This is a genomic window from Enterococcus thailandicus (assembly GCF_001886265.1).
GTDB classification, from domain to species: Bacteria; Bacillota; Bacilli; order Lactobacillales; family Enterococcaceae; genus Enterococcus_B; species Enterococcus_B thailandicus.
The window spans coordinates 1-45,096 of record NZ_JXLE01000019.1 but is presented as its reverse complement, the minus strand read 5'-3'; the positions used below and the strand labels follow the sequence as shown (position 1 = coordinate 45,096).

Here is a 45,096-nt window from a genome sequence, read left to right as displayed (position 1 = left end):
ACCGTAAATAAGGTTGTGGCGCAAAACTTCCAGCTCCCAAAAATAATGAATAACTGACAAAAATAGTTTTTATATTTTTGAACAGTTATGAGTAATTTCGAGGGGTTACTTCGAAATCAAATAATAACAAGCAGGTATTTTTTTAAAAATAGCAAAGAACTAGATGATTAATGGATTGACTAACTAGAAAGCAAAGGATGATTTTTATTGTCCTTTGCTTTTTTCATTGGGATGAAAGCTTGTTCCAACGATTCAAACATGATACACTAAATATGTGAAAATATGAACAAGGAGCTTTGAACATGCGAGAGTTGAAAAAATCTGAAACGTTACCAAAAGCAACAGCAAAACGTTTACCGTTATACTTACGTTACTTAAAGATGTTGGATGATTCAGGAATTGTTCGCATCAAATCAAAAGAATTTAGTGAGATTACGCAAGTACCGCCTGCAACGATTCGAAGAGATTTTTCACATCTTGGCGAGTTGGGAAGAAGTGGTTATGGGTATGATGTTCCTTTCCTAATCGAAGTTTTTAATAGTATTTTAAATACCCGTGAAGAAAAAAGAATCGCGTTAGTTGGTTATGGAAATTTAGGAAAAGCTTTACGACATAATAACTTTCGTCGGAATGATAACTTAAATATCGTTTGTGTGTTTGACAATGATCCTGAACTAATTGGCCGAGAAATAGATGGCTTAACGATTTATCCAATCGAACGTTTTGCCGAAGTCTCAAAAGAAATGCAAGTCAGCGTAGCGATTACCACTGTGCCAAGCAAATACTCACAGTCAGCTATTGATGAAATTGTCAAAAGTGAAGTTACAGCTATCTTAAATTTTGCACCTGACCGGGTCGTTGTGCCGGAGCATATCAATATTCAGTACATTGACTTAACAACAGAACTGCAAACCCTGATTTATTTTGACGAAAATTATTCAACTGTTTTCTCTTAAATGTTAGCTAATAATAAAGTCTAGTTGACACATAAAAAAAAGGAATGTAGAATGAATCATGACGTTGAACAAGAGGAGTAACTAGTGATTTATTTTTAGAGAGAGAGCGAATAGCTGAAACGTTCTTAATAATAGCTGGTGAAGGTAGCTTGGAAGTCTTTGTCTTGAATCTCATTATGCTATTCAATGAGGGAGTAGAGATAAACGAGTCGTGATCGTTAACTCACTTGAGAGGTAGTAGCAAAACTTGCTAGTACAAATTAGGTGGTACCGCGTAAATTATACGTCCTAAAATACGAAAGTATTTTAGGACTTTTTTTATTTTAAAGGAGGAAACAGGATGACGGAAGAAAAAAACTTATCAACAAAATACAATCCGCAAGAAGTTGAAGCTGGTCGCTATCAAAACTGGTTAGATCAAGATTTATTCAAACCAAGTGGCGACAAGAAAGCGAAGCCTTATTCGATTGTTATTCCACCACCAAATGTAACAGGTAAATTACATTTGGGTCATGCTTGGGATACAACATTACAAGATATGTTGATTCGCCAAAAGAGAATGCAAGGTTTCGATACATTATGGTTACCAGGAATGGACCATGCAGGAATTGCAACGCAAGCAAAAGTAGAAGAAAAGCTTCGTGAGCAAGGAATCTCTCGTTATGATTTAGGGCGTGAAAAATTTATCGATCAAGTTTGGGATTGGAAGGAAGAATATGCTAGCCATATCCGGGAACAATGGGCAACAATGGGATTGTCTTTAGACTATAGTCGTGAACGTTTCACTTTGGATGATGGTTTGTCAGAAGCTGTCCGTAAAGTTTTCGTGACTTTATATGAAAAAGAGTTGATCTATCGTGGTGAGTACATTATCAACTGGGATCCACAAGCTAGAACGGCGTTATCTGATATTGAAGTAATCCACAAAGACATCGAAGGCGCATTTTACCATATGAGCTATGAACTAGCTGATGGCTCTGGTGTCGTTGAGATTGCAACAACGCGTCCGGAAACAATGCTTGGGGATACAGCAGTAGCCGTTCATCCCGATGACGAACGTTACCAAGAGTTGATTGGCAAAACAGTTATCTTACCATTAGTTAACAAAGAAATTCCGGTTGTTGCGGATACGTACGTTGATATGGAATTTGGAACAGGTGTTGTTAAAATTACACCAGCACATGATCCGAATGACTTTGAGGTTGGTAATCGTCATGATTTACCTCGTGTCAATGTAATGAATGAAGATGGCACAATGAACGAGTTAGCTGGAAAATATGCTGGTATGGATCGTTTTGAAGCAAGAAAATCGGTTGTCAATGACTTAAAAGAAATTGGGCGTTTAATCAAAATCGAGACGATGACGCATAGTGTCGGTCACTCTGAACGTACAGGAGTTGTTGTTGAACCTCGCTTATCAACACAATGGTTTGTTAAAATGCAACCACTTGCTCAAAAAGCAATTGAAAACCAAGAAACAGATAATGCCGTAGAGTTTTTCCCACCACGTTTTGACCAGACGTTCTTACGTTGGATGGACAATGTGCATGACTGGGTTATCTCTCGTCAGTTATGGTGGGGACATCAAATTCCTGCTTGGTATCACAAAGAAACTGGCGAAATGTATGTTGGAATGGAAGCACCTGCAGATAGCGAAAACTGGGTACAAGATCCTGATGTTTTAGATACATGGTTCAGCTCTGCTTTATGGCCGTTTTCAACAATGGGCTGGCCCGATACAGAGAGTGAAGACTATCAACGTTATTTCCCAACAAGCACATTGGTGACTGGCTACGATATTATTTTCTTCTGGGTTAGCCGAATGATTTTCCAAAGTTTAGAGTTTACTGGGGAACGACCATTTAATAACGTCTTAATCCATGGATTGATTCGTGCAGAAGATGGTCGCAAGATGAGTAAATCACTGGGCAACGGAATTGATCCAATGGAAGTCATTGAAAAATATGGTGCTGATGCACTTCGTTGGTTCTTATCAAATGGTTCTGCGCCAGGACAAGATATGCGTTTCAGTTATGAAAAAATGGATGCTGCTTGGAACTTTATCAATAAAATTTGGAATGCTTCACGTTTTGTTATCATGAATGTGGAAGGCATGACAATTAACGACATTGATCTAACTGGTGAAAAATCAGTTGCTGATCGTTGGATTTTGACACGTCTAAATGAAACAGTTGCTAAAGTAACAGATTTATTTGACCACTTTGAATTTGGTGAAGCAGGTCGTCAATTGTACAACTTTATCTGGGATGACTTTTGTGATTGGTATATCGAAATGAGTAAAGAAGTTCTTTACGGAGATGATACTGATTCAAAACAAACAACACGTAGCATCTTAGTCCACACGTTAGATCAAATCTTGCGTCTGTTGCATCCAATCATGCCATTTGTAACGGAAGAAATTTGGCAACATATCCCACATGAAGGTACTTCATTGGTTGTTGCTAACTATCCTGTTGTTCGTCCTGAATTTGATGACGAAACAGCTTCAAAAGGAATGGAAGTTCTAAAAGAGTTGATTCGTGCAGTACGTAATATTCGTTCAGAAGTGAATACACCGTTATCAAAACCAATCACTCTATTGATTAAGACGACGGATCCCAAAATTGATCAATTCTTGGTTGAGAATACCAATTATATTGAACGTTTCTGTAATCCGGAAGAATTAGTTATTTCAAGTGAGATTACTGCACCAGATTTAGCAATGTCTGCTGTCCTAACAGGGGCTGAAATTTTCTTACCATTGGCTGGATTGATCAATATTGAAGAAGAAATCAAACGTCTTGAAAAAGAATTAGCTAAATGGACAGGTGAAGTGAAACGAGTTCAAGGAAAACTTGGTAATGAACGTTTTGTATCCAATGCGCCTGATGATGTTGTTGAGGCAGAACGTGCAAAAGAAAAAGATTATTTAGAAAAACAAGCCGCTGTTAAAGATCGTATTGAAAGTTTGCGTACGATTGGCTAAACAGTGAAAAAAGAACTACTTTCAACAAAATAATGCTTACAACTAAAGAAATTTAAGCATAAAGGGGAGGCCAGAATTTTTTGGTCTTCTCTTTTTTTGAAATGAAGACTAAGAAATTTTTTGTCTTTTTCTCAGAAGAAGACAAAATAAAAAAGTAGAAAGCTGATTTTGAATGATTTTTCGGTTTTCTTTAAGCGGAACACTTCTTTCAGCCGTTCTTTTTGCTATAATGAAAGAGAAATGGGGGCATTGTTGATGACAATTGAAGAAGCAATTGCTTGGATCCATAGCCGATTACCTTTTGGCTCACGTCCAGGTTTAGATCGCGTGAATGCATTACTGGAAGTCGTTGATCACCCAGAAAAAAAAGTCAAAACGATTCATATTGCTGGGACCAATGGCAAGGGTTCAACTGTGACATATCTACGTTGTTTGTTAGAAGAAGCAGGGTTAACAGTAGGAACCTTTACCTCTCCTTACATTGAAACATTTAATGAACGAATTTCAATCAATGGGAAAGGAATTCCTGATGAAGAATTGATTCAATTAGTGGAAAAGTATCAGCCGCTGGTTGAACATCTTGATAAATTTGAAGTGGTTGCTGGAATTACGGAGTTTGAAACTTTAACTGCAATGGCATTTGATTATTTTTTAGAAAAACAGGTCGATATCGCAATTATTGAAGTTGGCTTAGGTGGCTTGTTGGACTCAACTAATGTTGCCCAGCCAATGCTGACAGCCATCACAACGATTGGGCTGGATCATACGGAGGTTCTTGGAAAAACACTAGAAGAAATTGCAGCACAAAAAGCGGGAATCATTAAGCAAGGTATACCCGTTGTGACAGGGAAAATTGAACCAAATGCATTAGCCGTGATTAATGAGACAGCTAAAAATAAAAATGCGAAACATTATTTATTTGGTGAAGAGTATCGAGTCATCTATCAACATCCAGCAAAAAATTGGGGTGAAGTTTTTGACTTTTATAATGAATCCGGAAAAATGGTCGGTCTAAGTACAAGTATGTTGGGCCAACATCAGGTAGAAAATGCAGGCGTTGCTATTGAATTGTATGCACTTTATTGCCAAATGGAAAAATTGCCGTTTCGCGAAAAAGAAGTCAAAAATGGCTTGAAACAAGCACACTGGCCTGGCAGAATGGAACGTTTAAGTGAAGAACCATTAGTTATTTTAGATGGTGCACATAACCCCCATGCGATGAAGCGATTGGTTCAAAATATGAAAAAAGAATTTTCTGGTTATCGAATCAATATTTTGTTTTCGGCATTGACTACCAAAAATGTAAATAGTATGTTGCAACAATTACAAGATATTCCTAACGCCCATATTTATCTCACTACATTTGAGTATCCAAAAGCAATTGAACTGGATCAAGTAGCAGATTTAGCCAATCAAAAAGTGTCAATCGTTTCACTTTGGCAATTTGGATTAGCGGAAATTTTAGAAAAAATGACAGACGAAGATGTATTACTGGTAACAGGTTCTCTTTACTTTATTTCAGAAGTTCGTAAACTATTAGTTGAATTAGGAGGAAATGATGAAGGTTAACGCAGTGATTTTTGACATGGATGGCTTATTGTTTGATACAGAAATGGTTTATTATGAAGCAACTCAGATGGTAGCCGATCAAATGGGTTTTCCGTACGATAAAGAATTTTATTTGCGCTTTCTCGGTGTTTCTGATGAAGAAGTCTGGGCAAATTATCATGAGATTTTTGCTGAGTATGGCCGAGAAACCGTTCAGCGATTTATTGACGAGTCTTTCCAGGAAACGCTTACTCGTTTTGCTTCCGGAAATGTTCAACTAAAGCCTGGTGTGATGGAACTACTAGATTTCTTGGAGGAACAAGATATTCCTAAAGTGGTGGCTTCTAGCAATCAACGAAAAGTGATCGAACTCTTATTAGAAAAAAATAATTTATTGACTCGTTTTGATATGATCGTTTCTGCTGAAAATGTAAAACGTGCCAAACCAGATCCAGAAATCTTTTTATTAGCGCAACAAAAGTTAGGAACAACTAAAGAAAATACCTTAATTTTAGAAGATTCACAAAATGGGATTTTAGCAGCAGAAGCAGCAGAAATACCTGTTATTATGGTACCAGATTTATTGGAGCCATCTGCTGAACTTGCAGATAAAACAGTTGCTGTGGTCTCTTCATTACATGAAATTCCAACATTTATTTGATAAAAAACACCTCTTTTTTCGTAAGTTATAGTGAACGGAATAGGAGGTTTTTTTATGGGGAAACGATTGATGAAAGAAGTACCGACGACATCACTTCCAAGAGAGCGAATGGAATCTTATGGTGTAGAGGCTTTGTAGAGGCTTTGTCTGATCAAGAATTGCTAGCGATTTTACTACGTACAGGACAACACCCATATAATGTAATGGATATTGCAGGTGAGGTCTTGAAAAAATTTGCTAATTTAACTGCATTACGACAAGCTTCATTAACTGAGTTGCGGGAAATTCGTGGAATCGGTCGAGTCAAAGCATTAGAAATTTGTGCGTTGATTGAGTTAGGTCAACGCATTCAAGTGGAAGCCCGACCAGCAAGTGCACTGATACGCTCAAGCTATGACCTTGCGCAACAGCTGATTATGGAGATGCGTGATTTTCAACAAGAACATTTAGTATGTATTTATTTGGATACCCAGAATCAACTCATTTTGAAGAAAACGTTGTTTATTGGTTCTTTAAATCAGTCGATTGCTCATCCACGAGAAATTTTTCATTTTGCTGTGAGAGTTTCTGCAGCAAAAATCATCTTGGCGCATAATCATCCATCTGGTAATGTTCTCCCATCCAAACAAGATCTACATTTTACTAAACGGGTGAGAGAGTGTGGCGAGTTGATGGGAATCGAAGTATTAGATCATTTGATTATTGGTACGAAGCAATATTTGAGCTTAAGAGAAGAGGGATTACTGGAAGAGGAGTAAGTGACATTCTTGCAAAAAAAACTGAGCAAGTGTACAATTATAGTGTAATTTTGTTTGGGAATAGAAGTTAGACATTTGTTCACCTCTATCGTACACGAGCAATGTTACAAACAAATAAGTGCTCTTATGCACGAGGAGGCTATTATATAATGGAACATGGAACAGTTAAATGGTTTAATGCTGAAAAAGGATTTGGCTTCATTTCACGTGAAGACGGAAGCGACGTATTCGTTCACTTCTCAGCAATTCAAGGCGACGGATTCAAAACATTAGAAGAAGGCCAAGCTGTAACTTTTGATGTAGAAGATTCAGATCGTGGACCACAAGCTACAAACGTTGAGAAAGCTTAATTCACTCAATATTCAAAAGGCGGTAACTACAATTCATGTGGTTACTGTCTTTTTTTAGGTGAATATGTGGTAATAAGAGGAAAAACAAGTTACTTTTTTAGACAAAGAAAAACACCGCTACTTTCTTCATTATTAAAATGAAGGGAATAGAAGTGTTTTTTCGTTTATTCTCACTTATTTTGTGGGAGTAAGTTGCTAGTTATTCGCCCATATCGGGAGTCATAATCATTGGTAAAATCATTGGATGTCTTTCTGTTCGATCAAATAAGAAAGGTTGTAATGCACTAGTCATTGCTTCTTTTAATTTATGTTCTGAGCAATCAGGTGCGTTCAAACATTCTCGTAAGGCGTGGAATAAAATTCGCTGTGCCTCGTTGATCATTTCACCAGATTCACGCATATAAACAAAGCCGCGTGATAAGATATCTGGTCCAGCCAAGATTTCTTTTTTCTTGATGTCAACTGTAGCGACAGCTAACACAAGTCCTTCTTGAGATAAGGTGTGGCGATCACGCAAGACAACATTACCGATGTCACCAATTCCGCTACCATCAATATAGACATCGCCAGAAATAAAGTGACCGGCTGGTCGAGCAGAGTCCGCAGTTAATGCTAAGACATCCCCGTTTTCCATAATAAAGCAGTTTTCAGCAGGAACACCTACATCTTGTGCTAAGGAAGCATGGATTTTTAACATTCGAAATTCACCGTGAACGGGAATGAAATATTTTGGTTTCATTAAACGCAACATCAATTTTTGTTCTTCTTGGCCACCATGACCAGAAGTATGGATGTTGTTGATTTTTCCGTGAATAACTTCAGCACCAGCTTCAGATAACAAATTAATCAAGTGATTAACACTTGTTGTATTTCCTGGAATTGGTGAGCTTGAAAAAATCACAGTATCATCTGGTTGGATTTGAATTTGACGGTGAGTTCCATTAGCGATACGACTAAGAGCTGCCATTGGTTCACCTTGAGAACCAGTACATAAAATCATTGTTTCATTTGCAGGCAAACGATTAATCTCATGAGCATCGACAAATGTACCATCAGGAACATTGATGTAGCCTAGACGTTGTCCATTAACGATTGCATTTTCCATGCTTCGACCAAAGACTGCAATTTTTCGACCCGTTGCGACTGCTGCATCTGCGGCTTGCTGTAAACGGAAGATGTTTGAAGCAAAGCTGGCAAAAATAATGCGTCCTTCGATTTTTTCAAAGATTTTTAAAATGGATAAGCCAATGGTTTTTTCTGACTTTGTAAAGGTTGGAATTTCAGCGTTCGTACTATCGGATAGTAAACATAGAACACCTTCTTCTCCGATACGTGCCATTTTGTGTAAGTTAGCTGGTTCGCCAACGGGTGTGAAATCAAATTTGAAGTCACCTGTTGCAACGATGTTTCCAGATGGCGTTTTAACTACAACACCTAAAGCATCTGGAATACTATGAGTTGTACGGAAAAAGCTAACTGATGTTTTTCTAAAACGAATAATCGTATCTTCATTGATTTCGTGAAGCTCAGCATCACGAAGCAAGCCATGTTCATCCAATTTATTTGTAATCAAGGCTAATGCAAGAGGTCCAGCATAAATAGGAATGTTTGCTTGTTTCAAAAGATAAGGAATACCGCCGATATGATCTTCATGGCCATGAGTAATCACAAGAGCTTTCACCTTGTGCAAGTTTTGAACGATGTAGCTGTAGTCAGGAATCACATAGTCAATTCCAAGTAAATCATCTTCTGGGAATTTAATTCCAGCATCAATGATGATAATTTCATCTTGAAATTGTACCCCATACGTGTTTTTCCCAATTTCACCTAATCCACCAATTGCAAAGACACCTGTCTCATTATTTTTGATGGAAAGTTTCATCTTAAAACTCCACTAAAGTAAATTGAACGTTCTCTTTTTCGTATTCTAGGTGATTTCCTTCTAGAAGTTGAACGAACTCGATATTGTATGGGGTATTTTCTTCAACGCGTTGACGTGCTTCGACATCATCTTTCGCGTCAATGTAAAGCACTTGTGTTTCTTCCCGTTTAGGGTTACGGATTTTTGATTCTTGATAGTAAACTTTGTAAATCATTTATTTTGTCTCCTTTATCTGCATACGCAGGAATTTAGCTAGTTGATTTTTTAGACAACACAAAACGAGTGGGCAAGCCACCTGAATTTTGATATGCTTTGACTCAAATTAATTATTTGAATCAAAGAGACAAGCCTCGCTTTGCTTGTTCTGTTCGGAATTTTCTTCAACCGTACCTTTGTATAAAAAATTATACAATAATTACTTGTTATTCTAGCACAAATTGGGGAATAAGTATAGAAATCAACAGCAGAGTCCTAAAAAATCTTGAGGATTTATTTCCAGTAATTTTTTGAACGTGAAGTGTTCTAATAAGGTTTTTAGTGTGCTATCATGGGATTTAATGGCAAAAAAATGAAATTTTTAAAAGGGAGATGAGAAAGTGAAGTTAATGTGGCACTACACAATGAGGTACAAGAAATTCTTACTTTTGAATTTTATTTGTGTATTTGGTTTTATCCTCATTGAATTAGGTTTACCAACGATTTTGGCACGAATGATTGACTTTGGGATATTACAAGATGATTTTGATTACGTCAAACAACAAGGGATTGTCATGATTGTAATCACCGTTATCGGAATTATTTTAAATATTCTTTTAGGCTATTTTGGTTCAAGAATCACGACGAATATTGTTGCAGATATTCGTGATGATTTATTTGAAAAAATTCAAAGTTATTCGCATCAAGAGTATGAAAATTTAGGTGTTTCTTCTCTGATTACGCGTACGACGAATGATGCGTATCAGATTATGTTGTTTTTACAAAACATTTTGCGAATTGGTTTTATGACACCGATGATGTTTGCAGTCAGTCTATATATGGTTGTTCGGACAAGTGCGATATTAGGGTTGTATGTAGTCGGCGCACTCCCTTTCTTATTACTCGCAGTGATAGCGATTGCGAAAGTTTCTGAACCATTATCCAAAAAGCAACAAAAGAATTTAGATAAAATCAACAGTATACTAAGAGAAAATTTATCTGGTCTGCGTGTTATCCGCGCTTTTGTGAATGAAAAATTCGAAGAAAAACGTTTTGGCGAAGTCAATGAAAATTATGCATCAAGCTCAAAAAGTTTATTTCGTTTGATGGCAGTAGCACAACCAGGTTTTTACTTCCTGTTTAATATTGTAATGGTCTTGATTATTTGGAGCGGGACACTACAAATTGATGCTGGGTCACTAAAAGTAGGGGACTTGATTGCATTTATCGAATATATTTTCCACGCGCTCTTCTCGTTCATGCTTTTTGCAAGTGTCTTTATGATGTATCCACGGGCAGCTGTTTCTGCTTCGCGTATCCAAGAAGCTTTAGATGCTCAACCTGAGATTTCAGAAAATCCTGAAGGTGTTTCGGAAACGAAAACGAAAGGATTTGTTGAATTTAAGAATGTAACATTTGCTTACCCTGGTCATGCACAAGAACCAGTCATTCGTAATGTAAGTTTTACCGCTTCACCAGGTGAGACGGTTGCATTTATCGGAAGTACGGGGAGTGGCAAGTCAACCTTGATCCAGCTGATCCCGCGATTTTATGACGTGAGTGAAGGCGAAGTTCTGATTGACGGGGTAGATGTGCGAGACTATCGTTTAAGCACTTTACGTGACAAGATTGGTTTTATTCCGCAAAAAGCCTTGTTGTTTACTGGAACAATCGCAGAAAATCTCCGTTACGGAAAAGAAGATGCGACAGATGAAGAAATGAAAGAAGCAGCAGATATTGCACAAGCCACTGACTTTATTTCTCGTAAACCAGATGGATTCAATGAACATCTTTCAGAGGGAGGCGCAAACTTTTCTGGTGGACAAAAGCAACGGTTAGCCATTGCCCGCGCAATTATCCGCCGACCAGAAATTTACATTTTTGACGATAGTTTCTCTGCTTTGGATTACCAAACAGACGCGAAACTTCGTGCTCGCTTGAAGAAAGAAACAACGGAATCCACTGTTTTGATTGTGGCGCAACGTGTCGGAACGATTATGCACGCAGATAAAATTGTTGTGTTGAACGAAGGGGAAGTTGTTGGAATGGGTACGCACCGTGAATTACTGGAAAATTGCCCAATCTATTACGATATTGCTGCCTCTCAACTATCGAAGGAGGAATTAGCATGAAACAAACATTTTCTTCTTTAAAAAGACTGGCACATTATATTAATCCTTATAAAGCAACATTTATGCTAGTTCTTTTATTTACGGTCTTAACGGTTGCGTTCAATGCGGCTCTTCCTTATGTAACGGGGCTACCAACAACGGAAATCAGCCGAAATTTAGCAAACAATGAACCAATCAACTTTTCTTATATTATTCAATGTCTGATTTGGATCACGATTGTCGGGATCGGTTACTGTGTTTCGCAATTGTTATCAGGTGTGCTGATGACGAATGTGGTGCAAAGTGCGATGCAAGATTTACGTCGTGATATTGAAGAAAAGATCAATCGTTTGCCCGTATCTTATTTTGATAAAAACCAGCAAGGTAATATTTTATCTCGGGTAACCAATGATGTGGATGCTGTGAGTGGTGCATTACAGCAAGCTTTTATCGGAATTGTCAATGCTGTACTTGCGATTGCAATGGCTGCAGTGATGATGTTTTATATCCAACCAATCATGGCACTTATCTCAATGATCATGATTCCAGCTTCCATTTGGATTTCTAAAAAAATCGTGAATGTTTCGCAAAAAGATTTCCAAAACATGCAAAATTCACTTGGTGATTTGAACGGATATGTCCAAGAAAATATGACAGGATTTACTGTTTTAAAAGTTTATGGACGTGAAAAACAAACATTAGATGGTTTTAAAGCTGTCAATCATCAACTAAAATACTTTGGGTTTAAAGCGGCCTTTATTTCTGGTTTAATGATGCCATTAGTTCAATTGACTGCTTATGCAACGTATATTGGTATGGCTGTTATGGGAAGTTTTTATGTTATTACTGGTGTAATCGTTGTGGGGCAACTTCAAGCGTTTATTCAATACATTTGGCAAATCAGTCAACCAATGGGGAATATCACTCAACTTTCTTCTGTATTGCAAAGTGCTTCTGCAGCAACAAAACGCGTATTCGAAATTCTTGATGAGCCAGAAGAACCATTAAATGAAGTTGATGCGATTTTACCTGAGGTTGTTGAAGGTGCAGTCAAGTTTGAACATGTTGACTTTGCATACGATCCAAGTAAGCCGTTGATTCAAGACTTGAATTTTGAAGTCAAAGCAGGACAGATGGTTGCTGTAGTTGGACCAACTGGTGCAGGGAAAACGACCTTGATTAATTTATTGATGCGCTTTTATGATGTGAATAGCGGTGCGATCAAAATTGACGGTATTGACACAAAATCCTTGAGTCGAAGTGATGTCCGTTCATTATTTGGAATGGTGTTGCAAGATGCTTGGTTATATGAAGGAACCATTGCGGATAATATTCGCTTTGGGAAATTAGATGCTACTGATTATGAAGTCGTTGATGCAGCGAAAACAGCGAATGTCGATCACTTTATTCGTACAATGCCAGACGGTTATGAAATGGAAATCAATGCTGAAGGTGACAATGTTTCTCTTGGACAGAAGCAGTTATTAACAATTGCCCGTGCTGTGATTTCTGATCCTAAGATTTTGATTTTGGATGAGGCAACAAGTTCAGTTGACACACGTCTTGAAGCTTTGATTCAAAAGGCAATGGATCGTGTCATGAAAGGGCGCACGAGCTTTGTGATTGCGCACCGATTGTCGACGATTCGTGATGCGGATTTGATTTTAGTAATGGATCAAGGATCAATTATCGAAAAAGGAACACATGAAAGTTTGCTTGCGCAAGGTGGTTTTTATGAGAAACTTTATAACAGCCAATTTGCAGAAGAAGTCGAGTAGTAGTGTTAACTTGTTAAATGAGACATTATTTTTCGATGCGAAATTTTTGTTTTTCCAAAAACTTGGTGATACAGTTAAAGTATCAAGAAGAAACGGAGATGGAAATAATGGAACAATTCCTAAACAAACAAATTGCTGAAGCAAAAAAAGAAATCGACCGTTTGACAACACGCCGAGAAGAAGAACTAGGCAATTCAATCAATTTTATCGAAAACGAAGTACAAATTGAACGTTTATTAGCACAAGTTGAAGCTTATGAAGCTGTTTTAGAACAACTATAAGATTCAAACGAAGTTTAAGGTTGTAACATGAAGTCGGTGGACTTTTGTTGCAACCTTTTTTCGTCTAGTTTTTCTAGTATTCACTGAAAAGTATTGCTATACTTTGAACAAATAACGAGTGAAGGAGGGGGACAAATGGAGAAACTCTTTATTGCACCAAATGCAACAGTAGTCGGTGATGTTACTTTAGCAAAGGATGTAACGATTTGGTATCAAGCCGTTTTGCGAGGAGATAGTAACTGGATTAAGGTAGGACAAGGAACCAATATTCAAGATGGAACAATCATCCATGTGGATCATGATGCGCCGACAGAAATTGCAGAAAATGTTACTGTTGGTCATCAATGTATGCTCCATGGGTGTAAAATAGAAAAAGGTGCGTTGATTGGAATGGGTTCAACAATTCTAAACCATGCTCAAATCGGAGAGAATAGTTTGATTGGGGCAGGATCTTTGGTAACCGAGGGCAAAGTGATTCCACCAAATGTTTTGGCATTTGGACGACCAGCTAGAGTGATCCGTCCGTTAACGGAGGAAGAAATTCAAAAAAATCAAGCAAATATCCAACACTATATTGAGTTAGGGCAAGAATATTTAGCAGGCAAATATTAAATGAAAAGGTTGTGGTTCCAAGCGGTCAGCTTCGAAAAAATAAAGAGCAACTGACAAAAATAGCTGTTCATGTTTTTAGACAGTTATGAATTATATTGAGGAGTTGCTTGGGGAACACCGTGGATAAAGTTGTGGTGCAAAATGCTGAGCTCTGACAATCTAGCGAGCAGGGATTAAAAATAGCATTTTATATTTTGAAGTAAATGCAAGCTATCAAGTTATATTGAGGAGTTGTTTTCGGAACACTGTTTATTCGTAAAAAAAGTTTGAGGCAAAATATCCTAAATAGAAAAACCGCCTAAAGTTCGTTTCCAAAAACGAACTTTAGGCGGTTTTAAAATTGAAAAAGGTGTTACGGAAGACTTGGTTTTCTAGTTTTGTCCCAGTCTTTTTATGCTTATTTTAAAGCAGAATTGTTTTCCATTACTTCGTCGATCAAGCCATAATCTTTTGCTTGTTGAGCAGTCATATAGTTGTCACGATCAGTATCTTTTTCGATGACTTCAAGTGGTTGACCTGTGCGTTCAGCCAAGATTTTATTTAAGCGTTCACGGGTTTGTAAAATATGGCGAGCAGCGATTTCAATCTCAGTTGCTTGGCCTTGCGCGCCACCAAGTGGTTGGTGAATCATGATTTCTGCGTTTGGTAAAGCAAAACGTTTCCCTTTTGTACCAGCAGTTAGTAAGAAGCTACCCATTGAAGCAGCCATCCCCATAACGATTGTTTGAACATCTGCTTTGACAAAGTTCATTGTGTCATAAATAGCCATACCTGCTGTCACAGATCCACCTGGAGAGTTGATGTAAAGATAAATATCTTTTTCAGAGTCTTGTGCATCAAGGAAAAGCAATTGTGCAATGATTGAATTTGCAAGATCATCTGTTACTTGTCCACTCAACATGATGATGCGGTCTTTTAATAGGCGAGAATAAATATCGTAGGCTCTTTCACCACGAGATGATTGTTCGATAACTGTAGGAATTAAATTCATTCTAAATTTCCTCCTTAAAATTCTTTCAAAGTTAGTGTAACATAAAGTATTCTTAATACCTAAGAAGAAGTATACCTTTTTGGTCAACAAAGGTCAAATGAAAAAACTTCGATAAATTAATCGAAGAAAGTCATCTTTATGTTATGATAAAAAGAGAATAGAAACAAGGGGGAGCAGTAGATTTGGAAGTGGGAATCATAGGATTTATTGGCGTTCTTTTGGGTGCGTTGGTTGTCTATCTTGGCATGGCAATCCAGATGCGTCATTTAGAAAATAAAGAAACACGTCGACGTGAACTAGAACTAAAGGTCAAAGAAATTGAAACGTTGAATCAATTGAATAAGAAGGTTAATGAGATTTTGCAAAAACGTTCGACTTTAATGGAAGAGTACGTCAGCTTTGATGCATTTGATGACTGTTACATCACGATTGATGACTTTGCTTATTTGCAATCATATGCGACACAAAACAATTTTTATTTACCTAATTACATTTTAGATGAATTATTCAAAACAATCGCTCATCGAAAAGTAATTCTTTCACCTGATGAAACGATGAAAGTAGGCGGGTACGCGTACAAAGGTGGTCGTGTCATTTTAGAAAACTTTAGCGATAATTTGACTGAGATGATTAACGAGAAAAAATTGCAATTAAAAAATCTGACGAAACAACCAATTGGCTTCTTTTCAAAAGACGACGTGTGGAGCTAACTAGCAAATCAACTAGCAATAGAACCGTGACGAGAGTCAGGGTTCTTTTTTGTTTTTGCGCAATGAATGTTTTTTAGTAACAAATTTACTCGTGAGCTTTTAAAGTAAGAAATCCAAAAAATGCGTAGCTATCTAAAAACAGGGAAAGTTCTTTGAACTGCTTATGTACTTGTTCAACTAGCTCAGTGCTTGAGCTGAAACTTCTTCCATATGTTACAATAGTACTCGATTGGAGTGAATGAATATGGTACAGATTTACGCACATCGTGGAAGTAGCGGAACACATCCTGAAAATACTTTGCCAGCATTTGCTGAAGCAGTTCGTGTTGGTTCAGATGGAATCGAGTTAGACGTTCATCTTAGTGCAGATGGCCAAATAGTTGTGATGCATGATGAGGAAGTCGATCGGACAACGAATGGTAAAGGATTGCTTCGCGAAAAAACGTTGGAAGAAATCAAAAAGTTGAACGCCGGTAGTTGGTTTAGCAAAGATTTTTCTGCGGCAAAAGTGCCAACGTTAAAAGAGGTACTGAACCTTTTGCTCCAAAAAAATTATCGCGGTGTATTAATGATTGAATTAAAGACAGACAAGTATGAGTATCCTCAAATCGAGGAAAAAGTGTCTGCTTTGTTGCAACAGTCTTGGCCGTTTGAACATGGGTATTGCAGTTTTAACCTGGCTTCTTTGGAGCGCATGGCGAAACTAGAACCCGATGTTCAATTAGATGTTTTGACAGGGACTTCAAAAAATAAAATCATGTATGCAAAGGAAAACAAATTTATCGAAGGCGTTCATCCTAAGAAAACTTGGTTGCAAGAACAGCCCGAACAATTAGGAATCTTTGACAAGCCTATTCGACCGTGGACAATCAATACAGAAGAAGAAATCAATTGGTGCTATGGACTTGGAGTGACAGGAATCATTACCGATTATCCAGAGAGAGCCATTCGCCTGAAACAATTTATGAAAAAGTAGGATGTTTATGGAAAAAGTATTAGTAATTGTTGGCCCAACGGCTGTTGGTAAAACAGCTTTGAGCATTGAATTAGCAAAAAAATTTAATGGAGAAATTATTAGCGGTGATTCTTTGCAAGTGTACCGAAAACTAGACATTGGAACAGCCAAGGTCACCTCAGAAGAAATGGCGGGCGTGCCACATCATTTAATTGATGTGATTGAGCCGACACAACGCTACTCAGCTGCTGATTTTCAGCGGTCTGCTAGACAATTGATTGCTGAAATCACGGCTCGAGGTCATTTGCCAATTATTGCAGGTGGTACGGGGTTATATATTCAGTCTTTACTTTATGATTATCAATTAGGCGCTGCAGACAAACAGCAAGAGGAAACAAAAATAGTTCGCCAAAAATACGAAGCATTTGCTGACGAGTATGGAAACGAAGCTTTATGGACGATGCTTAAGGAAAAAGATCCAGAAGCAGCAGAAAAAATCCATTGGAACAATCAACGAAAAGTTGTCCGGGCACTGGAAGTTTTAGAAATGACAGGCTTCAGTATTACTGCTCCCAAAGAACAGCCAAAACAATTCTATGATTATTACATGATTGGTTTGGATACGAACCGAGAAAAGCTTTACGAGCGAATCAATTTACGCGTGGATTTGATGCTAAAAGCTGGTTTGGAAGAGGAGGCACGTTTTGTTTATCAATTAGGTGACACACAAGCGAGTCAAGGAATTGGTTATAAAGAATTTTTCCCTTATTTTAATGGACAGAATTCTTTAGAAGAAGTCGCAGAACAAATCAAACAGAATTCCAGACGTTATGCAAAACGACAACTCACTTGGTTTAGAAATCGACTAACTGCCCAGTGGTTTGATTTGGTGGAGCAACCCGAAAAACAGCAAGTAATTGAAACGAAAATTCAAAAATGGCTGGAGGAATCACAATGATTGAAGAGAAAGAAAAAGTGGTGATCGTCGGGGTCGAAACGGAAAAAAATCAATCTTATTTTGCAGAATCAATGAAAGAATTGATTCAATTAACGAAAACCGCGGCGGGAGAAGTGGTTTTTTCGCTTACACAAAAAAGACCACAAGTTGATCGCCAAACATTGATTGGTAAAGGTAAATTAGAAGAATTAATCCAGCAAGCAACTGCTTATGAAGCTGATTTGATTATTTTTAACCACGAGCTAACGCCACGACAAAGCCAAATCATTTCGGATGCCGTAGGATTGCCGGTGATCGACCGAGTACAATTGATTTTAGATATTTTTGCGATGCGTGCGCGTTCAAGAGAAGGTAAATTGCAAGTTGAGTTGGCACAACTTGAATATTTGTTGCCGCGATTGGTGGGACAAGGGAAGACTTTATCTCGTTTAGGCGGGGGAATTGGGACAAGAGGACCTGGGGAAACAAAACTGGAAACGGATCGTCGGCATATTCGCAACAAAATCTATGCAGTCAAACGTGAACTGAAAGAAGTTGAGGCACATCGTGAGCGCAATCGACAACAACGAAAAAACAATGAGATTTTTCAAATTGGTCTAATTGGTTACACGAATGCTGGTAAATCAACGATTTTAAATCTGTTGACCCAAGCAGATACGTATTCAAAAGATCAGTTATTTGCAACACTTGATCCATTGACAAAAAAATGGCATTTTCCTGAAGGGTTTGAAGTAACGATGACGGATACTGTTGGTTTTATTCAAGATTTGCCAACACAACTGATTGATGCGTTCCATTCAACGTTAGAAGAAAGCCAAAACATGGATTTACTTCTACATGTCGTAGATGCTAGCGCACCTGAACGAATTTTACAGGAACAAACGGTTTTGAAATTAATGGATGAACTTGAAATGAAAGATGTACCAATCTTGACTGTTTATAATAAAGCAGACCAAGTCAATCGTGGAGCTTTCACACCAACTTTATTTCCTAATCGTTTAATTTCAGCCAAAAGTGAATCGGGAAAACAAGAATTAACACGAGCAATCAAGCGAGAAATCATGGAACTACTAACCCCCTATACGCTTTTCTTACCAAGTGAGGCAGGGCAACAGTTAAGTGAAATCAAGCGGCAAACCTTGGTGTTAAGTGAGGAATTTATCGAAGAAAAGAATAGCTATGAAGTCAGAGGCTTTGCTAAAAGTACTTCGAAATGGATAAGGAGAATGACAGATGAGTTGGACAGCTGAGTTAGCGCCTGAACTAGTTGAAAAAATGGATGAAGTGGATCAAAAGATTGCTAAGCGATTAGCGGAGGTTCGAGAAGTAGCATTGACGAATCAAGCAAAAGTATTAACAGCATTTCGAGAGCAACAAGTATCAGAAACTCACTTTTTACCATCAACTGGTTATGGAAATGACGATTTAGGTCGCGACGTTCTGGAAGCTGTGTATGCTCAAGTTTTCGGGGCGGAAGCTGCACTTGTTCGTCCACAAATTGTTTCGGGGACACATGCAATTGCGACAGCCCTTTTTGGTGTATTGCGCCCTGGGGATGATTTGCTTTATATTACAGGAACTCCATATGATACTTTATTAGAAGTCATCGGTGTTGCCGGAAACGGGATTGGTTCGTTTAAAGAGTACGGGATTGGCTACGATCATGTTGACTTGCAAACAAATGGAAAAGTAGACTTTGAACAAGTTAAAAAGAAGATGACAAGCAAAACAAAAGTGGTTGCGATTCAACGTTCACGAGGTTATGCTACGCGTCCATCCTTTACGATTGAAAAAATAAAAGAAATGTGTACATTTGTGCATGAAATTGATCCAAATGTGGTCATTTTCGTTGATAATTGTTATGGAGAATTTGCTGAACTAATGGAACCCACTCAAATTGGTGCGGATCTCATTGCTGGGTCATTAATCAAGAATCCTGGTGGTGGAATTGCGAAAACGGGTGGTTACATTGCTGGAAAAAAAGAGTTTGTTGAGCGTGCGGCTTATCGTTTGACTACACCAGGCGTTGGTGCAGAAGGGGGCGCAATGTTAGGGAATGTTTATGATATGCTGCAAGGATTTTTCCTAGCGCCACATGTAGTTAGTCAAGCGATTCAAGGTGCAGTATTTACGGCAGCTTTATTAGAGAGTTATCAACTACGTTCGACACCACGTTGGGATGAGCCACGAACGGATTTGATTCAATTAGTTGAAATGGAAAATGCGGAAGCGATGGTCACGTTTTGCCAAGCAATCCAAAAGTTTTCACCAATTGATTCATTTGTTGCGCCGATTCCTTCTTATATGGCTGGATATGAAGACGATATTATTATGGCAGCAGGTACTTTTGTCCAAGGTGCGAGTATTGAACTAAGTGCAGACGGTCCTTTGAGAGAGCCCTATGCTCTGTATATTCAAGGTGGCTTGACCTTTGAACATGTAAAAATTGCGGTTTCTCACGCAGTGAATGCTGTTTACCATCAATAAATAATCAATCTATCTATGAGCTTTTTCTAGCAAAGAAAGAGCTCATTTTTTTGTACGGAAAAATTTTTTATCTTTCATGTTAGAAAACCTAACATGAATCGTTGACAAGTAAAAAATAAATTGGTACACTTTTCTCAACTTAGAAAACGAAAGGGGACATCTGATGGGAGAAAAGGAATTACGACGCTCAATGTCAGTTTTTCCAATTGGTACAGTTATGAAGTTGACTGATCTAACTGCGAGACAGATTCGTTATTATGAGGAGCAAGAGCTTGTTCATCCTGAACGTAGCGAAGGAAATCGTCGTATGTATTCGTTGAATGATATTGATACATTGTTGGAAATCAAAGATTATCTTTCGGATGGTCTGAATATGGCAGGAATCAAACGTGTATATGAAATGGCGCAGGCGAAGAAAAAAGAAGCCAAGAAAAAACGACCATTGACCGATCATGATGTCCGTCAAATCTTTCGTGATGAAATGTTATCACAAGGTGGGCTAAGTAAAACTGGGCACTATCAGTCGCAAGGAATGCAACATCAATTCTATGACTGAATAAAATAAAAAAATAAAAATGAAAGAGAAAGAGGGATACCATGGTAAAGAAACAAATAACTGGCGAAGAAATCAAACGAATTATTGAGGAAGAAAACGTACGTTTTTTACGTTTAATGTTCACAGATATTTTAGGAACAATCAAAAATGTTGAAGTTCCAGTAAGTCAAATTGACAAGGTTTTAGAAAATAAAATGATGTTTGATGGTTCTTCAATCGAAGGATTTGTTCGAATTGAAGAAAGCGATATGTATTTGTATCCAGATCTTTCAACTTGGATGATTTTCCCATGGGAGAGTGCGCATGGAAAAGTTGCACGTTTAATTTGTGATATTTACAACCCAAATGGAACACCGTTTGCTGGCGACCCTCGTGGAAACTTAAAACGTGCGTTGTCAGACATGAGAGAACTTGGTTTTACCTCTTTCAACTTAGGCCCAGAACCTGAATTCTTCTTATTTAAACTTGATGAGGATGGCGGAATTACTACGACATTAAATGACAAGGGCGGTTACTTTGATTTTGCCCCAACAGATTTAGGGGAAAATTGTCGTCGTGATATCGTTTTAGAATTGGAGAGTTTAGGATTTGAAGTCGAAGCTTCTCACCATGAAGTTGCGCCAGGACAACATGAAATTGATTTTAAATATGCAGATGTAGTAGATGCTTGTGATAACATTCAAACGTTCAAGTTGGTTGTCAAAACAATTGCTAGAAAACATGGCCTACATGCAACCTTTATGCCAAAACCATTATATGGAATCAATGGATCAGGAATGCATTGTAATATGTCCTTGTTTAATGAAGACGGCAACGCTTTTTATGATAAAGATGGCGAATTAGAATTAAGTCAAACCGCTTATCATTTCTTAGGTGGGTTGTTGCATCATGCGCGTGCTTACACAGCTGTTTGCAATCCAACAGTGAACTCATACAAACGTTTAGTTCCTGGATATGAAGCACCTGTTTACGTTGCATGGAGTGGGCATAATCGTTCACCATTAGTTCGAGTTCCTGAATCACGTGGCGTATCCACTCGTTTAGAATTACGTTCAGTTGATCCATCTGCAAATCCTTACTTGGCAATGGCCGTATTATTGCAAGCCGGTTTAGATGGTATCCGTCGTGAATTAACACCGCCAGATGCGGTTGACCGTAATATTTATGTGATGAATGAAGAAGAACGTGAAGCAGCGCAAATTCAAGATTTACCTTCAACGATTCACAACGCAATTAAAGAATTGCGTAAAGATGAAGTGATGATCGATGCACTAGGTCAACACATCTTCTCAAACTTTGTTGAAGCGAAACGTTTGGAATGGGCAGCTTTCCGTCAAACAGTTTCTGAGTGGGAAAGAGAACAATATTTAGAACTTTATTAAGTCAAAAAAGTAGTAAACACAGAGGCAATCTTTTGTCTCTGTGTTTTTTCATCCATTATGTTTTGTTTCCCACAGGTTTATTTTCCCATGATATAATAAGAAAAAACAATTGTTGAAGTACTTTAACTGAAGTTTTGCTATGGACGAGTAGTGCGATTACGAAACCTTGAATTTTTTTGCGAGGGTTTTAGAGCTATGTTGTTTAGAATGCTTCCAAAACTTGCGTTAACTCTTCATGTTCATCAAAAACGTTTTAGAGCTATGTTGTTTAGAATGCTTCCAAAACTCTTATTTTCTGTTTCTGTGACTGTATTTAGTTTTAGAGCTATGTTGTTTAGAATGCTTCCAAAACAGTTAACTATTATAGAAACCAGTTTATTTATGTTTTAGAGCTATGTTGTTTAGAATGCTTCCAAAACGGATGGGACTTTAGGAAAACCAATTGACCAGTTTTAGAGCTATGTTGTTTAGAATGCTTCCAAAACTTATACGGACTTGCACGAAACCGATTCTTAAGTTTTAGAGCTATGTTGTTTAGAATGCTTCCAAAACGGATGGGACTTTAGGAAAACCAATTGACCAGTTTTAGAGCTATGTTGTTTAGAATGCTTCCAAAACTTATACGGACTTGCACGAAACCGATTCTTAAGTTTTAGAGCTATGTTGTTTAGAATGCTTCCAAAACAGATGTTGTATTAGATAATTGTATGGGTAGGTTTTAGAGCTACGTTGTTTAGAATACTTCCAACACCAACAAATTTTTTTGAAATCGCAATCATCAAATTGATGTCTTGACTTTCAATTCTGGAGCTTGTATTATACTCCTTGGGCACCCTTTTAAAGGGTCAGAAGTTTACAGAAATTTCAGCTCCCTATTCTTGTTAGAAGAATAGGGAGCTTTCTTTATTTTTTCTGGGACTTTTCCTGCAGATAAAACAAGAAGGAGTTTTTGAATTTATGACAAAATACATTTTTGTAACTGGCGGCGTTGTATCTTCGATTGGTAAAGGGATCGTAGCAGCTTCATTGGGTCGCTTGTTGAAAAATCGTGGCCTAAAGGTAACTATCCAAAAATTTGATCCGTATATCAATGTTGACCCAGGAACAATGAGTCCTTATCAACATGGAGAAGTATTTGTAACAGATGATGGTGCGGAAACAGACTTAGACTTAGGACACTATGAACGTTTTATCGACATCAATTTGAACAAATACTCCAATGTTACCACAGGAAAAATCTATTCTGAAGTATTGCGTAAAGAACGTAAAGGGGAATACTTAGGAGCAACTGTCCAAGTGATTCCACATATCACAAATGAAATCAAAGAAAAGATCATGCGTGCCGCAAAATTAACAGACTCTGATGTCATCATCACCGAAGTTGGCGGAACAGTGGGTGATATCGAATCATTACCATTCTTGGAGGCTTTGCGTCAAATGAAAGCTGATGTTGGTGCAGATAACGTAATGTACGTGCATACAACATTGATTCCTTATTTAAAAGCTGCTGGTGAAATGAAAACAAAACCAACACAACACAGTGTAAAAGAATTACGTGGCTTGGGAATCCAACCAAATATTTTAGTCGTTCGTACGGAACAACCTGTTTCACAAAACGTAAAAAATAAATTAGCACAATTTTGTGACGTTGAACCAGAAGCCGTGATTGAATCACCGGATGTGGATACATTATATTCCATTCCATTATTGCTACAAAAACAAGGGATGGACCGAATTGTTTGCGAACACTTGAAACTTGAAACACCAGAAGCAGACATGACGGAATGGAAAGAATTAGAAGAACGTGTCTTGAACTTGAAGAAAAAAGTCCGTATTGCTTTAGTTGGTAAATATGTTGAGTTACCTGATGCTTATATCTCAGTAGTAGAAGCTTTGAAGCATTCAGGCTTTGCTTATGATGCAGATATTGAATTGGATTGGGTCAAAGCACAAGAATTAACGGAAGAAAATGTCGCAGAACGTTTGAAAGATGCTGACGGAATTTTAGTTCCTGGTGGATTTGGTGATCGAGGCGTTGAAGGTAAAATTGAAGCAATTCGTTTTGCCAGAGAAAATGATATTCCATTTTTAGGTATTTGTTTAGGTATGCAAATGGCTTGTGTTGAGTTTGCACGCAATGTAGTGGGTCTTCCTGACGCAGCTTCAGCTGAAACAAATCCTGATGCTCAAAATAATATTATTGATTTGATGGCCGACCAAGAAAACGTTGAAAACCTTGGTGGCACACTTCGTTTGGGCTTATATCCATGTAAAATCAAAAAAGGAACGAAAACAGCAACAGCATATGAAGAGGCAGATGTCGTTCAAGAACGTCACCGTCATCGTTATGAATTCAACAACCAATACCGTGAAATGTTTGAAGAACAAGGATTGGTTTTCTCTGGTGTTTCACCAGACAATCGCTTGGTTGAAATCGTTGAAATTCCTGAGAAGAAATTCTTTGTTGGTTGCCAATTCCATCCAGAGTTGATTTCACGACCAAATCGTCCACAAAAATTAATCAAAGCATTTGTTGGTGCTTCGCTAGCAGATCGCGAAGCAAAATAAGAAATAGGTCAAACAGAGTAGTTTTCATAAACTGCTCTGTTTTTTTGCGGGAAGAGTCAAAAGCAGGAATTAAGTGAAATAAATGCGGGTTTATGAAAAAAGAATGATTTTTTCTATTTGTTTTTTTGTTATTAAATGAGAAGAAGAAACATAATAAAACAGTATTTTTATCTAATTGTGGTTCGTTATTGTGTTTCTTTTTTACAAAAAACTTGTTGAAAATTTTCATTTTCAATGATTTTAGTAGAAAAGTACCACAATGTTTGGTAAAATAAGGTCGTTGGTTAAGAATTGTCTTAACAAATTTAGTTTTTACAAAACTTAGGAGGAATTTTATTATGCCAGTAGTATCAGGAGCTGAATTTTTAAAAGCTGCTCGTAAAGGCGGTTACGCTGTCGGCGGATTCAACACAAACAACTTAGAATGGACTCAAGCTATTCTTGAAGCAGCTGAAGCTAAAAAAGCACCAGTACTTATCCAAACTTCAATGGGTGCAGCTAAATACATGGGTGGTTACAAAGTATGTAAAGATTTAATCACTGATTTAGTTGAAGCAATGAACATCACTGTTCCAGTTGCTATCCACTTAGACCATGGTGACTACGATGCAGCTTTAGAATGTATCGAAATCGGCTATACTTCAGTTATGTTCGATGGTTCTCATTTACCATTCGAAGAAAACTTGAAATTAGCTAAAGACGTTGTTGAAAGAGCTCACGCTAAAGGAATCTCTGTAGAATGTGAAGTTGGTTCAATCGGCGGAGAAGAAGACGGAATCATCGGTAACGGCGAATTAGCTGACATTGAAGAATGTAAACAAATGGTTGCTACAGGTATCGACTACTTAGCATGTGGTATCGGTAACATCCACGGTCAATACCCAGAAAACTGGAACGGATTAGCATTTGATCACTTACAAGCAATTGCTGATGCTGTAGGTCCAGACATGCCTTTAGTATTACACGGCGGATCAGGTATTCCTCAAGACCAAATCGAAAAAGCTATCTCAATGGGTATTTCAAAAGTTAATGTTAATACTGAATTCCAATTATCATTTGCTGCTGCTACTCGTGAATACATCGAAGCTGGTAAAGACCGCGAAGGTAAAGGATTTGACCCTCGTAAATTATTAGCACCAGGTAAAGCTGCAATCGTTAAAGATGCAGAATCTCATATTGACTGGTTCGGTTCAGCAAACAAAGCTTAATTTGCTTCCTTTGTTGACTGATGAAAAGGGTGGGACAAAACGGATTCGTTTTGTCTCACTCTTTTTTGTTTACTAAAGATTTTCGTTTCTCTAAATTAAAAAAAGAAGAGGTTGCTGACATGCACAAAATGGAAGATGACGAGTTAATCTTAATTGAAGCCTCATTGATTTAATGGCGAAATAAAACGAGGCTTACATAAACATTTTTGTTCCTTTGTTCCTGAATTGTTTAACAAAAAATCTGAAAAATCTTATCGTGAACTATTTAAAAAATTATTCCTTACTTGATTTGCTAGCTATTATGAGTTATTTTGTTCTAGAATAAGCTTTGTAACCGTTTTTTCGCTACTTGAAAAAATAGAAATAAGTGGGAAAATTTGAATTTAGTTGCAACTAGGGGGAGAACAAATGAGTTTTTTTGGTAATATTGATTTTAATGCTTTGTCTGATACCGACCAAGCAATTTATCATTATATGAGTAGCAATGTGGATAAAGTTCCGTATATGCGCGTGCGAGACATTGCACAAGAATCGCATACCTCGGCATCTTCCGTGATGCGTTTGATTCGTAAGCTAGGTTATGAAAGTTATACTGAATTTCGCAGTCAGTTTAGTACGAGTGTGGTAGAAGGAGAAGATTTTAACGCGGCTTTGACAATTTTGAGTCGGGATAGTTTTCGTAAAGATATTGAAAGTAAATTAAATCAAGTTGTGGAAAAAATCCAATATTGTGAGAATATCGTCTTTTTTGGTATGGGAGCATCAGGGGCGATTTGTGAGTATGCGGCACGTCGTTTTGCTTTGATGGGGTACAATAGTTATCCATTAATTGATCCGACTTATCCAATTAAATCGAAACTGCAAAATACGAGTGACAATGTGCTAGTGACCTTATCCGTTTCAGGAATGACAAATGAGGTGGTCGAAGTAGTGAATGGTTTCCGAAATCAAGACGATTGTTTGACGATTGCCATTACTTCAGATATCAATTCGACCTTGAGTCGAATGTCTGATTATGTGCTAGACTATCATGTGGATGTTCGCCGAGTAAAAAAACATGAAGATTTAACAAGTCAGATACCTTGTATTTTTTTGATTGAACAACTCGCGGATCGACTTCAACAACGCGACTAAAAAGATTATTACTTTTAGGTACATGGCGTTTTGGAAAACACTATTTTGGTACAGAATGTACCATGATGGTGTTTTTTTCTATTTACTGGATTTCATGCCAGAGTTTTGTACAGGCATTGAGTAAGTCAGATTTCCTAACTATACTAAGGGCATTAACTAATTGAGGTGACCAATAATGGCAAATAAATTTCCAAAAGATTTTTTATGGGGTGGCGCAGTAGCAGCTCATCAAATTGAAGGTGCTTGGAATGCTGACGGCAAAGGAATCAGTATTGCTGACGTAATGACAGCTGGTGCAAATGGGGTTGCACGAGAAATTACGAAAGGTGTGATCCCTGGTAAAAATTATCCCAACCATGAAGCAATCGACTTCTATCATCGTTACAAAGAAGATATTGCTTTGTTTAAAGAATTAGGCTTAAACGTGTTTCGAACATCAATCAACTGGGCAAGAATTTTTCCGAATGGAGATGAGGAAGAGCCAAATGAAGCAGGTTTGCAATTCTATGATAATTTATTTGATGAATTATTGAGAAATGGGATTGAACCGGTGATTACTTTATCACATTTTGAAATTCCTTATCATTTACATGAAGTATACGGTGGATTCAAAAACAAAAAGTTGATTGATTTCTTCGTTCATTACGCTGAAACAGTCATGACACGCTATCAGAAAAAAGTGAAATATTGGATGACCTTTAACGAAATCAATAATCAGGCAGACGGACAACATGAGCTACACACTTGGACCAATTCTGCCATGCTTTTTCAGGCGGGTGAAAATAAAGAAGAATTGACTTTTCAAGCAGGTTTAAATGAGTTGATTGCCAGTGCAAAAGTCGTTCGACTAGGACATAAAATCAATCCTGAGTTTCAAATTGGTTGCATGATGGCGTACGTACCAGTTTATCCATATTCTTGTAATCCAGAAGATTTAATGGCATCCGTCAAAGTAATGGATCGTCGCTTCTTTTATTCTGATATTCATGCTCGTGGTGTTATTCCTACTTATGCCAAAAAATATTGGGAAGAAAAAGGGTATCAAATCGAAATTACCGAAGACGAAACACAAGCTTTGAAAGAAGGAACAGTTGATTATATTGGTTTCAGTTATTATATGTCTGGTGCAGTAACGACTTTACCAGAGATTTCAGGGGAAAACATCACTGATTTTCCAGGTGCAAAAGTCGTTCGAAATCCTTATGTTCAAGCAAGTGATTGGGGTTGGCAAATTGATCCAGTCGGGTTGCGTTATACCTTGAATGTTGTCTATGAACGTTATAATCTACCTCTTTTTATTGTTGAAAATGGTTTTGGTGCCTACGACCGATTAGAAGATGGGCAAGTCCATGATACCTATCGGATTGACTATTTGCAAAAACACATTGAGCAAATGAATCTGGCTGTACATGTTGATGGTGTTGATTTGCTGGGCTATACACCTTGGGGGATCATTGATTTAGTTAGCTTTGGTTCCGGTGAAATGGAAAAACGCTACGGCATGATTTATGTTGATAAAGATAATGAAGGCAAGGGAAGTTTGGTTCGTTTGAAAAAAGATTCCTTTGCTTGGTATCAAAAATTGATTCAAGAAAATCAATAGCCTAAAGGAGCACATCATGGAAATTCGTGAACTAAAAAAAGTAATGGACAAGTTAAGTCTAGCTGAAAAAATTGGGCAATTAGCTCAAGTAACGCCTAATTTTTTTGGAAATCAAGGAGAAATTACTGGCCCAATGTCAGAGTGGTCAATGGGGATGGATCAGCTTTATCAAGTAGGATCTGTTTTAGGTACCCACCGAGGAACGGAAGTCAGAAAAATTCAAGAAGATTATTTAGCGCGCAGTCAACATCAGATTCCTTTAATGTTTATGGCAGATGTTATTCATGGTTATGAAACGATTTTTCCGATTCCATTAGCGCTAGCTAGTAGTTTTGATCCTGAATTGATTGAAAAAGTAGCAAAGGCATCTGCCGCAGAAGCTGCCAGTGAGGGTATTCAAGTAACTTTTTCTCCGATGGCAGACTATGTCAAAGATCCTCGTTGGGGACGCGTATTAGAAAGTAATGGTGAAGACCCTAGACTTTCTCGCGCATTAACAGAAGCGTATGTCAAAGGCTATCAAGGAACAAATTTAGCAACAGAATCACATCGTGTAGCGGCTTGTGTGAAGCACTTTGTTGGTTACGGAGCTGCCGAGGGTGGTCGTGATTATAATACGGTAGATTTTTCTGATGTTGAGTTGTACCAAAACTATCTGCCTGCTTTTGAAGGAGCAATTGCGAATGGCGTAAAAATGGTTATGACGTCATTCAATAGTTTACATGGGGTACCAGTAACGGGAAATCGAAAGCTGATTAAAGGCATTTTGCGAGATGAATTGGGTTTTGACGGTGTCGTAATTTCAGATTGGGCAGCAATTGCTGAGTTGATGAATCACCGCGTAGCTGAAAACCCACGTGAAGCAGCAAAAAAAGCCTTCGAGGCAACCGTTGATATCGATATGATGACAGATTGCTATTTAAATGAGCTTGCAGAAATGATTGAAACAAAAGAGCAATTAAAAAAATTAGATGAAGCAGTTTGGCGTATCTTGACTTTGAAGAATGAGTTAGGCTTATTTGAAAATCCGTATCGTGGGCTGGACGTGACGGTTGATTTATCTGAACTCCAAGAATTAAGTTATCAAGCAGCTCTTAATTCTGCTGTACTTTTGAAAAATAATGCTGTTCTTCCTTTAGAATCAACAGAAAAAATTTTATTGATCGGTACGAAAGCAACAACACAAGACGTACTTGGAGCATGGTCATGGATTGGCGATTCGAAAAAAGCCATTTCACTTGCTAGTGGTCTAAAACAGCAATTTTCTGAAGTCCAGCTTATTTCAGTGACTGACCAACTTGACAAAAAAGCAATTGAGCAAGCAATCCAAGTCGCTGATAAAGTTATCATCGCAGTTGGGGAGAAAAGCGAAGAAGCGGGCGAAGCTGCAAGTCGCGCAGAATTAAAATTAAAAGCGATCGAACTCGAATTGATTGATTTATTAGCGACATATGAGATTGAAAAGATTTTAGTGACCTTTAGTGGACGGCCATTAGTTCTGACAGATGTCGTTGAGAAAGTAGATGCTATTGTTTCTGCTTGGTTTTTAGGTAGCCAAACAGGAGATGCTTTAGCGATGCTTTTGAGTGGTGCAGAAAATTTTACGGCACACTTACCGATGAGTTTTCCTCGTAGTGTTGGGCAACTGCCTTATTCTTATCAAGAGATGTCGACTGGACGGCCACAAACAAAAGAAAACTATCATGAAAAATATATTTCACGCTATATGGATGAAGAAAACCATCCATTGTACTGTTTCGGTCATGGATTGTCTTATAGCGAGTTTCAATATAAAAATTTTTCCCTCTCAAGTGATACGCTAACGAAAGAGGAAGAGTTGACAGTGAGTTTTGAAGTGATGAATAACTCCAAGATTAAAGGGTGGGCGTTACCACAACTTTATTTCCAAGATGAGGTTACCGAAGTTATTCGACCAAAAATCGAACTTTTGAAGTGGACAAAAGTTGAACTAGCTGCAGGCGAAACGAAGAAAGTCGAGTTTGTAGTTTCGCCAGCTGAATTGGCCTATAGTCATATAGATTTAAAAAAGACGATTGAATCGGGCGGATTTCGTTTATTTTTAGGGGAAAGTGTAGCGAATATTGTGGCAGAAAGCCGATTTCTCCTAACATAATTTTCTTAGTGGTACAGCTTGTGCCACTATGACTTTTTTTTCAAAAGTGGGAAACGAAAACCATTAAGAGGACAAGTTATTGTTTTTGAAAACGTTTTTATTTATGATGTGAATGTAAAAAAGACTTCTTTACTTATTTAAGAAAAATAAAAACGTTTTTATTTGGAGGGAGTTATGAAAGAACGAATAACTATTCGTGAAGTTGCTCAAGAAGCGAATGTCTCAATTGCGACTGTTTCAAAAGCATTGAATAATGTTGATGTGGTAACACCAAAAACAAAAGAAAAAGTCCTGACTGCGGCTAAAAAACTGCATTATACACCGAATTTATTTGGTAAAAATTTAAAAGCAAAACACACCAATATGATTGGCTTTTATACGCATACGATTATCGGTCCTTACTTTAGTACCCTGATCGAAGCAATCGTGAAGGAAGCGGAACAGCATCGCTATGGTGTGAACGTAATTATTTCTTCCGATAAAAAGGTGCTAAGCTCGCATCTATTAGGAAATATGGTTGATGGGTTTATCGGATTTGAAGATCTGATTGATGATGAAGCACTAGGTACGATTCAGTCAGAAGGAATCAAAGCTGTTTTTATGGATCGAGAAATTGAGGATCAAAGTATCAGTAGTGTGGTCTTTTCTTCTCGAAAGGCTGGAAAATTAGCGACACAGTATTTAATTGAAAAAGGACATCAAAAAATTGGGTTTTTACCCGGACATCCAGGTGTCTATGATAGTGATGAACGTTATTTAGGCTTTGAAGAGACCATGAAGGAAGCTGGATTGACAATTAACGAACAGTGGATTATCCCAGGATTATTTGAAGAAAAAGCTAGTTTTAACAATATGACACAGTACTTAAACATGCAAGAAAAGAACAGCTGGCCTACAGCGTGGATTGCTGGAAATGATTTAAGTGCAATCGGCGTTATCAAAGCAATCGAAGGGTTAGCAATGTCGGTACCAGAAGATTTTAGTGTGGTTGGGTTTGATGATATTGAATTACTTCGTTATTTCAAACCAAAGATATCGACGATTCGGAATCCGATTCGTGAGCAGGGACGTCAAGCAGTTATTGAACTATTGCATTTGATTGATAACCAAAAAACTGGTGAGAATAAAAGTTTAGACTGCCAGTTGATTGCGGGAGAAACAGCGAAAGAGTTGCGTAACAAACACGAAAGTTAGCGTAATAGATTTAAAAGGAAAAACAACGAGGAGGAAGATCAGTTGGAAGCAAAAGTAAAACCAACACTAAACGTTCGTATCAAGAAGTGGTTTCGAAATTTTGGTCGCCAGTGGCAATTACAATCGATGGCGATTCCAGGTATTGTCTACATGATTATATTCAGCTTTATTCCCATCTATGGCTTAGTGATTGCTTTTAAAAATTATACAGTGATTGATACGATTGAAAGTGCACAATGGGTGGGACTGGAAAACTTTAAAATTATTATGGAAGATAAATATTTCTGGCAATCAGTGGTCAATACGTTAGGAATTAGTGGCTTAAAACTAGCTTTTGGTTTTGTCCTACCGATTATTATTGCGGTGATGATTTATGAATTAAGAGACAGCGTCTTTAAACGGACGATCCAAACGATTTCTTACTTACCACACTTCCTTTCTTGGATTATACTCGGTGGGATGTTGATTACTTGGTTTTCTTCTAACGGAATGATTAATGAACTTTTGAATTTCATTGGTATCCAAGCGAAGCAAAACCATATGTTGGATGCAGGAAAATATTGGTGGATTGCTTCTTTATCTGATGTGTGGAAAGAAGCCGGGTGGGGAACGATTTTGTACCTTGCGACGATGTCACGAATTGATCCCACGTATTACGAAGCAGCAAAAATGGATGGTGCCACTCGAATGCGTCAAATTTGGAGTATCACGATCCCGATGATCCGAAATATTATTTCTTTAAACTTGATCCTTAGTGTAAGCGGTTTATTTAATTCGAATTTAGATCAGACATTGGTTTTAATGAACTCACAAAATCAACCCAAAGCAGAAGTAATCAATTCATATGTTTATCGAGTTGGTTTAATGCAGGGAGATTTTTCTTACGCCACGGCTGTTGGATTAGGTATTTCAATCATTTCAGTTATCTTACTGGTTGCAACGAATATCGTAACTAAGAAATTAAACGATAATCAGTCCGTTTTATAAGAAAGGAGTAAAGACGATGGAAAAAAGAAAATTATCTTTATCAAAACCCAAGAGTAACGTTGTACAAGACAAAGACAGTAAGATCTTTAACTTTGTCAATGTCTTGCTCTTGCTAGTTTTCACAATCATGATTATCGTACCTGTTTGGAATATTGTTGCTTCCTCTTTTGCTTCAAGTGATGCTTTGGCAAAAGGAGATTTTGTCTTTTGGCCTTCGGAAATCTCGATGGATAACTATCGCAAAGTGCTTGGCGATTCCTCTATGTGGCAGGCATTGATTATCTCGATTGGAAAAACGGTTCTTGGTGTGTTAGCACATACGGCTTTTTGTGCAATTATGGCCTATGCTTTGTCTAAGCGCAATTTAAAAGGCCGCAATCTTTACTCGACAATGGGAATTATTACGATGTTTTTCTCAGGGGGAATGATCCCAACCTATTTATTAATCAAATCGTTAGGCCTGTTGAATACTTTTTGGGTTTATATTATCCCAGCGTTGTTGTCATACTATGATGTTATTATTTTAATGAATTTTTTCCGTGATGTACCGACTTCACTAGAAGAGTCAGCAAAAATTGATGGCGCAAGCGATTGGGGCGTTTTCTTAAAAATTTTTGTGCCATTATCAAAGCCAGCACTTGCAACAATTGCCCTCTTTCACGGTGTCTGGCAATGGAATGATTTCATGACAGCAAAACTGTATGTTACGGATAAAGCACTCTATCCATTACAAATGAAACTTTATGAAATCATTACACAATCTCAGGCAGCCTCACAGCAAGGATTGAATGCTGCTGTTGAAATCAGTACTACATCTAAAGGAGTACAGTTGGCAACGATCGTTGTTACGACCGTTCCAATTTTAATCATTTATCCATTGCTACAAAAACATTTTATCTCAGGCATGATGCTTGGGGCAGTCAAAGAATAGGAGGAATAATCAATGTTTGGAGTCTCAAAGAAAAAGGTCGTAGGTATGTTGGCATTAACGAGTACGGTGTTACTAGCTTTAGGTGCTTGTGGTAGCGGCAAAGAGGAAGCATCAGCAGATAAAACAGTAGAACTTCCCTCAATTGAAGATCGCTATACACCAGAGAAAGATACACCTGCTTGGAAGTTAGATAAAAAAGAAGAGGCAACGAAATTAACTTGGTATGTCAATGCCGACTGGTGGAATACTGAATTTGGGAAAGATATGGTGACAAAAAAAGTAAAAGAAGACTTGAATATTGATATTAAATTCATCACAGGTGATGACACAAAATTAAATACTTATTTTGCTGGTGGTGACATGCCAGATATCGTGACTGTCTTTGATTCAAATTCACAAGTAGCTAGAAAAGCCAACTCTTGGGCGCTTCCATTACAAGATCTAGCTGAAAAGTATGATCCATATTTCAATCAAGTGGCACGTCAAGAAACATTAAACTGGTACAAACTCTCAGATGGAAAATCTTATGGCTATCCAGATTATTCAAATGTTCAAGCAGATTTTGACAGTGGTGATATTTTTGCCCGTGATGCGTTCATTATTCGAAAAGATGTCTATGAAGCAATTGGCAAACCAGATTTCACTACACCAGATGGTTTTGTTGCTGGAATGAAGAAAATCAAAGAACAGTTTCCTGAATTGATTCCGTTTGGATTTAATGACTTTGCCAAAGATGGTTCATCCAATGGTTCAATGGATAGTGTGGTTCAAGATATGCTGGGTGTTCCTTATACAGATGGTGATGATTACTACGATCGTAATTTAGACGAAGATTATATCAAATGGGTCAAAGCATTCCGCCAAGTCCATGAAGATGGAAATATCTCGGATGACACGTTTACTGATGATGGTGATAAATTCAAAGAAAAATTACAAACTGGAAAATATGGCGCTGTAATGATTGGTTCATTTGTTAACCAAGGTATCCCGCTGCAAACATTTAAAGCTGCTAATCCTGATTCTGAATACATTGCAGTTGATGGAATTCAAAGCACCAAAGGAAATGATCCAACGTTAACACAGGCAGGTATCTCTGGTTGGATGATCAACTATATTGGTAAAAATTGTCAAGATCCTGCAAAAGCAATCCAATTATTTACTTATTTGCTAAGTGATGAAGGCGAAATGTTAACGAACTTTGGGATTGAAGGCGAAACTTATACCAAAGATGGTGATAAAGTACAATGGACAGATGAAGCAAGAAAAATTCAACAAGAAGATCCAGAAAAGTGGCAATTGGAGTATCGAATGGGTGAATTTATCCAGTTTGGTCATGACCGTTTTAAAGCAATGAACGATGATTCCTACGTTGATGCAGTTAAACAAATGCAACAATGGGGAGAAGGCAAACTAACTTCTCAATTCTTAACGGAAAATATTGGACCAGATGCTGGAAGTCAAGAAGCGCGTGCCTTAAGTGCCATCCAAACAAACTGGAGTACAACATTGGTTGGTATGTTACGTGCCAAAGATGAAAAAGAACTAGATGATTTATTAGCTAAGTACAAAACGTTCCAAGAAGAAAACAAAATCGATGATGTGAATAAAGTTCGTAATGAGAAAATTCAAGAGAATAAAGAAAAATTAGCGATGTAATCTTTAAAAATAAAAAAGAAGTCTTAAATAAAAAAGAGCTTCTCAAAAATGTACGCATCAATTTTCGAGAAGCTCGACTTCTTTTTGAAAAAGGAGTCTGTGAACACCTACGAAATAAACAGAGTTCGTTCAAATAAGCTAGCTGAATGACGGCTAAAAATGTTCAAAGAATCAAAATAAGTGCCATAGTTTTGAATTGAGGCGAAATGACTGAACTACCTTGTGACGAAAAGTTAAAACGCGAGCAACGAAACATTTCTAATCTGTGACCATCTTTTTGATTTGTATGAACAGGATTATTCAGGAGGGAAAAAAATGCAAAAAATTTTTAGTACAGAAGGTAAAATCTACGAAGGAATGCAACGAATTTATCAAGTGCTATTATTGACGATTATTTTTATACTTTCCTGTTTACCAGTACTCACAATTGGTGCGGCGATGGCTAGTGCTTATGGGACTGCTTATAAAATGGTCGATCATAGAGAAGGTGTCTTGTATAAAGAATATGTTCATCAGTTTAAACAAAATTTTGTTCTGGCAACGAAAATGTGGTTGCTGATTTTGGGTGTGAGTAGTGGTGTTTTTTTTCTGTTGCCTTTCATTCAACCGTTATTGATTGGAAATAAAATTGCCTATTATTTAGTAATGTTATTTGTCACATTACTTGTTTTGATGGGATTATATCTGTTTCCGTTAATTGCTCGTTTTGAAAATAATTTAACAGGAACATTGGTCAATGCTTGCATCTTATCACTAAAACATTTACCAAGTAGTATCCTGTTGTTTTTTATAACAATTGGTGGAGGGATAATGCTGCCTCTTTATTTGCCAAGTTTATTATTTGCATGGCTCTTTTTAGGAATCGGCACGATCATTTTTATCAAAGCAAAGTTATTGTTGGGCGTTTTTCATTCGTACGAGAATTTAGAAGAGGGAAGTTGATCATATGTATGTAGGATTTGATATTGGTGGAACGACTGTCAAATATGGTGTTCTAGATGAAGTTGGGAATATTTTAGAAAAATCTGCAATTCCAACAAATTATCAGTTGGCAGACTTTTTGGTTGAGCTAGATACAATCGTGAAAGATGCTCAAAAACGATATGAAAAAATTGAGGGGATTGGTATTAGTGCGCCAGGTATTATCCAAGAAGATGGATACATGCTTACTGCTGGTGCAATTAGACCTTTTTATGGAGCCAATATCAAAATAGAACTGGAACGACTAACTGGCTTGCCTGTTTCTATCGAAAATGATGCGAATGCCGCAGCGATTGCAGAACATTGGATTGGGAATGCACAAGGGCTAGAAAATTATTTATGCATTGTTTTAGGAACAGGTATTGGCGGAGGAATCGTGCTCAATGGGGAAGTTTTTCGAGGCGCTCATGGGATGGCTGGCGAATTTGGGTGGAGTATCATTGATCACTTACCAGCAGAAGGCGATATCGAAGAAGTTTCGTGGAACAAACGAGCAGCAACCGTTGGCGGTCTCTGTTATCAATATAATTTGAGCCAAAAAAAATTAGATGCAGCTGCACCAATGATTTTAGATGCTCGAGAAATTTTTCAAAGAGAGGCAGAAGGAGAAGTGCTGGCAATCAATATAGTAGAACAATTTTTAACAGATCTATCTGTGGGAATGTTGAATCTGATTAGTTTTTTTGATCCAGAACTGATTTTATTTGGTGGAGGAATCAGTTCCAACGAGGAATTTAATCAACGATTTCAAAAACGTTTGGAAGAAGTGATGAATCGTCACGAATCAATTCATTATCTTAAAAACAAAACGATTGCTGCTGTTCGCCCAGCTAAATTGCAAAATGATGCAGGCATGATTGGTGCTGTTTATCAAATTCATCGTCAAGTGACAAAGTGAATAAAGCACTTGATTATTCAAAGAATGTTTGAGAAAAAATAGTTCAAATTACTAAATAGAAAGTAGGCTGGAAAATTATTTTTCAGTCTCTTTTTTTTGTAAAAAAGTGGTCGAAAGGGACAATAAAAAGTTGTTTATGTGTAGATATGATCCCAAGCTTTTGAAAAATGACAGTCTATGGTAAAATTAGCGAGTATGAATAAATTAAGAATAGGTGGATTTTATGAAGAAAATCGTTATCAATGGTGGCCGTTCACTAACAGGTGAAGTAACGATTAGTGGGGCAAAAAATAGTGCTGTGGCATTGATTCCGGCGGCTATTTTAGCAAATTCCCCAGTGATTTTAGAAGGTGTCCCTGATATTCAGGATGTCCATTCATTAATTGAAATTTTAGAAATTATGGGTGCAAAGATTACTTTTTCAAATAACGTATTAGAAATTGATCCAACAGAAATCGTATCTGTGCCAATGCCAAATGGGAAAATCAATAGTTTACGTGCATCGTACTATTTTATGGGAACATTATTAGGAAAATTTGGTGAAGCTGTAGTTGGCTTGCCTGGTGGCTGTTATTTAGGTCCGCGACCAATTGATTTACATGTTAAAGGATTCGAGGCGCTAGGCGCACAAGTTACAAATGAACATGGCGCAATGTATTTGCGAACTGAAAATGGCCAAATGCAAGGAAATCGAATTTTTATGGATGTTGTTTCTGTAGGTGCGACAATCAATGTCATGCTTGCGGCAGTAAAAGCAAAAGGCCAAACAATCATTGAAAACGCGGCTCGTGAGCCAGAAATTATTGACGTTGCGACATTATTGAACAACATGGGTGCAAACGTTCGTGGTGCAGGTACGGACATTATCCGTATCGACGGTGTTGATGAATTACATGGTTGTCGTCATTTCATGATTCCTGACCGAATTGAAGCGGGAACGTACTTAGCTCTTGCAGCAGCTGCAGGAGATGGAATAAAAGTAAAAAACGTTATTTATGAGCATCTTGAAAGCTTCATTGCTAAATTACAAGAAATTGGTGTCAAAATGAAAATCAGTGAGGACGAGATTGAAGTCTATCCGGCAACGGAGTTGAAAGCTGTGAATGTGATGACTTATCCATATCCAGGTTTTGCGACAGATTTGCAACAACCATTGACGCCATTATTGTTAATGACATCTGGCACCGCAGAAATCATTGATACGATCTATGCCAAGCGTGTCAATCATGTACCTGAGCTAGCGCGAATGGGTGCAGACATTTCAGTTGAAGGAAACATGATTATTATAAATGGTCCAAGTAAGTTACATGGGGCAGAAGTTGTGGCATCTGATCTTCGGGCAGGAGCTTGTTTAGTTATTGCTGGGTTGCTAGCAGAAGGAACGACGACAATTTATAATGTCGAATATATTTTACGTGGCTATGATCATATTATTGAAAAGTTGACTGCTTTAGGTGCATCAATTGAAATGATTGAGGAAGTGGAGGCCGAATGAGCGATTATTTGACAATGGCGGAGCTGGAAAATAAAACGTTAAAAGAAATTTACAGCTACGCAAAGGATTTTAAAATTCCTTATTACAGTAAAATGAATAAAAAAGAACTCGCACTCTCTGTCATTCGTGCACAAGCAGAAAAACAAGGATTCTATTATATGGAAGGAATTTTAGATATCGTAGGACAAGATGGGTATGGATTTTTACGTCCAATTAATTATGGTCCCAGTGTAGAAGACATCTATATTTCTGCTTCACAAATTCGCCGTTTTGGTTTGAGAAATGGGGATAAAGTTGCCGGGAAAGCCCGCCCACCGAAAGAATCAGAACGTTATTATGGCTTGATGCATGTTGAAAGTGTCAATGGAAAAGACCCAGAAGAAGCGAAAGAGCGCCCTCATTTTCCAGCACTAACACCTCTTTATCCACAAGAACAGTTAACGTTAGAAACGACTACTAATCGATTATCCACACGAATGATTGACATTTTTTCTCCTGTTGGTTTTGGTCAACGTGGATTAATCGTTGCTCCACCTAAAGCAGGGAAAACAACGGTTTTAAAAGAAATTGCAAATGGTATCACTGAGAATTATCCTGATGTTGAATTGATTGTTTTATTAATTGATGAACGACCAGAAGAAGTGACCGATTTGGAGCGTAGCGTAAAAGGTGATGTGGTGTCTTCAACGTTTGATTTACAACCACAGAATCATACGCGTGTCGCGGAATTAGTTTTAGAACGTGCAATGCGTTTGGTTGAAGATAAGCGAGATGTTGTCATTTTAATGGACAGTATCACGCGACTTGCCAGAGCCTATAACTTAGTTGTTCCGCCAAGTGGTAGAACTTTAAGTGGAGGGATTGATCCAGCTGCGTTGTACAAACCAAAGAAATTTTTTGGAGCGGCACGTAATATCGAAGAAGGCGGGAGCTTAACGATTCTAGCAACTGCTTTAGTCGATACGGGTAGTCGAATGGACGATGTCATTTACGAAGAGTTCAAAGGAACGGGAAATCTTGAACTCCAATTGTCACGTGAATTGGCAGAAAGAAGAATTTTCCCAGCAATCGACATCAAAAAATCAGGAACTCGTAAAGAAGAGTTATTGATTCCAAGTGCGCAATTAGAAGAAATTTGGAAGCTACGGAAAAATATGATTGGTGATTCTTTGGAATACACTGAGCAATTGATTCGTTTCTTACGAAAAACGAAGAACAATCAACAATTTTTTGCGGAGTTTCAAGATGTTTCCTTTGGTAAGAAAAATCAAATGAGAAATCAAAAAAGATAATTGCAACCTTGAATGAAACATGATAAGATGTTACTGTTGTAAATCGACAAATCAACTCTGGTTCAGCAAATGAAGCAGGGCAAAGGAGCGAAAAAACTATGAAAGCAAACATTCATCCAGATTACCATCCAGTAGTATTCATGGATTCAACAACTGGTTTCAAATTCTTGTCAGGTTCAACAAAATCTTCACAAGAAACAGTTGAATGGGAAGACGGTAATACATACCCAGTAATCCGTGTCGAAGTAACTTCTGACTCACATCCATTCTACACTGGACGTCAAAAATTCACACAAGCAGACGGACGTGTGGACCGTTTCAACAAAAAATACGGTCTCAAAGATACAAACGCTGCGGAATAATCAAAACATTGTTAAATCAACGTTTAGCAGACTATCTGATAGGGATAGTCTGCTTTTTTTCGCTTTTGACCATACTTTTGACCCTCTGTAAATTTCCTTGTTTTTCCTCTGTGGAACTCATGAAATCCGCAAAACGATTTGCGGTTTCTTCTGTCTGCCTTTTCGTGACATGGGTGTAGATATCCATAGTCGTTTTAATATCTGTATGTCCTAACCGAACTTGAACTTCTTTAAGAGAAGCTCCGGATTCAAATAGCAGACTACAATGAGTATGACGAAAACCATGAGGTGTGATACGTTTTAAGTTATTCTCTTTAATAATAATTTTCAAGTTGTGATTTACATAGTCTAAATAAAGCGGTTTGTTTTCTTCTGATACAAATAAGAGTTGTTCACCGTTCTTTGCCGGTTTAATTCCCATTTTTAAAAAATATTCTTTTTGCTTTAATTGCCATCGTTTTATTACTTGTAAGGTTTCAGAGTCTATCGAGATTGTTCGAAGGCTCTTTTCTGTTTTGGGAACTTGGAATTTGATTTCCCATTTATCACAAGTAGCTAAAGTTTGTTTGACAGAGAGTGTGTTTTTCTCAAAATCAATATCTTTCCAACATAAGGCTAATAGCTCACCTTTTTGTAACCCGGTAAAAGCTAAAATCCGGAAAATTGGATAAATTGGATTAGGATAGTTTTTAGCAATGTCAAGGAATTCCAATAGTTCTTCTTTTTCATAGTAAGGTGCTGCATACCGTTCTTCGTCAATTTTTTTCTTACGTTTAGGGTGAATCACAGCATCCATAGGGTTACTTCGAATGAGCCGTAAACTCTAAGCATACTTGAAAACGGATGAAGTTAAACCAATCAAGTTGGAATATTTTTTGTAATAGCTATACCAGTGGTTTACCTGTTTTTGACAATAAGGAATTGAAATCCTTGAGATTTTCAAATTTCTAAAAAGAGGAAAGATGTGCTTTTTATAAGCCAATTTTTGGGCAACGTAGGTACTTTCACGAACCGTATTTTTATATTGCTCAAACCACTCATCTGCCAATTCTGAAAAAAGACGTTGTGAATTTGTTACCGCATCATTTTCTTCTACTTGCACCATCAAGCGATTATAAGTCTTCTTAGCTTCTTGTGGTGATTTAAAACCACGTTTGGTGGTGTATTTCTTTTTTCCTGTAACCGGATCAATGCCAAGATGTGCTTTAAACATATAGGCGATTATCCCATTTTTCTTTTTATATTTTTTGATCATAATTGTCTCCTTTGATTCACTCGCCAGTATATCAAAGAGAAGATTTGCTCCTTTCTTATCGGTATCATAGACAGCGGAAACAGGTAAGTCAAGGTTAGATTTTTAGACTATCTAAAAATAGTTTTACATCTTCACGATCAAAGCGGGTTTCTTTACCAAAAGGAATGACTTTTAACCCATGATCAATCCAATTATTGAGGCGAGTATCACCAATCTTTAGTTGTTGTTTTTCTTCCTCAATTCGTTGCTTCGTTAATTGAACAAGTTCGTCAATTATTTCTTGATTAAGTTCGATTGGTACATTAACTGTCATATTTTTACCTACTTTCTTTCGAAATTCTTTTTTTTATTTTTGTATAGCGAACAGTGATTTCTTGAAAATCCATCACTTGTTTATGAGATACTTATTGGTATAAAGTACGTCTTGATTGGTGGCATCAAAAGGTTGATCCACGAGTAGCTTTGTAACGCTGGGCACTTTGAGGTTGCGAGATTTGAAGAACGCTTTTTTCTTATGCTCTTTCAAATCTAAAGCCTTATCGAAGTACTTGCTGATGTAGCGCCCACGATTTTCGATACTATCGACATCAATCTTGTTGATTTTGACAAATCCATGTCCCCAGATAGTAGTAAGACGATTGACGGATATAAAGGGAAAGTCAAATAGGATGATATGGTAATGGATAGCACCTCGTTCTTGTTTTTCCCACGTGGCAAGGTATTTTAGATTTGCTTTTTTTGTATGATAGAGTTCGTAGTTTAGTCGTTTGATAAATTTTTTGAATTCATTATTCGCATAGACAATGTCTTGAATGTTTTCTCTGAAAGTGAGGGTTAAAAATTTTGTCTGATTGTCAAAGTTCATATCCACGAGTCGGGCAATTTCAAAGCGCATATTTTGATAGTATTTTTGTTTTCGTTTTAAGCTGTCGTATTGCCCTTGAGCAGATAGGTCATCATAGTTTCTTCCTTTATCAGTAGTCGTATTTTCTTCTTCATAAAGCCAGGCTAATTCTTTTTTTCGTTTTGGGCTGGTTTCATTTTTGTCTGCTTTTTGTTTAGGAGTAATGATTGCTTCATAATCATAAATTTCAAGGTACGTGGGAGTTTCAATGATTTTCTGATTATAAGCTTTCAAAATCATCACTCCTTGATGTGTGTGTATTCAGTTGTCAAAGAATCATCATTTTTCGCCTGATGTTGTTCTATAAATCAAGTTAAGGGGAAGTCCTGCAAAGCGGTCCTTCCAGCCTATGTGTTTATTGGGCGGTCTTAACGGACAGAAGCGGCTCTATGGCGCTGCCCCGCCGTTTCGTCCTAACCGCCCAACAAACCCATAGGAAAATTAGTTTTGCGTAGGGTTACCTTGCTTTTTCGGAATCAAAGTTGCCGCATCTGCCGTGGCTGATAAGCCGTAACTAACGAATTGACCATTTGATCGTCCCCAAGGCGCAATCACTAAATTGGCAAATGTAACCATGGCTAAACCTTGTTGGATAAGTTCTTCCGGAGTAATCACAGGATTTTCAGATTTGACTTTGACACTGATTTTCTCGTAGCGGAGTTTAGGTAGGATACATTCGTAACTCCAACCTAGAATTTCCCCATCTTTTTGCCAGCGAGTAACATTGACGATTTGGTATTCTTTTTCGAGTTTTTCTTTTGGTAAGGTGAGATCGTTGATTTTAATTGGCATAATAGCCCTCCTTAGTTATATGTTGAAGGGTTTCATAGAATGTTGGTAGCTACCTTTCTTTTCTTCCTTCGTTAATAAAAACAATTTAAATTTGCTTTTTGATACTAATTTATTCATTTTTCATCAAAAACTTAGATAGCTATCTGACTACCCTTCATTATTACTACAATTTGGGAGGGGCATTTTTCGAAAAAAGGGGGGAGACATTTTGATTGTAAGAGTTTCTTAAGCTTTTATATCCTCAATAAGGTGAAGGACATGGTATTCCCTTTTTTGTAAAACTTAAAAAAGACGTGTAGACGAACCGGGCTTTGCGTTGCTAGCCGATCTGTTTACACGTCTTCAGAATTTATTTTAGTGATTTTTAGAAATTACGATGACAGCAGGAGAAAATTATCTAATTTACAGATAAGAGAAAATAGTTAAATCAGATATTACCAATACAATTATTACTAGGTTAATAGCCGAGAGGAAAATTCCGAATTTTGAATAGAATCTATATTGTTTCTCGCTCAATCCAATTTTATATTCATTTACCAGATATAATAACCCGAATGCAGCAAGTGGAGTTAAACAGGATGCTAACGTCAATAATTTGAGAAGTGAAAGCTTTTGATTGTCCAAAGATACTGTTTGTGGTTGCTTAGCTTCATAGATAGGAGACGCATCTGTGATAGTATCTCCATCAATTAAATAACTAACCGTAACCTTAAAAAAACTTGCTAGTAGATGTAAATTTTCCATATCTGGTTGAGAATATCCTCGCTCCCAATTTGAGATTGTCTGCCTAGAAACTTTTAGTTGTAGCGAAAGTTCTTCTTGAGTCAAATTATTTTTTTTTCGTAAATTACGTAATCTATTTTCCATTTTTTATCCTCCAAAATGCAATTCCAAATAAATGTCAAAGGATTTTGACAGTAAATTATAGTGATATCATCGATAATTTCATTGTAACTTCAAAACCAATTTTATCATATTAGGAGGATGTACAATGAAAAAAAATTTTGCAACTAAAGGAGGGGTAGTATTAGTTTTATCATTAATCTTAGGACCTACTTTGACACCACTAACTACCTTCGCAGCAGAAATAACGGATAATCAAAAAATTGACTATTCAGAATCTCAAAAAGAAAAAAGTGATATAAAAGAACAATTTAATTTATCTGAACGTTATCTAGATTCAATTGATAAAACTCAATCTTTTGAATTGAATCCTGAGCAACAGGATAAATTAGATAAACTGATTTTTCAACATGATAAGGTACGTTTCTTTGGTGTTGATGATGTATTAGCATTAATCGCAATAGCTGGAGTAGGATATGCAGCGGGACATTGGGCAGCGAAAGAGGCTCATAACAGGTTCGGTTTGACAGCGGCCAGCTATAAAAAAGACAGATGGTGGTGGAGAGCCGGAATTTCTGCTGCGGCTGGAATTCCGGCTGCGGTTGGATTTGACGACTATTTTTATGGAATTTAAACGAAATATAAAACTAAGGCTTCGAGTGTTTCAGGTGTTTTTTCTGTTACTGATGATTATTTCATTGC

General features: G+C 37.4%; 37 protein-coding genes, 3 pseudogenes, 1 CRISPR repeat array and 1 other annotated feature. Of the genes and pseudogenes, 32 read left to right on the top strand and 8 right to left on the bottom strand.

Annotated elements, in window-relative coordinates:
• Nucleotides 1-302: 302 nt before the first annotated feature.
• The 6 genes and pseudogenes from RV17_RS11485 to RV17_RS11460 all read left to right on the top strand — a co-directional run bounded on the left by RV17_RS11485 (nt 303) and on the right by RV17_RS11460 (nt 7,259).
• On the top strand, nt 303-956 hold the full coding sequence (locus RV17_RS11485; RefSeq protein WP_067480232.1) for a redox-sensing transcriptional repressor Rex: 654 nt from the start codon (nt 303-305) through the stop codon (nt 954-956).
• 55 nt (nt 957-1,011) lie between these two features.
• Nucleotides 1,012-1,250 (top strand) — a binding site (T-box leader).
• Between the two features lie 46 nt (nt 1,251-1,296).
• Complete coding sequence (locus RV17_RS11480) at nt 1,297-3,942, top strand: valine--tRNA ligase (protein ID WP_071869275.1); 2,646 nt, start codon at nt 1,297-1,299, stop codon at nt 3,940-3,942.
• A 255-nt stretch (nt 3,943-4,197) separates the two neighbouring features.
• Nucleotides 4,198-5,511: a bifunctional folylpolyglutamate synthase/dihydrofolate synthase gene (locus RV17_RS11475; protein ID WP_067480238.1), complete on the top strand. Its 1,314-nt coding sequence runs from the start codon at nt 4,198-4,200 to the stop codon at nt 5,509-5,511.
• Nucleotides 5,501-6,151, top strand: coding sequence for an HAD family hydrolase (locus RV17_RS11470; RefSeq protein WP_067480242.1), 651 nt, complete (start codon nt 5,501-5,503; stop codon nt 6,149-6,151). Before RV17_RS11475 ends, RV17_RS11470 begins: the two co-directional genes overlap by 11 nt.
• 54 nt (nt 6,152-6,205) lie before the next feature.
• Nucleotides 6,206-6,909 (top strand): annotated as a pseudogene (gene radC, locus RV17_RS11465) (RadC family protein).
• Nucleotides 6,910-7,058: 149 nt separating this feature from the next.
• Entirely contained in the window at nt 7,059-7,259 is a 201-nt protein-coding gene (locus RV17_RS11460) for a cold-shock protein (RefSeq protein ID WP_067480248.1), read from the top strand.
• A gap of 199 nt (nt 7,260-7,458) precedes the next feature.
• Here the strand turns inward: RV17_RS11460 and rnjA are convergent, their stop codons facing one another.
• Nucleotides 7,459-9,141 (bottom strand): ribonuclease J1, encoded by a 1,683-nt coding sequence (gene rnjA, locus RV17_RS11455; RefSeq protein ID WP_067480251.1) that lies wholly within the window; start codon nt 9,139-9,141, stop codon nt 7,459-7,461.
• A 1-nt stretch (nt 9,142) separates the two neighbouring features.
• Entirely contained in the window at nt 9,143-9,355 is a 213-nt protein-coding gene (locus tag RV17_RS11450) for a DNA-directed RNA polymerase subunit epsilon (RefSeq protein WP_067480254.1), read from the bottom strand.
• Between the two features lie 382 nt (nt 9,356-9,737).
• Between RV17_RS11450 and efrA the strand changes: the two genes are divergently transcribed.
• From efrA to RV17_RS11435, 4 genes are all read left to right on the top strand, one after another.
• A complete protein-coding gene (efrA, locus tag RV17_RS11445) occupies nt 9,738-11,468 on the top strand; it encodes a multidrug efflux ABC transporter subunit EfrA (protein WP_067480257.1) in 1,731 nt (576 codons plus the stop codon).
• Nucleotides 11,465-13,225 carry a multidrug efflux ABC transporter subunit EfrB gene (gene efrB, locus RV17_RS11440; RefSeq protein WP_067480260.1) on the top strand — a complete coding sequence of 587 codons (1,761 nt, stop codon included), beginning with the start codon at nt 11,465-11,467 and terminating at the stop codon, nt 13,223-13,225. The genes efrA and efrB overlap by 4 nt, the downstream gene beginning before the upstream one ends.
• A gap of 107 nt (nt 13,226-13,332) precedes the next feature.
• Nucleotides 13,333-13,506: a hypothetical protein gene (locus RV17_RS13495; protein ID WP_370629887.1), complete on the top strand. Its 174-nt coding sequence runs from the start codon at nt 13,333-13,335 to the stop codon at nt 13,504-13,506.
• 135 nt (nt 13,507-13,641) lie between these two features.
• The gene (locus RV17_RS11435; protein WP_071869274.1) at nt 13,642-14,118 is read left to right on the top strand and encodes a gamma carbonic anhydrase family protein; all 477 of its coding nucleotides are present in this window, start codon (nt 13,642-13,644) and stop codon (nt 14,116-14,118) included.
• A 397-nt stretch (nt 14,119-14,515) separates the two neighbouring features.
• Here the strand turns inward: RV17_RS11435 and clpP are convergent, their stop codons facing one another.
• Complete coding sequence (clpP, locus tag RV17_RS11430) at nt 14,516-15,109, bottom strand: ATP-dependent Clp endopeptidase proteolytic subunit ClpP (RefSeq protein ID WP_067480270.1); 594 nt, start codon at nt 15,107-15,109, stop codon at nt 14,516-14,518.
• Between the two features lie 182 nt (nt 15,110-15,291).
• Here clpP and RV17_RS11425 point away from each other — a divergent pair, with 182 nt between their 5' ends.
• The 21 genes from RV17_RS11425 (at nt 15,292) to RV17_RS11325 (ending at nt 40,600) form a co-directional block, all read left to right on the top strand.
• Complete coding sequence (locus RV17_RS11425; protein ID WP_071869273.1) at nt 15,292-15,819, top strand: hypothetical protein; 528 nt, start codon at nt 15,292-15,294, stop codon at nt 15,817-15,819.
• Between the two features lie 244 nt (nt 15,820-16,063).
• Nucleotides 16,064-16,795, top strand: coding sequence for a glycerophosphodiester phosphodiesterase (locus RV17_RS11420; RefSeq protein WP_067480276.1), 732 nt, complete (start codon nt 16,064-16,066; stop codon nt 16,793-16,795).
• 7 nt (nt 16,796-16,802) lie between these two features.
• Nucleotides 16,803-17,732: a tRNA (adenosine(37)-N6)-dimethylallyltransferase MiaA gene (miaA, locus tag RV17_RS11415; protein WP_067480279.1), complete on the top strand. Its 930-nt coding sequence runs from the start codon at nt 16,803-16,805 to the stop codon at nt 17,730-17,732.
• Nucleotides 17,729-18,982: a GTPase HflX gene (gene hflX / locus RV17_RS11410; RefSeq protein ID WP_067480282.1), complete on the top strand. Its 1,254-nt coding sequence runs from the start codon at nt 17,729-17,731 to the stop codon at nt 18,980-18,982. Before miaA ends, hflX begins: the two co-directional genes overlap by 4 nt.
• Nucleotides 18,966-20,219 (top strand): methionine gamma-lyase family protein, encoded by a 1,254-nt coding sequence (locus tag RV17_RS11405; protein WP_071869272.1) that lies wholly within the window; start codon nt 18,966-18,968, stop codon nt 20,217-20,219. Before hflX ends, RV17_RS11405 begins: the two co-directional genes overlap by 17 nt.
• Nucleotides 20,220-20,382: 163 nt before the next feature.
• Nucleotides 20,383-20,775 (top strand): MerR family transcriptional regulator, encoded by a 393-nt coding sequence (locus tag RV17_RS11400; RefSeq protein ID WP_067480287.1) that lies wholly within the window; start codon nt 20,383-20,385, stop codon nt 20,773-20,775.
• A 41-nt stretch (nt 20,776-20,816) separates the two neighbouring features.
• Nucleotides 20,817-22,157 (top strand): type I glutamate--ammonia ligase, encoded by a 1,341-nt coding sequence (gene glnA, locus RV17_RS11395; protein ID WP_067480290.1) that lies wholly within the window; start codon nt 20,817-20,819, stop codon nt 22,155-22,157.
• A 184-nt stretch (nt 22,158-22,341) separates the two neighbouring features.
• Nucleotides 22,342-22,908: a CRISPR direct-repeat array (repeat unit 36 nt; unit sequence GTTTTAGAGCTATGTTGTTTAGAATGCTTCCAAAAC).
• Between the two features lie 206 nt (nt 22,909-23,114).
• Nucleotides 23,115-24,725, top strand: coding sequence for a CTP synthase (pyrG, locus tag RV17_RS11390; protein ID WP_067480293.1), 1,611 nt, complete (start codon nt 23,115-23,117; stop codon nt 24,723-24,725).
• A 338-nt stretch (nt 24,726-25,063) separates the two neighbouring features.
• Complete coding sequence (locus tag RV17_RS11385; protein WP_067480296.1) at nt 25,064-25,933, top strand: class II fructose-bisphosphate aldolase; 870 nt, start codon at nt 25,064-25,066, stop codon at nt 25,931-25,933.
• A 408-nt stretch (nt 25,934-26,341) separates the two neighbouring features.
• Nucleotides 26,342-27,067 carry a MurR/RpiR family transcriptional regulator gene (locus tag RV17_RS11380; RefSeq protein ID WP_071869271.1) on the top strand — a complete coding sequence of 242 codons (726 nt, stop codon included), beginning with the start codon at nt 26,342-26,344 and terminating at the stop codon, nt 27,065-27,067.
• A 175-nt stretch (nt 27,068-27,242) separates the two neighbouring features.
• Complete coding sequence (locus RV17_RS11375) at nt 27,243-28,670, top strand: 6-phospho-beta-glucosidase (RefSeq protein ID WP_071869270.1); 1,428 nt, start codon at nt 27,243-27,245, stop codon at nt 28,668-28,670.
• Between the two features lie 16 nt (nt 28,671-28,686).
• Nucleotides 28,687-30,804, top strand: a complete 2,118-nt coding sequence (locus RV17_RS11370; protein ID WP_071869269.1) for a glycoside hydrolase family 3 N-terminal domain-containing protein — start codon at nt 28,687-28,689, stop codon at nt 30,802-30,804.
• Between the two features lie 174 nt (nt 30,805-30,978).
• Entirely contained in the window at nt 30,979-31,998 is a 1,020-nt protein-coding gene (locus RV17_RS11365; protein WP_071869268.1) for a LacI family DNA-binding transcriptional regulator, read from the top strand.
• A 126-nt stretch (nt 31,999-32,124) separates the two neighbouring features.
• Nucleotides 32,125-32,985, top strand: coding sequence for an ABC transporter permease (locus RV17_RS11360; RefSeq protein WP_197485188.1), 861 nt, complete (start codon nt 32,125-32,127; stop codon nt 32,983-32,985).
• Nucleotides 32,986-33,001: 16 nt separating this feature from the next.
• Nucleotides 33,002-33,916 carry a carbohydrate ABC transporter permease gene (locus RV17_RS11355; RefSeq protein ID WP_067480314.1) on the top strand — a complete coding sequence of 305 codons (915 nt, stop codon included), beginning with the start codon at nt 33,002-33,004 and terminating at the stop codon, nt 33,914-33,916.
• A gap of 12 nt (nt 33,917-33,928) precedes the next feature.
• Nucleotides 33,929-35,572 carry a type 2 periplasmic-binding domain-containing protein gene (locus RV17_RS11350; protein WP_067480317.1) on the top strand — a complete coding sequence of 548 codons (1,644 nt, stop codon included), beginning with the start codon at nt 33,929-33,931 and terminating at the stop codon, nt 35,570-35,572.
• Between the two features lie 315 nt (nt 35,573-35,887).
• On the top strand, nt 35,888-36,514 hold the full coding sequence (locus tag RV17_RS11345; protein ID WP_071869267.1) for a DUF624 domain-containing protein: 627 nt from the start codon (nt 35,888-35,890) through the stop codon (nt 36,512-36,514).
• A 4-nt stretch (nt 36,515-36,518) separates the two neighbouring features.
• The gene (locus RV17_RS11340) at nt 36,519-37,451 is read left to right on the top strand and encodes an ROK family protein (RefSeq protein ID WP_067480322.1); all 933 of its coding nucleotides are present in this window, start codon (nt 36,519-36,521) and stop codon (nt 37,449-37,451) included.
• A gap of 223 nt (nt 37,452-37,674) precedes the next feature.
• Complete coding sequence (murA, locus tag RV17_RS11335; protein WP_067480325.1) at nt 37,675-38,946, top strand: UDP-N-acetylglucosamine 1-carboxyvinyltransferase; 1,272 nt, start codon at nt 37,675-37,677, stop codon at nt 38,944-38,946.
• Nucleotides 38,943-40,238, top strand: a complete 1,296-nt coding sequence (gene rho, locus RV17_RS11330) for a transcription termination factor Rho (RefSeq protein WP_067480328.1) — start codon at nt 38,943-38,945, stop codon at nt 40,236-40,238. Before murA ends, rho begins: the two co-directional genes overlap by 4 nt.
• A gap of 98 nt (nt 40,239-40,336) precedes the next feature.
• Nucleotides 40,337-40,600 (top strand): type B 50S ribosomal protein L31, encoded by a 264-nt coding sequence (locus RV17_RS11325; RefSeq protein ID WP_071869266.1) that lies wholly within the window; start codon nt 40,337-40,339, stop codon nt 40,598-40,600.
• Nucleotides 40,601-40,631: 31 nt separating this feature from the next.
• Here RV17_RS11325 and RV17_RS13835 read toward each other — a convergent pair.
• The 5 genes and pseudogenes from RV17_RS13835 to RV17_RS11295 form a co-directional block, all read right to left on the bottom strand.
• A pseudogene (locus RV17_RS13835) lies at nt 40,632-41,855 on the bottom strand (tyrosine-type recombinase/integrase).
• A gap of 94 nt (nt 41,856-41,949) precedes the next feature.
• Entirely contained in the window at nt 41,950-42,168 is a 219-nt protein-coding gene (locus RV17_RS11310; protein WP_071869264.1) for a DNA-binding protein, read from the bottom strand.
• A 4-nt stretch (nt 42,169-42,172) separates the two neighbouring features.
• Nucleotides 42,173-42,993, bottom strand: a pseudogene (locus RV17_RS11305) (rolling circle replication-associated protein).
• 207 nt (nt 42,994-43,200) lie between these two features.
• Nucleotides 43,201-43,551 carry a hypothetical protein gene (locus RV17_RS11300; RefSeq protein WP_071869263.1) on the bottom strand — a complete coding sequence of 117 codons (351 nt, stop codon included), beginning with the start codon at nt 43,549-43,551 and terminating at the stop codon, nt 43,201-43,203.
• Nucleotides 43,552-43,953: 402 nt separating this feature from the next.
• Nucleotides 43,954-44,418, bottom strand: coding sequence for a helix-turn-helix domain-containing protein (locus RV17_RS11295; protein ID WP_071869262.1), 465 nt, complete (start codon nt 44,416-44,418; stop codon nt 43,954-43,956).
• A 124-nt stretch (nt 44,419-44,542) separates the two neighbouring features.
• On the opposite strand from RV17_RS11295, the gene RV17_RS11290 reads away from it, so the two are divergent.
• Nucleotides 44,543-45,028 carry a hypothetical protein gene (locus RV17_RS11290; protein ID WP_071869261.1) on the top strand — a complete coding sequence of 162 codons (486 nt, stop codon included), beginning with the start codon at nt 44,543-44,545 and terminating at the stop codon, nt 45,026-45,028.
• Nucleotides 45,029-45,096: the final 68 nt, after the last annotated feature.

Coding starts and splice junctions, on each gene's coding strand:
- RV17_RS11345 (WP_071869267.1), top strand. CDS start 35,888: ATGCAAAAAATTTTTAGTACAGAAGGTAAAATCTACGAAGGAATGCAA.
- RV17_RS11360 (WP_197485188.1), top strand. CDS start 32,125: ATGGCGATTCCAGGTATTGTCTACATGATTATATTCAGCTTTATTCCC.
- clpP (WP_067480270.1), bottom strand. CDS start 15,109: ATGAATTTAATTCCTACAGTTATCGAACAATCATCTCGTGGTGAAAGA.
- RV17_RS11385 (WP_067480296.1), top strand. CDS start 25,064: ATGCCAGTAGTATCAGGAGCTGAATTTTTAAAAGCTGCTCGTAAAGGC.
- glnA (WP_067480290.1), top strand. CDS start 20,817: ATGGTAAAGAAACAAATAACTGGCGAAGAAATCAAACGAATTATTGAG.
- RV17_RS11460 (WP_067480248.1), top strand. CDS start 7,059: ATGGAACATGGAACAGTTAAATGGTTTAATGCTGAAAAAGGATTTGGC.
- RV17_RS11290 (WP_071869261.1), top strand. CDS start 44,543: ATGAAAAAAAATTTTGCAACTAAAGGAGGGGTAGTATTAGTTTTATCA.
- pyrG (WP_067480293.1), top strand. CDS start 23,115: ATGACAAAATACATTTTTGTAACTGGCGGCGTTGTATCTTCGATTGGT.
- RV17_RS11380 (WP_071869271.1), top strand. CDS start 26,342: ATGAGTTTTTTTGGTAATATTGATTTTAATGCTTTGTCTGATACCGAC.
- RV17_RS11340 (WP_067480322.1), top strand. CDS start 36,519: ATGTATGTAGGATTTGATATTGGTGGAACGACTGTCAAATATGGTGTT.
- efrB (WP_067480260.1), top strand. CDS start 11,465: ATGAAACAAACATTTTCTTCTTTAAAAAGACTGGCACATTATATTAAT.
- RV17_RS11370 (WP_071869269.1), top strand. CDS start 28,687: ATGGAAATTCGTGAACTAAAAAAAGTAATGGACAAGTTAAGTCTAGCT.
- RV17_RS11450 (WP_067480254.1), bottom strand. CDS start 9,355: ATGATTTACAAAGTTTACTATCAAGAATCAAAAATCCGTAACCCTAAA.
- RV17_RS13495 (WP_370629887.1), top strand. CDS start 13,333: ATGGAACAATTCCTAAACAAACAAATTGCTGAAGCAAAAAAAGAAATC.
- murA (WP_067480325.1), top strand. CDS start 37,675: ATGAAGAAAATCGTTATCAATGGTGGCCGTTCACTAACAGGTGAAGTA.
- RV17_RS11400 (WP_067480287.1), top strand. CDS start 20,383: ATGGGAGAAAAGGAATTACGACGCTCAATGTCAGTTTTTCCAATTGGT.
- RV17_RS11375 (WP_071869270.1), top strand. CDS start 27,243: ATGGCAAATAAATTTCCAAAAGATTTTTTATGGGGTGGCGCAGTAGCA.
- rnjA (WP_067480251.1), bottom strand. CDS start 9,141: ATGAAACTTTCCATCAAAAATAATGAGACAGGTGTCTTTGCAATTGGT.
- RV17_RS11480 (WP_071869275.1), top strand. CDS start 1,297: ATGACGGAAGAAAAAAACTTATCAACAAAATACAATCCGCAAGAAGTT.
- RV17_RS11300 (WP_071869263.1), bottom strand. CDS start 43,551: ATGCCAATTAAAATCAACGATCTCACCTTACCAAAAGAAAAACTCGAA.
- RV17_RS11295 (WP_071869262.1), bottom strand. CDS start 44,418: ATGGAAAATAGATTACGTAATTTACGAAAAAAAAATAATTTGACTCAA.
- RV17_RS11470 (WP_067480242.1), top strand. CDS start 5,501: ATGAAGGTTAACGCAGTGATTTTTGACATGGATGGCTTATTGTTTGAT.
- RV17_RS11365 (WP_071869268.1), top strand. CDS start 30,979: ATGAAAGAACGAATAACTATTCGTGAAGTTGCTCAAGAAGCGAATGTC.
- RV17_RS11310 (WP_071869264.1), bottom strand. CDS start 42,168: ATGACAGTTAATGTACCAATCGAACTTAATCAAGAAATAATTGACGAA.
- RV17_RS11350 (WP_067480317.1), top strand. CDS start 33,929: ATGTTTGGAGTCTCAAAGAAAAAGGTCGTAGGTATGTTGGCATTAACG.
- RV17_RS11355 (WP_067480314.1), top strand. CDS start 33,002: ATGGAAAAAAGAAAATTATCTTTATCAAAACCCAAGAGTAACGTTGTA.
- RV17_RS11435 (WP_071869274.1), top strand. CDS start 13,642: ATGGAGAAACTCTTTATTGCACCAAATGCAACAGTAGTCGGTGATGTT.
- rho (WP_067480328.1), top strand. CDS start 38,943: ATGAGCGATTATTTGACAATGGCGGAGCTGGAAAATAAAACGTTAAAA.
- RV17_RS11485 (WP_067480232.1), top strand. CDS start 303: ATGCGAGAGTTGAAAAAATCTGAAACGTTACCAAAAGCAACAGCAAAA.
- miaA (WP_067480279.1), top strand. CDS start 16,803: ATGGAAAAAGTATTAGTAATTGTTGGCCCAACGGCTGTTGGTAAAACA.
- RV17_RS11420 (WP_067480276.1), top strand. CDS start 16,064: ATGGTACAGATTTACGCACATCGTGGAAGTAGCGGAACACATCCTGAA.
- hflX (WP_067480282.1), top strand. CDS start 17,729: ATGATTGAAGAGAAAGAAAAAGTGGTGATCGTCGGGGTCGAAACGGAA.
- RV17_RS11405 (WP_071869272.1), top strand. CDS start 18,966: ATGAGTTGGACAGCTGAGTTAGCGCCTGAACTAGTTGAAAAAATGGAT.
- RV17_RS11475 (WP_067480238.1), top strand. CDS start 4,198: ATGACAATTGAAGAAGCAATTGCTTGGATCCATAGCCGATTACCTTTT.
- RV17_RS11325 (WP_071869266.1), top strand. CDS start 40,337: ATGAAAGCAAACATTCATCCAGATTACCATCCAGTAGTATTCATGGAT.